Here is a 53,736-nt window from a genome sequence, read left to right as displayed (position 1 = left end):
GTCGGTCCCTTTGCGATCGACATGTACCTGCCCGCGCTGCCGCAGGTGGCGGCCGACCTTGGCACGACCGAGGCGGGCGCGGCGCTGACGCTGACATCCTATTTCATCGTCTTCGGCATCGCGCAGATGATCTATGGCCCGATGGCCGATGCGGTCGGGCGCAAGAGGCCGCTGGTGATCGGGGTGGCGATCTTCACCCTGGCCACGGTCGCGGCTGCCTTGGCGCCCACCATCGGCTGGCTGATCGCCGCCCGTGCCATGCAGGGCCTGGGCGCGGCCACGCTGATGGCCGTGCCGCGCGCGGTGATCCGCGACGTGGCGACCGGCCCCGAGGCCGCGAAGGTGATGTCCACCATCATGATCGTCATCGCCGTGTCGCCGATGCTCGCGCCCCTGACGGGATCGCTGATCATGGCCTGGGGCGGCTGGCGAGAGATCTTCGCCGTTCTAGCCGTCGCGGCGCTCATCAGCCTTGCCCTGATCCTGTTCGTCCTGCCCGAGACGCTGGCCCCCGAACACCGCCGCCCCGTCAGCCTGGCACCGATGCTGTCGGGCGCGCGCCGCCTGCTGACCGACCGGCGCTTCATGGGGCTGACGATGATCGGAGGCTTCGGGATGGCCAGCTTCTTCGTGTTCCTGTCCTCGGCCAGCTTCGTCTATACCCGGCAATACGGGCTGTCGCCCGCGGGCTTTTCGCTGGCCTTCGCCGTCAACGCCATCGGCTTCTTCACCGCATCACAATTCGCGGGACCGATGGCGCAAAGGCACGGAATGGAGCGGGTGATTTCCCTTGCCATCACCGGATTCGCCGGGATCATGGTCGCCCTGGCGCTGATCGTCTGGCTGGGGATGGATGCGCTGCCGGTCGTCATGGCGGGGCTGTTCCTGGGCAATGCCTGCCTGGGGCTGGTCATGCCCACGGCCATGGTCATGTCGCTGGACCCCCATCCCGACATCGCGGGACTTGCATCCTCGCTGGGCGGGACGTTCCAGATGCTGACCGGGGGCGTGATGATCGCGCTGACCGGCCCCTTCATGGACAACAGCGCCGCCAGCATGGTGACGGCCATCGCGCTTTGCGCGGCCCTGGCCTGGGCTGCCGCCGCCGCATCCCTGCCGCGCCTGCGCCTGGCATGAACGGCGGCTTGCCGGTCAGGCGGCCAGTTGCGTGACCTGCCGCAGGGCGGTGTCATAGACCCCGATCCCGCCCCGTGACGCGCCTTCGGACAGGGTGCGCTTCCAGCCGCGCGCGCCGGGCATTCCGTGGAACAGTCCCAGCATGTGCCGCGTGATCTGGTGCAGGCGTCCGCCCCCTGCCAGATGGGCGGCGATGTAAGGCCGCATCGCCTGCGCGACCTGTTCCGGGCTGCCAAAGGGCGGCGTGTCGCCCCACAGCCGGTCGGCCCCGCCCAGGATGTCCCAAGGCTGGTGATAGGCCGCGCGCCCGACCATCACCCCGTCCATGACCTGCAAGTGGCCGCGAACGGCGTCGAAGCTGGCGATGCCGCCGTTGATCGACAGGTGCAGGCCGGGAAAGTCCTGCTTCATGCGGTGGACCAGAGGATAGTCCAGCGGGGGAATGTCGCGATTCTCCCTGGGGCTGAGCCCCTGCAGCCAGGCCTTGCGCGCATGGACCGCGATGCGGCGGACCCCTGCGGCGCGCATGGTCTCAAGAAAGGCGGGCAGCACATCCTCGGGCACCTGGTCATCGACGCCGATGCGGCATTTGACCGTGACCTCGACGGGGCTTGCCTCGATCATCCGCGCCACGCATTCCGCCACAAGGCCGGGGGTCTTCATCAGCACCGCCCCGAAGCAGCCCGATTGCACCCGGTCGCTGGGACAGCCCACGTTCAGGTTGATCTCGTCATAGCCCCAATCCGCCGCGATCCGGGTGGCCACCTCAAGTTCCGCCGGATCCGAGCCGCCCAGCTGCAGCGCCAGCGGATGTTCGGCGGCGTCGTAATCCAGCAGCCGGTGGCGGTCACCGTGAATGATCGCGGGCGCCGTCACCATTTCGGTATAAAGCAGCGCGCGGCGCGACATCAGGCGGTGGAAAACGCGGCAATGCCGGTCGGTCCAATCCATCATGGGCGCGATGGACAGGCGCGCGGCGTCAGTCGGGCTGGAGATTTTCGACATGAACCGCAATCGTGACGGCAAAGGGGGGAAGATGGTGGGTGATAACGGATTTGAACCGCTGACATCTTCGATGTGAACGAAGCGCTCTACCGCTGAGCTAATCACCCGTGCGCGCAGCATCTAGCAGGCGGGTCAGGGGACCGCAAGGGCGAATCGCACGTCAATCGACGGATCGCAGCACCGATTGCCGGGTGCTGGCGGGGCGGCGGCGCAGGCGCAGGGTGATGATCTCTCCGCCCCGCTGGTCGCGTTCCAGATTGACGCGCGCCCGGCCAAGCGGCGGCACGGCAAGCGTTTCTCCGGCTGACAGCGCCTTGCCAAGCTGGGCCAGGGTCGCCTCGATGATGGGACGGGCATCGGCCTTCTTGGCGCCGCTGGCCGCGACGACGCGGTCGACGAAATCCTTTTTCTGAAGAACCATGGCAGGTTGCGGGTTGCGCGGAGCGCCCGCACCATCCCCGTCCGGGGAAGAAACACGTTTGATCATCACTGGAACTCCGACGGAACTAGAACATCCAGTTCAGCGTGAGACCGATTTGACCCACGGTCAACATTATTCTTGACTGAGATCAGGTGATCGAGGGGCAGGCCGCGCATCCGGTGGGACGCACGGCTGGCCTTCAGCGGTCGTTCCGGCGGGGTTTTCCGCCGCTTTTCGGGGCCGCGAACTTGCCGCGATCCTTTCCGGCGGGCTTCGGCGCACCCTTGCGGAAGCCGCCGGGCTTGTCGGGGCGGGCACCATCGCGGGCGGGCTTGGCCTTGGCCTTTTCCTCGGTCGTCCAGCGAGCCTTGCGGGGCTTGGCGGGCGCGTCGCCCTGGACTTCGGCGCGTTCGGGCCTTTTCCACTCGCCTTCGGGCTTGCGGCGGGCGGGACGCTCGGCCGGGCGGGGGGCGCGTTCCAGATCGGGCTCGCCTTCCAGGCGGCGCATGGTCAGGCCCGGCTCAAGCTCCATCGACTTGCCGAACTTGCCGGCCTGGGCCACCGCGATCTGCACGAAGGTCTCGTCCTGGCGCACGCGGATCGCGCCGATGGCGTCGCGGTTGATGCCGCCGCCGTCGCAGATCTTGGGCAGAAGCCAGCGGGCCTCGGCCCGGCCGGTATGGCCGACGGAAAGCTGGAACCACACCGCCTCGCCAAAGGGAGGGCGTTCGCGGGCGGCGGCAGGCGCGCGGTCCTGCAGCACGGTCAGTTCCTCGGGCGCGGGGCGGCCTTCGCGCCACAGACGGATGAAGGCCTGCGCCAGCCGGTCCGGCCCGAAGCGGTCCAGGAGATCGGCGGCAAGCGCGGCCTCGTCATCCGATTCGGCGTGCAGCGCCGGATGGTCCAGCATCCGGCTGTCGTCGCGCGCCCGCACCTCGTCGGCCGAGGGCGCGGGGCCCCAGGCCGCCTCGACCCGCGCGCGCTTCAGCAGCATCTGCGCCTTGCGGACCTCGGACGGCATCACGATCAGGGCGGACACGCCCTTGGCGCCAGCCCGCCCGGTGCGGCCCGAACGGTGCAGCAGGGTTTCGGAATTGGTCGGCAGGTCGGCATGGATCACCAGTTCCAGCCCCGGCAGGTCGATGCCGCGCGCGGCCACATCGGTCGCCACGCAGACCTGCGCCCGCCCGTCGCGCAGCGCCTGCAGCGCGTGGGTGCGTTCCTGCTGGCTCAACTCTCCCGACAGCGCCACGGCCTTGAAGCCGCGGTTTGCCATGCGGGCCAGCAGGTGACTGACATTGGCGCGGGTCTTGCAGAAGATGATCGCGGTCCGCGCCTCGTGCAGGCGCAGGATGTTGAAGATCGCGGGCTCGCGGTCGCGGGCGGCGACGTTGAAGGCGCGGTACTCGATGTCGCCATGCTGGCGCGATTCGCCCTGGGCCGCGATCCGCAGCGCGTCGCGCTGGAAGGTGGTCGCCAGATGCTCGATCGCAGGAGGAACCGTGGCCGAGAACATCAGCGTGCGGCGGTCTTCAGGGGCGGATTCAAGGATGAATTCCAGATCCTCGCGGAAGCCCAGGTCCAGCATCTCGTCCGCTTCGTCCAGGACGGCCACCCGCAGGGCGGAGAGATCCAGCGACCCGCGTTCGATATGGTCGCGCAAGCGGCCGGGGGTGCCCACGACGATATGGGCGCCGCGTTCAAGGGCGCGGCGTTCGCCGCGATAGTCCATGCCGCCCACGCAGGTGGCGATGCGGGCACCGGCCTGGCCGTAAAGCCAGCCCAGTTCCGCCGCGACCTGCAGGGCCAGTTCGCGCGTCGGCGCGATGGCAAGGCCCATGGGCGCCACCGCGTCGGGCAGCGCGTCGCCGTCCAGCAGTTGCGGCGCGATGGCCAGGCCGAAGGCCACGGTCTTGCCCGATCCGGTCTGCGCCGAGACCAGCATGTCGCGGCCCGCCGCGTCGCTTTCCAGGACCGCCTGTTGAACCGAGGTCAGGCTGGCATAGCCCTTGGCCGCCAGCGCCGCGGCCAAGGGCGCGGCAATCGTATTGTCTGTCATAAACTTCGCCAGAAAAAGGGGTGCCTTACACCCGAGTGAGGGCACCGCGATCCTTGCGACAGACATCTCCCCGCGTCCGCCGCCCTGGACATCAGGGCCGAAGGGGCGGCTTCTAGGCGAACGGAACGGGGAAGTCAAAGGAAATGGGCGTCAGCCCATGCCAAGCGCCTGCTTGTACATCTCCAGGATCGCCTCTTCCTCGGCGATGTCGTCGCGGTCGCGCTTGCGCAGGGCCACGATCTTCTTCATCACCTTGGTGTCGTATCCGCGGGCCTTGGCCTCGGCCATCACCTCTTTCTGGCGTTCGGTGATGTCCTTCTTTTCCGCTTCCAGCTGCTCGAATTGCTCGATGAACTGGCGCAGTTCGTCGGCGGCGACGCTGTAGGCCTGGTCGTCCATCATCGGGTTTTCCTTCCGTTTGATCCTGTCCCGTCCTTGGCGGCACCTGTTAGGCGGTCTTGCCGCGCGGCGCAATCGCCGCTAGGGCGCAAGGTAGAAACATCGGCGGGGTTGGTGCGATGACGGTTTTCGACGGGCTGATCTGGGGCGGCGCGGCGCTGACGCTGGCGGGCGTCGCGGCATTGGCCTGGTGCATCGTGACGGTGGCCCGCGCGCGTCGGGCGGGCCTTGACGATGCCGCGATGCGCGAGCGGATGCGCGGTGTCCTGGCGGTCAACATGGGGGCGCTGGCGGTGTCGTTCTTCGGGCTGCTGCTGGTCGTCACCGGGATCGTGCTGGGCTGATGCGCGCCCTCATCCAACGCGTGGCCGAGGCCTCGGTCGAGGTTGACGGCGCCACCATCGGCCGCACCGGGCCGGGCCTCTTGGTGCTGGTCTGCGCCATGGCGGGCGATGACGAGACCGCCGCCGACAAACTGGCCTTGCGGGTGGCGAAACTGCGCATCTTCCGCGATGACCAGGACCGGATGAACCGATCGCTGCTGGATACCGGCGGCGGCGCCCTGGTCGTCAGCCAGTTCACCCTGGCCGCCGATACCCGCACCGGCAACCGCCCCGGCTTTTCATCCGCCGCCGCGCCCGAGGATGGGCGGCGGCTTTACGAACGCTTTGCCGAAAGCCTGCGCGCGCAGGGGATCGCGGTCGAAACCGGCAGCTTCGGCGCCGACATGAAGGTGCGGCTGGTCAATGACGGGCCGGTGACGATCTGGCTGGACACGGCGGATCGCGCTTGACTTGCAGACCGTGAAGGCCCATGTGGGTCCAGTCGTCGCCCGCTGCCGCGTGAGCAGCCGCGTTTTTCGCCCCAGGGCCCGGCACCCATTCCAGTTTCCCATTCACGCGGGGAGGCTTGCGGGCACCCTATCGCGCCCGCATCCCTGCTGAACGCCGCGCATTGGACGCGGCCATTGCCTTGCGTCCGATACGGGGGACGCGGGAACCGAGAGTTTGATGGACAACAACAATACCCGCCGCCCTTCCCGAGGCCAAAAGCCCCGCCCTCGCAACCTGCCCCATTTCGACGCCAACGAAGGCCGCCGCGCGCCTGCCCGCGACCCGCTGCCCACCGGCCCCTTTGCGGACATGGGCATCGACCACCGCATCAACGCCAATATCGCGGCCATCGGCCTGACCAAGCCCACGCCGATCCAGTCCGAGGCGATCCCCGCTGTCGTCAAGGGCCGCGACGTGCTGGGCCTGGCGCAGACCGGCACCGGCAAGACGGCGGCCTTCGGCCTGCCGATGCTGACCCGGCTGATCAACTTCGGCAAGAAGCCCGACCCCAAGACCTGCCGTGCGCTGATCCTGGCGCCGACGCGCGAACTGGCCACCCAGATCGCCACCAATATCGACGCCTATGCCGAAGGCACGCCGATCCGCAGCTTCCGCGTGGTGGGCGGTGCGTCCATCAACGTGCAGACCGAACGGCTGTCGCGCGGCGTCGATGTGCTGATCGCCACGCCGGGCCGGTTGATGGACCTGATCGACCGCCGCGCCATCAGCCTTGAGGCCACGACCTATCTGGTCCTGGACGAGGCCGACCAGATGCTGGACATCGGCTTCATCCACACCCTGCGTAAGATCGCGCGGATGCTGCCGAAGAACCGCCAGACGCTGCTGTTTTCCGCCACCATGCCCAAGCTGATGGAGGAACTGGCCGACACCTACCTGACCGATCCGGTGCGTGTCGCCGTGAACCCTCCGGGCCAGGCGGCCAAGAAGATCGAGCAGGGCGTGCATTTCGTCAACCAGGGCGACAAGGCCACGCTGCTGGCGGAATACCTGGCGAAGCATCCGGGCGAGCTGGCGATGGTCTTTGGCCGCACCAAGCACGGGTCGGAAAAGCTGGCGAAGCTTTTGGAGAAATGGGGCTTCGCGGTCGCAGCGATCCACGGCAACAAGAGCCAGGGCCAGCGGGAACGCGCATTGGACGCCTTCCGCAAGGGGCAGACGCAGGTGCTGGTGGCGACCGACGTGGCGGCACGGGGGCTGGATATCCCCGAGGTCGCGCATGTCTATAACTACGACCTGCCGAACGTGCCGGAAAACTATGTCCACCGCATCGGCCGGACCGCGCGCGCGGGCCGCGACGGGCGCGCCGTGGCCTTCTGTGCGCCTGCCGAGGTGGGCGAGCTGCGCGCCATCGAAAAGGCGATGAAGGCGCCGATCCCAGTGATCGGCGGCGAGGTTCCTGCGGGGCCGATCCCTTCGGCGCGTCCGCAGGGCGGCCGCGGGCAGGGCATGGGCAAGCCAATGGGCGCGGGCGGGAACAAGCGTCCGGCGCGCCGTCCCTCGCGCCAGCCGAAAAGCCGGCAGGCTTCTTGATGCCGGGGGCGGCGGGTCGGGCTTCTACTCCGCCGCCTTTTCAGCCGCCTTGGCCTGATCCCACAGCCGGTCCATCTCGGCCAGGTCGCTGTCCTCGGGGCGGCGGCCCTGGGCGGCCAGTGCCGCTTCGATGGCCTGGAATCGGCGGGTGAACTTCGTGTTCGCCCGGCGCAGCGCCTGTTCGGGATCGACCTTCAGGTGCCGCGCCAGGTTCGCCATCACGAACAGCAGGTCGCCGAATTCCTCCTTCAGCGCGTCGGCGCCAAGGCTGTCGCGCGCCTCGACCAGTTCGGCGGTTTCCTCGGCGATCTTGTCCAGAACCTCGCCCGCATGAGGCCAGTCGAAGCCCACGCGGGCCGCGCGGTTCTGCAGCTTGATTGCGCGCGTGAGCGCCGGCAGGCCCAGGGCCACCCCATCCAGCGTGCCGCGTTCGGCCTTGCCTGCGCGCTCGACCGCCTTGATGGCCTCCCAATCCTTGACCTGCTGTTCGGCCGACTTGTCGCGGGATTCATCGCCAAAGACATGCGGATGGCGGAAGACCAGCTTGTCGGAAATCGCCGCCGCGCAGTCCGCGAAATCGAACATCCCCGCCTCGCGCGCCATCTGCGCGTGGAACACCACCTGCAGCAGCAGGTCGCCCAACTCGCCCGGCAATTCCCCCCATGCCTGCCGGTCGATGGCGTCCGCGACCTCATGCGCTTCCTCGATCGTATAGGGCGCGATGGAGGCGAAGTCCTGCTCGATGTCCCAGGGGCAGCCCGTCTTGGGATCGCGCAACTGCGCCATGATGTCGATCAGGCGGGCGATCTCGGCCCCAGGATCGCGTCGGTCGGTCATTGCGATTTCCCCCGGATTCTGTCCTGATGGGCCATTGCCACAGCCAAGGTGTTTAGTCCACATGCCCGTCCTGAACCGCATCGCCGAATTTTCGGATGACATGACACAGTGGCGCCGCCACCTGCACCAGCATCCCGAACTGGGCTTCGACTGCTACGGCACCGCCGCTTTCGTGGCCGAACGCCTGCGCGACTTCGGCGTGGACGAGATCCATGACGGCATCGGCCAGTCGGGCATCGTCGGCATCATCGAAGGGCAGGGGCCCGGCCCCACCATCGGGTTGCGCGCCGACATGGACGCCCTGCCGATGGAGGAGATCACGGGGCTGGATTACGCATCCACCGTGCCGGGGCGGATGCATGCCTGCGGCCATGACGGGCATACGACCATGCTGCTGGGCGCCGCCCGCTATCTGGCCGAAACCCGCAATTTCGCGGGCCGCGTTGCGCTGATCTTCCAGCCGGCCGAGGAGAACGGCGGCGGCGGAGAGGCCATGGTGCAGGACGGCATGATGGAGCGCTTCGGCATCGAACGGGTCTTTGCCATGCACAACAGCCCCGGCCTGCCCGTGGGGGTGATGAACACCACGCCCGGTCCCATCATGGCCGCCGTCGATACCTTTGAAATCCATGTGCAGGGCCGGGGCGGGCATGGCGCGATGCCGCATCTGACCGCCGATCCCATCGTGGCCGCCGTGGCGGTGGTGAACGCGATCCAGACCATCTCCAGCCGCAACCATTACGCGCTGGACGATCTGGCCCTGTCGGTCACGCAGATCCACACGGGCAGCGCCGACAATATCGTGCCCGACACCGCCTATGTCTGCGGCACCGTGCGGACCTTCGCGCCGCAGGTGCGCGACATGGTGCGCCGCCGGATGACCCAGATCTGCGACGGGCAGGCGGCCGCCTATGACGTGACGATCCGGCTGGATTACGCCGCGGGCTATCCCGCCACCGTCAACGACCCCGGCCAGACCGCCTTCGCCGTCGATGTCGCGCGCGAGATCCTGGGCGAGGCGAATGTCCAGGACGATGCGGGGCGCGAGATGGGGGCGGAGGATTTCAGCTACATGCTGCAATCGCGGCCTGGCTGCTATCTGTTCATCGGCCAGGGCGACACGGCCAGCGTCCACCACCCGGCCTATGACTTCAACGACGAGATCTCTCCCATCGGGGCCAGCTTCTTCGCGCGGCTGGTCGAACGCGCGCAGCCCGCACGGGCCTGACGTTCACGATCCTGTTCGTCGCGGCCCAGCCGCCCGGCCTTTCTTGCCAAGCAGGAAAGGCGGGGATAGGTTGCGCGCCAATCCGGGCGGGGCCAACCGCCGCGACAGCCGAAAGGACCATCCATGTTCGTGACCCCCGCCTATGCGCAGGCCGCCGCCGGCGGTGCCAATGCCGGCGCCGCATTCGCGCAGTTCATCCCGCTGATCCTGATCTTCGCGATCATGTATTTCCTGATGATCCGCCCCCAGCAGAAGCGCGTGAAGCAGCACCGCGAAATGGTCGCCGCGCTGAAAAAGGGCGACCAGGTCGTCACCCAGGGCGGCATCATCGGCAAGGTTGCCAGCGTCCGCGACGAGGAGCTTGAGGTCGAGATCGCCACCGGCGTGCGCGTCCGCGTGGTGCGCGGCACGGTGTCGCAGGTGCTGTCGGCCACGACGCCCGTCGCCGCCAACGGCTGAGCCTGACCTTCCACCAATTCAAGGGCTTCGGCGAAGATGCTTCAGATCGACCGTTGGAAACGCATCCTGATCATCGGGCTCTGCATCATCGGCATCGGCTTTGCCGTGCCCAACCTGTTCTACAGCCGTGTCGAATCCCACAACGACGCCGTGGCCGAGATCGAGCGGTCGGGTATCGAGACGCCGGAACTGGCTGCCGCCCGCGACGGCTGGCCCGGCTGGCTGCCCAGTTCGGTCGTGGCGCTTGGCCTCGACCTGCGGGGTGGCGCGCATCTGCTGGGCGAGGTCCGCGTGGCCGAGGTCTACAAGGCCCGCATGGACGCGCTGTGGCCGGAACTGCGCCGCGCCCTGGCCGATGAACGCGCGACCCTTGGCGCGATCCGCCGCCTGCCGTCGCCCGAAGGCACGCTGAAGATCGAGATCGAGAAGCCCGAGGGGATGACCCGTGCTGCGGAAATCGTGCGCGGCTTTTCCAACCCCGTCACCACGCTGACCGGCGCGGGCCAGCAAAGCCTGGCGATCCAGGCGCAGGGCAACACGCTGACCGTGCAGCTGTCGGACGCCGAAAAGGCCGCGACCGACGACCGCACCGTCCAGCAAAGCGTCGAGATCATCCGCCGCCGCGTCGATGAGGTCGGCACCCGCGAGCCGACCATCGTGCGCCAAGGCGCCGACCGCATCCTGATCCAGGTTCCCGGCATCGGCTCGGCCGAGGAACTGAAGGCGCTGATCGGCACCACCGCCAAGCTGACCTTCAATTCCGTCGTGGCCACCGGCACCAACCCCGATGCCCGGCCCGGCGTGGGGCAGGTGATCCTGCCCTCGGCCGAGCAGGAGGGGCTGTATTACACGCTGGAGGAAAGCCCCGTCGTCACCGGCGAGGAACTGACCGATGCGGTGCCCTCGACCGACCAGAACGGCATGCCCTCGGTCGATTTCCGCTTCAACCCGACGGGCGCGCGCAAGTTCGGCGCCTATACCAGCGCCAATATCGGCCAGCCTTTCGCCATCGTGCTGGACAACAAGGTGATCTCGGCCCCGGTGATCCGGTCGGCCATCACTGCCGGGTCGGGCCAGATTTCGGGGTCCATGGACTTCGACGGCGCGAACCAGTTGGCCGTGCTGCTGCGCGCAGGGGCGCTGCCCGCGCAACTGGACTTTCTGGAAGAACGCACCATCGGCCCGGAACTGGGCCAGGACAGCATCGACGCGGGGCGGTTGTCCTCGGTCATCGCGACGGCGGCGGTGGTGGCCTACATGATCGCCAGCTATGGGCTGTTCGGGGCCTTCGCCTCGATTTCCGTGATCCTGAACGTGATCCTGATCCTGTCGATCATGTCGATCATGGGCGCCACGCTGACCCTGCCGGGCATCGCCGGGATCGTGCTGACCGTGGGCACGGCGGTCGATGCCAACGTCATCATCTATGAACGCATCCGCGAGGAATTGCGCGCGGGCAAGCGCGTAGCCAAGGCCATCGGCGACGGTTTCGACGAGGCGATGAGCGCGATCATCGACGCCAACGTCACCTCCTTCATCGCGGCGGCGGTGATGTTCTTCCTGGGCTCGGGCCCGGTCAAGGGCTTTGCCGTGACGCTGACCATCGGGCTTGTCACCTCGGTCTTCACGGCCATCTTCCTGACGCGGCTGATGATCGTGTGGTGGCTGGAATGGCGCAAGCCCAAAGAACTGATCCTGTAAGGGGACCGTATATGGCATTCCGTCTGAAACTCGTCCCCGACAACACCCGCATCGACTTCTTCCGCTGGCAGTGGCTGACCTTCGGGCTGTCCATGCTGGCGATGGTGATCTCGGTCGTCCTGATCTTCACCATGGGCCTGAACTTCGGCATCGACTTCAAGGGCGGCACCACCATCCGCACCGAAAGCCCGACCGCCTTCGAGGTCGGCGATTACCGCGAGGCCCTGGACGACCTGGGCTTCAGCGACCTGGCCATCACCGAGGTTTTCGACCCGAGCTTCGGCGCCGACCGCCACGTCGCCATGATCCGCATCGGCACCACAGACGAGACCGGATCGGTCAGCCCCGAGCAGTTGAACCAGATCGAGGCCGCGCTGCACGAGGTCGATCCGCAGATCACCTTCGCATCGGTCGAATCGGTGGGGCCGAAGGTGTCGGCCGAACTGATCCAGACGGCCTTCTATGCCGTGGGGGCGGCCTGCCTGGGGATCATGGCCTATATCTGGCTGCGCTTCGAATGGCAGTTCGCCATCGGCTGCGTGGTGGCGCTGATCCATGACGTGCTGCTGACGGTCGGGCTGTTCTCGCTGTTCCAGATGAAGTTCGACCTGACGACCATCGCGGCGCTGCTGACGACGCTGGGCTTTTCCTGCAACGACACGGTCGTGGTCTTTGACCGGCTGCGCGAAAACCTGATGAAGTACAAGACGCGGCCGCTGCTGGACCTGATGAACCTCACCACCAACGAAACGCTGTCGCGCACCATCATGACCGCCGTGACGACCGCCATCGCCTTGGGCGCGATGCTGATCTTTGGCGGCGACGTGATCCGCGACTTCGTGATCGCGATGCTGTTCGGGGTGGTCGTCGGCTGCTATTCCACGATTTATGTCGCCAAGAACATCGTGCTGTGGCTGGGCGTGAAGCGCGACTGGTCGAAGAAGGATCCGAAGCTGGCGGCCTCGCCCTTTGAAAACGCGGAACGCCCCTGATGAAGCTGACACCCACCCAGTTCGGCGGAGCCGTGGCGGTCGATGGCTATGGCCCCGGCTTCTTCCGGGTCGGCGGGCAGGTCATCCAGGGCGCGGTGCTGGTGACGGCTGCGGGCGGTGCGGCTTGGGGCGGGTTGGACGACCGCGCGCCCCTGCTGGCCCTTGCCGGGCAGGTGGATGTGCTGTTCATCGGCATGGGTGCCGATCCCGCCCATGCCCCCGCCGATCTGGTCGCCGCATTGCGCGAGGGGGGCGTGGCGGTCGAATCCATGGCCTCGCCCACGGCGGCGCGGACCTATAACGTCACGGTGTCCGAGGGGCGGCGCGTCGCCTGCGCGCTTCTGCCCCTGTGAGCCTGCTTGCCATCCGTGACCTTGCCGTCGCGCGCGGCGGTCTGCGGACGGTCGAGGGGGTGTCCTTCACCCTGGACGCCGGGCAGGCGCTGATCCTGCGCGGCCCGAACGGCATCGGCAAGACGACGCTCTTGCGCACGGTCGCGGGCCTGCAGCCGCCGGTCACGGGCCGGATCGAGATGCCCGAGGATGCGGTGGCCTATGCCGCCCATGCCGACGGGCTGAAAGGCGCGCTGACCGTGGCCGAGAACCTGCGCTTCTGGGCGCAGGTCTTTGGCGGCGGCGATGTGGCGGGCGCCTTGGCGGCGATGGACCTTGCCGTGCTTGCCGACCGCCCCGCCGCCGCGCTGTCCGCAGGGCAAAAACGGCGCCTTGGCCTTGCGCGTCTGGTGGTCTCGCGCCGTCCCCTGTGGGTGCTGGATGAGCCGACGGTGTCCCTTGACGCGGCATCCGTGGCGCGCTTCGCCGACATGGTGCGGGCGCATCTGGCGCGGGGCGGGGCCGCGCTGATCGCCACGCATATCGACCTGGGTCTGGACGCGCGGGTGCTTGACCTGACGCCCTTCAAGGCCCAGGCCACGCCTGCCGCGCGACCAGCAGGCTTCAACGAGGCTTTTGCGTGAACGGGACGGAGGCAGGGTCAGAGGGCGGTGCCCGGCCGCGGGTGGGTGCGAAGCGCCCGCCCGGGGAGGGGGTGGGACGCTACGCGACGGTGCCCGTCGGGCGAAACAGGGGCGAGCGTTCCGAGCGCAGTTTCAGGGCCTGGCCATGCTGTCCCTGCTGAAACGCGACCTGACCCTTGCCATCCGCGCGGGCGGAGGCTTCGGCCTGGGCGTGGCCTTCTTCCTGATCCTCTGCGCGCTTGTCCCTTTCGGTGTGGGCCCCGACACCGCCGCCTTGCAGCCCATCGCGTCGGGCATCCTGTGGCTGGGCGCGCTGCTGGCCTGCCTGTTGTCGCTGGACCGCATCTTCGCGCTGGACCATGAGGACGGCAGCCTTGACCTGCTGGCGACCTCGCCCCTGCCGCTGGAGGGGGCGGTTGCGGTCAAGGCGCTTGCCCACTGGATCACCACCGGCCTGCCGCTGATCGTCGCCGCGCCGCTGTTCGGCATCCTTTTGCACCTGCCGCCCGCCGCCCTCCCGGCGCTGCTGGCATCCCTGCTGCTGGGCACGCCCGCGCTGTCGATGCTGGGCGCCTTCGGAGCCGCCGTCACCGTGGGCCTGCGCCGGGGGGGGCTGCTTCTGTCGCTGCTGGTGCTGCCGCTCTATATCCCGACGCTGATCTTCGGGACCGAGATGATCCGGCGCGGGCAGGAGGGCGGCGATACGGGAACGCCGCTGCTGTTCCTGGCGGGCATCACGGCGGGGGTGCTGGCCCTGGTACCTTTCGCCGCAGCCGCCGCGTTGCGGGTCAATCTGCGGTGAAGCGGGCTTGAGCCGCGCGCGGGGCCCCGCTAGGGAAGAAGCCATGTCGATCTGGGAATACGCCAACCCCGTCAAGTTCATGCGCACATCCGGCGCCGTCCTGCCATGGGTCGTGGCGGGGGCCGTGGCCTGCACGGTCACGGGCCTTGTCTGGGGGTTCCTGACGCCTGACGATTACCGGCAGGGGTCGACGGTCAAGATCGTCTTCCTGCACGTGCCCGCCGCGATGATGGCGATCAACATCTGGGTGATGATGCTGGTTGCTTCGTTGATCTGGCTGATCCGCCGCCACCATGTCAGCGCGCTTGCCGCCAAGGCCGCCGCGCCCATCGGCGCGGTGATGACGGTGATCGGGCTGATCACCGGCGCGGTCTGGGGCCAGCCCATGTGGGGCACCTGGTGGGAATGGGATCCGCGCCTGACCAGCTTCCTGGTCCTGCTGCTGTTCTATATCGGCTACATGGCGCTGTGGTCGGCGGTTGACGATCCCGACAGCGCCGCCGACCTGACCGGCGTCTTGTGCCTTGTGGGTTCGGTCTTTGCGTTGCTGTCGCGCTATGCCGTGTTCTTCTGGAACCAGGGGCTGCACCAGGGCGCCAGCCTGTCGGTGCAATCGGGCGAAAGGATGAGCGCGGTTTACCGCTATCCCCTTTACCTGACCATGCTGGGCTTCGGGCTGTTGTTCCTGTCGCTGATGCTGATCCGCACCCGGACGGAAATCCGCAGGCGCCGCCTTGCCGCCCTGCAAGCCAGGGAGATGCGCGCATGATCGAGCTTGGGAAATACGCAACCGCCGTGCTGGGTGCCTATGGGGTGTCGCTGGCGCTGCTGGGCGGGCTGATCTGGCAGACGCTGGCCGCGAATGCCCGCGCCCGGCGCGATCTGGAAAAGCAGGAAAACCATGGCTAGGATTTCGCCTCTTGTCGCGCTGCCGCCGCTGGCCTTTGCCGCATTGGCGGGCATGTTCCTGTGGGGGATGGAGCGGGACGATCCGAACACGCTGCCATCCGCCATGGTGGGGCGGCAGACGCCCACTGTCCCGCAGACCACGCTGCCCGGCAAGGTGCAACTGACCGACGAGATGCTGCGCCAGCCCGGCGTCAAGCTGGTGAACTTCTGGGCAAGCTGGTGCCCGCCCTGCCGGGCCGAACATCCGACCTTGACGGAACTGGCCAAGCAGATGCCCGTCTATGGCGTCGATCTGCGCGACGTGGAGGCGAATGCCCTGGCCTTCCTGGATCAGGACGGCGACCCCTATGCGGCGCTGGCCACCGACCCCAAGGGGCGCGGCGCCATCGACTGGGGCGTGACCGCCCCGCCGGAAACCTTCATCGTCGATGGCGAGGGCACGATCCTTTACCGTTTCGCGGGCCCCCTGGTGCGCGAGGATTACACCAACCGCTTCCTGCCCGAACTGGAAAAGGCGCGCGCGGCCGAATGACACGCCGCCCATTTTGTCGGAGGATTTCCCTCCTGCCGCCCGTCCGCTGGGGGCCAAGGAGCAGCGGCTGAAGGGTAGGGGCGAACGCACGGTCCGCGTTTCCCTGCCCGGCGATCCGGCACTGTCAGCCTGTAGAGTGGGGTTTTACCCCACCGACTCCGGGCGGAAAGTTCCGGTCTTTTGGGGAAGGCCCCGCCTTCAGGGACCGTCGTTCAGGTAAGGCGTGGATTCGGCTTGCGGATCGTCAGGCGCTTCGTTGGACATGGCGCTCTTGCGGGTCCGCTTGGGTTTGTCCGGGTCCGCCGGGCTGGCGGCCTTGGTGGTCTTGGGCGACTTGGCGGATTTGGCGCGGGTCGTCCGGGCCGGCTTGGGTTCGGCCCCTTCGCCGGGCTGCTGGTCGCCCATCTCGTTCCTCAATTCCGCCTCGGCACGGGTCCAATGGTCGGCATCGCGTCCTTCGGGACGGCCTTCGCTTTCCCAGATCTCGTGGGCGCGTTGCCTGATCCGCTCCTGGTGGTCCTGATCCATGGTCTTCCTCCTTTGGTTTGCCATCAACGTACAAGCGCCATGACGGTCTGCCACGGCACCGGCACGGTGCCGCTGACGGGACGGTCCTGCGCGACCTCGTCTTCCGAGGTGTCGATGCGCAGCACCCACTCGCCCTCGGGCAAGGCGAATTCCGCATCCTCGCCCGCATTGACCAGGATCAACACATTCGCGCCTTCAGGCAAGACCTGCTGCAGGCCAAAGCACCGCAGCTCGCCGTCCTGCCAGTCGCCTTCCTCCATCGCGCCGCCGCGCGGGTGCAGCCATTCGATGGCGGGTTGCCGGTCCTGCGCATCCTCCGGCGCCGCGCCGAAGCGGGACTGGGACAGAGACATGTCCCGCCGGAAGGCGGTCAGCGCCTGCACGGCCGACAGCAGTTCGTCGCGCCCCTTGTCCCATTCCAGCCAGCTGATCGCGTTGTCCTGGCAATAGGCGTTGTTGTTGCCGTCCTGGCTGTTGCCGAATTCGTCGCCCGCCAGGATCATCGGCACGCCCTGGCTCAGCAGCACGGTGGCCAGCATGGCGCGGGCGCGACGGATGCGCGCGGCGATGATGCCCGGATCGTCGGTCGCGCCCTCGGCCCCAAGGTTGTCGGACAGGTTGTGGTCGTGGCCGTCGCGGTTTTCCTCGCCGTTGGCGTCGTTGTGCTTGTCGTTGAAGCTGACCGTGTCCCACAGGGTGAAGCCGTCATGGGCCGCTACGAAGTTCACGCTGGAGGTCGCGGGGCGGTGGCTGTGGTTGAACTGCACCGGCGATCCGGCAAGGCGTTCCGACATGGCCGGCACCAGCCCCGGATCGCGGCGCCAGAAGGCGCGGGTGTCGTCGCGGAACTTGTCGTTCCATTCGCGGAAGGGCCAGCGATAGCCGCCCACCTGATAGCCGCCCTCGCCGATGTCCCAGGGCTCGGCGATCAGCTTGGCGCTGGACAGCACGGGATCCTGGCGGATGGCGTTGAAGAACGACCCGTCCCGTTCGAACCCCTGCGGCTCGCGTCCCAGGGTCGAGGCCAGGTCGAAGCGAAAGCCGTCCACATGCATCGCCTCGACCCAATAGCGCAAGGAGTCCATGACCATGCGCAGCACCATGGGATGGGCCACGTTCAGCGTGTTGCCGGTGCCGGTGGTATCGAAACCGTGCCGGGGATTGTCGGGCGACAGCAGGTAGTAGGACGAGTTGTCGATGCCGCGAAGCGACAGCGTCTGCCCCAGTTCGTTGCCCTCGGCGGTGTGGTTGTAGACCACATCCAGGATCACCTCGATCCCCGCCTTGTGCAGCCTGCGGATTGCCTCCTTCACCTCGCGGATCTGGCCCGATTTCAGATAGGGGGCGTGGGGGGCGAAGAAGGACAGGGTGGAATAGCCCCAATAGTTCGACAGCCCCCGTTCCACCAGGAAGCGGTCGTTGGCGAAGGCATGGATTGGCAGCAATTCGATCGCGGTCACGCCCGTCTTGTGCAGGTGCTCGATCACCGCGTCGCTGCCAAGGGCCGCGAAGGTGCCGCGCTCTCCTTCCGGGACGCCGGGATGCATCTGCGTCAGGCCCTTCACATGCGCTTCATAGATGACGCTGTTCTGCCAGGGCGTGCGGATGGCGCGGTCGGTGTCCCAGTCGAACTTGGCATCGACCACCACCGCCTTGGGCATGAAGGGGGCGCTGTCGCGCGTGTCGAAGCTGAGATCGTCCTTGCCGATTTCATAGCCATGCAGCGCGTCGTCCCACCGGATCTGCCCGCGCAATTCGCGGGCGTAAGGGTCCAGCAGCAGCTTGTTGGGATTGAAGCGGTGGCCCTGTTCGGGCTCATAAGGCCCGTGGACGCGATAGCCATAGACCTGTCCCGGGCCGATGCCCGGCAGATAGCCGAACCAGATCCCGCCCTCCATGTCCGGCAGGTCCAGGCGGTGCAGTTCCTGCTGACCGGTTTCGTCGAACAGGCACAGCTCGACCCGCGTGGCGTGGTTGGAAAACAGCGCGAAATTCGTGCCTTCGCCCAGGTATTCCGCGCCCAGGATGTCGGGGCGCGTGACGCTGCGGTCGAAGGCCGGGGCTTGCTTGATGTCGTACATTCCAGATCCGTTTCAGACGAAATGGCGGGGCCGCGGGGCGCCCGCCGCGCACTTGGGCAGGTGGGCCGGGACGCGCATCGCCTCGCGCCGGTCCAGCATGGCTTGGTTGACCAGAACGGTCTGCCCTTCGCAGCGGAACCAGCGGGCGTCTTCCTGCGGATCCTCGCCCACCACCAGCCCGTGCGGGATGCGCGTGCCCGGCGCGACGATCGTGCAGGTCAGCCGGGCCGAGGGCGGCACCATCGCGCCCGGCATCATCACGCTGCCCCGCGCCAGATACCATTCCGACGCGGGCGAAAGGCGCGGAAGCCGGGCAGGCTGGGCCGCCACGAAGTCCATATGCGCCTGGCGCAGGGCGTCCAGCGTGCCTACGTCGCGCCAGTAAGGCAGCCCCGAGGGGCCTTCCGTCAGCCGATAGGCCATGGCAAGGCCCTGGGCTACGGCGGCGGGAATGACCTCGTGCCCGAAATCGAGCGCTTCGATGCCGGGGCCGAACAAGGCCTGCTGCAGCCAGGCGGCGTCGAAGACATAGATGCCCATCGACACCATGGCGCGATCAGGCTCACCCGGAATGGCGGGCGGATTGGCGGGCTTTTCCAGGAAGGACAGGATGCGGCCGCTGTCGTCGGTATGCATCACGCCGAAGCTGCTGGCCTGGGCCAGCGGCACCACGTCCACGGCCACCGTGACACCCGCGCCGGATGCGCGATGCGCCGCGATCAGCGCGTCGTAATCCATGTCATAGACATGGTCCGCCGCCAGCACCAGCACCTGGTCCACCCCCCAGTCGCGGATCTGGCGCCAGTTCTGGCGCACGGCGTCGGCGGTGCCCAGGTAACGGTCGCGCCCGTCGCGCAGCAGCATGGTGCCGGATGCGAAATGCCGGCCCCAGCGGGCGGGCAGGTGGTGATGCAACGTGGCGGGGGCGAACTGCGTGGCCACCAGCAGCTTGTCCAGGCCCGCGCGGACGACATTGGCCATGGCGAAATCGACGATCCGGTTCCGCCCCGCGAAGGGCACGGCGGGCTTGCTTTCGGTGGCGGTCAGATCGTGCAGCCGGGTGCCCTTGCCGCCCGCCAGCAGGATGGCGGCGGTGCCGTGATGGGGTTCGGTCAATCTGGATAACGAGGGCTGCTGGTCTGTCACCGGGGTGATCCTTCTCAAGGGAAGCATGGGCGGCGTGTGGCCGCACCGTCCCAGCAACTGACGCAGGGTCAGATTGTTCCTGTGATCATCAAAAATTACCCCGTATCTTGATCGGGTTGAGCGTGACCTGCACTTGGCTGCCGTCCGCGAAGGCACGCGACAAACTTTCCTCACGCGGCGCGGCGGGACGGACTGAGAACGCGGCCACAAGCTGCCGGTCGCCCTGGATGCGGACAAGCCGGATGCCGTTTTCGCCGATGCTGATCCGCGCCTCCGCCCCTTGCAGGAAATCGGCGTGCTTCCGGCGCAGGGAAAGCAGCGCCTGCGTCCAGTGCAGCTTTGCGTCGGGATCGGGCCGGGCCGACAGCGCGTCCCAGTCCACGGGCAGGCGGTTGTCCGGGTCGGTCAGCGCCAGCAGCCCGCCTTCATCGCCGCGATAGATGTCGGGAAAACCGGGCATCAGCATCTGGAGCGCAAGCTGCATGAAGGCCAGGGCCTCGCCCCGGTCCAGCAGGGATTGCAGGGCCGGGTCGGGGTCGCGTCCCCAGGCATCCAGCAGATCCCCGGCAAAGGCCTGGGCGGCGGCTTCGGCGGCCTCATCAGGGTTCGACCAGAAGCTGGTCAGCTTGGCTTCGCGCATAGCCTTTTCGATGTGGCGGTTCAGCCGGTCCGCGCTGCCATCCCCGTCGCCGGTCCAGATCGCCAGAGCCGATTGCACGACATACCACCGCCATCGCGGCTCGACCCCTTCGGCCGAGGGCAGGGCGCCCGCCGCGTCGTAAAGCGCCTTGAAGGCCTGGGGCAGATGGCTGATCGCGACCAGCCGCATCCGGGAATCGCCCGACCGCTTGGTGTCGTGGGTGGAGACCAGCGTCATGTCCGACGGACGGCGATGGGCCAGGAAGGCGTTGGCCTCAACCGCCGTCACGCTGGGTTCGTCGGGTTCGGCGCCGACCTCGTTCGCGGGCAAGTAGCGGGTCCAGCGGAAGCCCGCCGTGTCCTCTTGCGCCTTGGCCAGCAGCGCGCCCGAAACCTGCTGGAAGCGGCGGGCCAGGGTGCGCGCCTCGTCCGTCCGTGGGTCCAGCATCACGTCGGTCAGCAGATCCACGACCGCCCGGCTGCGCAGCCCTTCGGCGGCGTCATCCGCCACGGCGCGCAGCAACGCGCGGTCCTCGGGGCGGGCGGTGTCGGTGACATAGCTGCGGTATCGCGGCATGGCGACCAGCAGCGCGGTGATCGCCTCGCGCAGCGACTCCGGTCCCGGCTCGGCCACCGGCGATCCCCTTGTGGCGGCGGCGGCCATGTCGCGCAACTGCCGCCGTTCGGCGGCCAGTTCGTTGTCCAGCACGTCCAGCTTGGCCTGGCGCAGCTCGGCCCGGAAATCCGTGTCGATGCCGGTCGCCTGCCGCCACATCGCGTCCAGCGTTCCGATCCCCGCCGGGTCGGTCAGCAGCCGGGCGATCAGGCGCGCGGCCTCGTATCCGGTGGTGCCGACGGTTTCCCATTCGGGGGGCAGAGTTTCATCGCCCACCAGGATCTTTTCCACCCAGACAGGGGTGTCCGGCAGCGCCTGATGCAGCCATTGCAGATAGGTCCGGGGATCGGCCAGGCCGTCGATGTGATCGACCCGAAGGCCTTGGACCAGGTCTGAGCGGACCAGATCGAAGATCAGGCTGTGCGTGTCCTCGAACACCTGCCGGTCCTCGACCCGCATGCCGATCAGGCTGGTGACGTTGAAGAAGCGCCGGTGGGTGATCCCGTCGCGCTCCATGTCGAAATGGACCAGCCGCCAATGCTGCGCATCATGCAGGACGCGCAGGTCGTCCGTTGCGGGGCTGCCGTCAGCCAGCGGCACGGACACGTCGCCGAACCGCCAAGCCCCGTCCGATGCGCTGAAGGAACCTTCGGACAGCATCTTTTCGAAAGGCTCGGGTAGGAAGGGCAGGACAAGCGGGCCAGCGTCCCAGTCGATGTCGAAATGGCGGGCATGGCGGCTGTCCTGGCCATGCTTCAGCACGTCCAGCAGCCAGGGATTTTCCAGCGTGAAGGCCGTGTGGTTCGGCACGATGTCCAGGATGATGCCCAGGCCCTGCGCCTGCGCGGCGCGCGCCAGGGCCTCGAATCCTTCCCGTCCGCCAAGCGCCGGGTCGATCCGGGTGGGGTCGGTGATGTCATAGCCATGGGTCGAACCCGCCCCCGCCATGAAGATCGGCGACAGGTAGAGATGCGAGACGCCAAGCGTCTTCAGATAGGGCAGCAGGCTGCTGACACGCGCGAAATCCACGCCGTCGCGAAGCTGGATTCGATAGGTCGCCAAAGGGATATGAGGGGTCATCTGGGCCTTGTGGTCACGCAAAGGGCAAAGGGATCAAGGCCAAAGCGGCCCACAGAGAATGCCGCATCCTGCGGCGGTTTCAGATCCGGTTCAACCTGCCCCAGCGTAAGCCACAGGTCCAGCGTTCCGCCGTGGAAATGCCATCTGGCCGACAGCGACGCCGTTCCGTGGCGGGTCACCTCGGCCGGGGCGCTGCGCCCGCTTTTCAGCAGGGGCACGACCTGGGCCGCGCGAAAGGCCAGGGCGCGGCGCGTCAGGTCCAGCCAGTCGCGGGCATTGGCATCACCCCACGCCAGCCTGGACCGCTGGAAGGTGTCGATGGACAGCGGGTCTGGAACCTCGGCCCCCAGGCTGGCGATGCCCGCGAATTCGGTGGCGCGGCCCTTGCGGATGGCCTCGGCCAGATCGCCGGTGAAATCGGCGAAGAACAGGAAGGGGGTCGTAGCGCCGCGTTCCTCGCCCATGAAGATCATCGGGATATAGGGCGCGACCAGCAGCAGGGCATAGGCCAGGCGGAGGCCTTCGGGATCGGCCAGGGACAGCAGCCGTTCGCCGCGTGCGCGGTTGCCGACCTGGTCATGGGTCTGGGTCGCGTTGACGAAGGCGGTGGGCGGCAAGTGGCCGCAAGGTTCCCCGCGCGGCGCGTCGCCGCCGGGGCGCGGCTGGCCTTCCTCGACATGCCCGCGCTGAAGCGCAAGGCACAGGTCGCCGATGGGGTCATGCGAGAAGTTGGCGTAATAGCTGTCGGACTCGCCCGTCAACGCGCAATGGATCGCGTGGTGGAAGTCATCGTTCCAGCTTGCATCGAAGCCCGCTTCGCGCAGATGCGGCTCGTTCCGCTCGTCCTCGACGATCAGGTGGATGGGGCGCGCGGGATCGACCGCGCGGACGCGCTGCGCGAATTGCCGCATGAAGTCATCCGCGCCCGGCCCGCTGATCTGGTGGACCGCATCCAGCCGCAGCCCGTCCAGCCGGTATTCCCCGATCCAGTATTCCGCGCACTGGATCCAGAACTCGCGCACCGCCGGTTGCGAAAAGTCGATGGCCGCGCCCCAGGGGGTATGGCGGCTTTCGTCGAAGAACCGGGGCGCGGCGTGATGGATATAGGCGCCTTCCGGGCCAAAATGGTTCATCACCAGATCCAGGATGACCATCAGCCCCAGCGAATGGGCGTGATCGACGAACCGGCGCAGGTCGCCAGGGCTGCCATAGGCCGGATGCAGCGCATAAGGCAGCACGCCGTCATAGCCCCAGCCCCGGCCGCCCTGCCATTGCCCGACCGGCATCAGTTCGATGGCGGTGATGCCCAGGGCCGCCAGTCCGGCCAGCTTTTCCGTGGCCGCTGCCAAGGTGCCTTCGGGCGTGAAGGTGCCGATGTGCAGTTCATAGATTACGGCCTCGGCCCAGTGCCGGCCTTGCCACGAGGTTTGCCACGCGTCACCCGCAGGCCCCGTCACAAGGGACGGCGCATGGACATCGCCCGATTGCAGGCGGCTGGCGGGGTCGGGCATGTCCTGCCCGTCAACGCGGAACAGATAGGCGTCGCCCGGCCGAGCCGCCACCGTGACCGACCAGAACCCGTCGTCCTGGCGCGTCATGGCATGGGGCTGCCCGCGCAGCAGCAGCCCGACATGCCTTGCATCCGGCGCCCAGATGCGCGCCGTCCAGCCATCGGCGGACCACTGCCCGCCCCAGTTCTGCGTCATTCGCCTACCGTCCGTCAGATCATCGGCTTGCCGCCGGTGACGGCAATCGTCGCCCCCGAGACATAGGAGGACATCGGTTCCGCCAGCATCACATAGGCCGAGGCAAGCTCGACTGGCTGGGCGGGGCGCTTCATCGGATAGTTCTCGCCGAACTTGGACACCTTCTCGGCATCCATGCTGGCGGGAATCAGCGGCGTCCAGACGGGGCCGGGGGCCACCGCATTGGCGCGGATGCCGCGTTCGGCCAGAAGCTGCGCAAGGCCCATGGTGAAGTTCTGGATGGCGCCCTTGGTCGTCGCATAGGCCAGCAGGTTCGGGCTGGGATTGTCGGCGTTGATCGAGGCCGTGTTGATGATCGCGGATCCGGGCTTCATATGCGGCACGGCGGCCTTGGTCAGGTAGAACATCGCGTGGATGTTGGTGGCAAAGGTGTATTGCCATTCCTCGTCGGGGATGTCCTCGATCTTGTCGAAGGTCTGCTGGTGGGCGGCGTTGTTGACCAGAATGTCGATCCGGCCGAACTTGGCGACCGTGTCGGCGATGATCTTGCGGCAGTGTTGGGGATCCGAGATGTCGCCCGCGAAGGTCAGGCATTCGCGCCCGGCATCGCGGACCAGTTGCGCCGTGGATTGCGCGTCGTCGCTTTCGTCCAGATAGGCGATGGCCACGTCCGCCCCTTCACGCGCATAGGCGATGGCCACCGCGCGGCCGATGCCGCTGTCGCCGCCGGTGATGATGGCCTTCATCCCTTCCAGCCGGTTCGCGCCGCGCCAGCTTTCCTCGCCATGGTCGGGCTTGGGGTCCATCTTCTGGAAGCTGCCGGGCAGATCCTGCTGCTGCTTGGGGAACGGGGGCTTGGGATAGTCGCGCATCTGCGGCCTCGCTTCTTGATGATGATGCCGCCCGGTGAATGGGGCGGGATGTCCTCAGAACCGTCCCGACGCCGATGGGTTTCCACCTTGCTGTTTATCAATCCGAAACGCGCGCCGCCGGTGCCGGAACAACAGGCATGGCCGCGTCGTTGAGGGTCAGGACCAGAAAAGGGCATCACGATGCGAAATTCCGATATTCTGATCGCAGCGGGCGGTTTTCTGCTGGTGGCGGGCGCAATCGCAAAGGCAGCCAGCCGCAGCCATGAAACCGACCACACCTATGTCCGGCCCGCCGGACGCAAGGAAATGTCCGCCCCCCCGCGCCACTGGGACATGGTGGACGAGGCGTCGGACGAATCCTTTCCGGCCAGCGACCCGCCGGGCGGGTACTGAGGCCATGCCGGATACCGGCGATGCCCGGCTGATCGCCTATGGCAAGCTGATCGACGCGTTGCCCGGCCTTCTGGATGCGGAAGGCCGACAGGCCTTGTGCGACTGGCTGGCGGAACGCCAGGTGCTGCATGACGGCCAGGAGGATCCCGGCGCCGTGATGGTCGAGGGGCTGGAGGTCGAACTGGCCATCGCCCAGGTGTTCCGCGAACTGGCCGAGCGGTTTGAATGCGGGCAGCCTTGAAGCGGATCGCTGTTCATCAGATATGGAATGCAGTTCAGTCCGCGTTCATGAACGGGCGGATCAGGAAACGCACTGCGTTTCCCCGCCCGCGTGACCGGGTGCCATCAGAAACGGTCCCGCCCAAGCCCACGAGAGGCCAGCGCCCGACCCGGTGGGCGTGAAGCGCCCGCCGAGGGCGGGGCGGGCGCTGGCCGGGCCTTGGGGCCCGGCGGCTTTCGTGGCAATCTCATCGCGGCGAAGGCGATGGCCTTCGCCAGATACGGGGCGGCGCAATCACGAAGCTGGGTCAGCCCTGGACCAGGGCTGCCAGCAGTTTCTCCGTCTCGATCATCTCGATCTGCTGGCCGAAGCGGTTGGCATAGACCTCCATCGTGGCGTCGTGGGTTTCATCGGTCGATGAACACAGCGCGTCCGACACGATGATGACGCGGTATCCCAGATCGACCGCCCCCATCACGGCGGCCAGCAGGCAGACATCCGTCTCGCCTCCGGTCATGATCAGCGTGTCGATCCCCTCCTCTTGCAGCATCCGGTGCAGCCGCCCGTCCATCCAGGGCGAATAGACCGGCTTGTCGAAGATCCGGGCGGTCGGCAGGTGCAGTTCCAGTTCCGGCAAAAGCCGTTCCCAGTCTGGGTCGATGTTGCGCCGCAGCATCTGCGGCCATTTCTGATAATAATGGCGCCAGTTGCCGGGGGCGTCGTCCAGCGTCTCGGGCGTGATGAAGCGGGTGAAGATCGTCCGGGCGGGAAAGCGTTCGACCACCTGGCAGACCTGCGGCAGCACGCGGCGCAGCCATTCGACCGCCCAGGGCGAGCCCTTGTCGAACATGCGCTGCATGTCGATGCACAGATGGACGGTCCTGTCGCCGGGCGGGCCATAGATCAGCCCGTCCTTGACCTTGTCTCCTTCAGGCTGGGTGCCAAAGCTCATGGGATGCTCCTTCGCCGTCCGGGGTGAAACAAAGATCGGGGCGAGTGGTTGCAGGCGGAAGGCGCGCGCAAACATTTGTTTTACGGCCGAAGTCGCGGGCAGGATGGCGCGGTGCCCCTGGCGATGTTCCGTCTTTGTTTCCCCTGCGCTTTCGGCTAGGGTTCGGTCCAGGCTGGCGACATGCAGGACGGGGTGCCCGACATGGCGGATGGACAGAACGGCGATGGCGGCGCGGAAGGGGCGGCCCTGCGCAAGGTCATCCATGTGGACATGGATGCCTTCTATGCCTCGGTCGAACAGCGCGACAATCCCGACCTGCGCGGCAAACCTGTCGCGGTCGGGGGGTCCGCCGCGCGCGGCGTGGTCGCCGCCGCGAGTTATGAGGCGCGGGTCTTCGGCGTCAGGTCCGCCATGCCCTCGGTCACGGCCAGACGGCGCTGTCCCGACCTGATCTTCGTCAAGCCCCGGTTCGACGTGTATCGCGCCGTATCCCAGCAGATCCGAGAGGTCTTTGCCGAACATACCGACCTGATCGAACCCTTGTCGCTGGACGAGGCCTATCTGGACGTGACCCGGAACAAGCAGGACATCCCCATCGCCACAACCATCGCGCTGATGATCCGCGACCGGATCCGGCAGGTGACGGGGCTGAACGCCTCGGCCGGGATTTCCTACAACAAGTTCCTGGCGAAACTGGCCAGCGACCTGAACAAGCCGAACGGGCAGGCGGTCATCACGCCCGCGCGGGGGCCTGCCTTCGTGGCTGAACTGCCGGTCAAGAAGTTCCACGGCATCGGCCCCGCCACGGCGGCCAGGATGGAACGGCTGGGCATCGTCACCGGGGCCGACCTGCGGGCCCGATCCCTGGATGACCTGCGCCAGCATTTCGGCAAGGCGGGGGACTGGTATTACCGCATCTCTCGCGGGATCGACCACCGCCCGGTCGAGCCGCACCGGATCCGCAAGTCGGTGGGGGCCGAGGACACCTTTGCCGCCGACATCTTCGATTTCGACCAGGCGCGGCAGGAAATCATCCCCCTTGCGGAAAAGGTCTGGCGCCATTGCGAAGGCAAGCACCTGACCGGCCGCACCGTGACGCTGAAGGTCAAGTATGCCGACTTCCAGCAGATCACCCGCAGCCGGACCCTGACCGGCCCGATCCAGGGCGCGGGCGATCTGCAGGCGATTGCGGTTGGCCTGTTGCAGCCCTTGTTCCCGGTGGAAAAGGGCGTGCGGCTGCTGGGCGTCACCCTGTCGTCCCTGGGGTCCGAGGATGAGGCAGGAGAGCAGCAATTGTCGCTCGGCCTGCCGGGGCTGGATTAACATCGGGTTATCAAGGCGGCAGGATCGGCTCTTGCCTGTCATCCTTGCGCGGGCATTATGGGTGCAACCTGCCCAGGGGGATCGCCATGAAATCCTGCATCGCCACTGTATCCCTGCCGGGCAAGTTCGCCGAAAAGCTGGCCGCCGCGCAGGCCGCCCGCTTCGACGCCATCGAGATCTTCGAGCAGGATTTCGTCGCATCTGATTACACACCCGTATGGTCCGCGACCACGGGCTGGAGATCGCGCTGTTCCAGCCCTTCCGCGACTTCGAGGGCCTGCCCGAACCCCTGCGCAGCCGCGCCTTTGCGCGCGCCGAACGCAAGTTCGACCTGATGGCCGAACTGGGCACCGACCTGGTGCTGGTCTGTTCGTCCGTCCATCCGGCGGCCATGGGCGGCATCGGCCGCGCCGCCGACGACTTCGCGGAACTGGGCGAGATTGCCGCGCTGCGCGGCATCCGCGTGGGCTACGAGGCGCTGTGCTGGAGCCGCCATGTCAACGATCACAGCGATGCCTGGGAAATCGTGCGGCGCGCCGATCATCCGAATATCGGCCTGATCCTTGACAGCTTTCACACCCTGGCCCGCCGCATCGACCCCGACACGATCCGGCGCATCCCCGGCGACCGGATCTTCTTTGTCCAGCTTGCCGACGCCCCCGCGATCGAGATGGACCTGCTCTACTGGTCGCGCCATTTCCGCAACATGCCGGGCGAAGGCGATCTCGACGTGACCGGCTTCATGTGCGCCGTCATGGCGGCGGGTTACACCGGCCCGGTCAGCCTGGAGATCTTCAACGACCAGTTCCGGCGCGGGATGCCCCGGCTGGTGGCGCAGGACGGGCACCGATCATTGGTGCATCTGATGGACGCCGTGCACCGGGCCGAGCCGCAACTGGCCACCGGCCTGCCCGTCATTCCCGGACCCGTGAAGGTCGAGGGGGTGGAGTTCGTCGAATTCGCCACCAGTCCCGACGATGCACCCGCGCTTGAAGGCTTCCTCGCCTCGGCAGGCTTTGAACCGGCGGGCCGGCATCGGACCAAAAGCGTGCGCCTGTAGCGGCAGGGCGGCGCGAACCTGCTGGTGAACACCGAAGCCACCGGCTATGCCCATGCCGCCTGGCTCAGCCACGGGACCGGCGTGTCCGAGGTCGGGCTGACCGTTGCCGACCCGCAGGGCGCGGTCACGCGGGCGGCGATGCGGGATGCGCCTGCCCATGCCGACACCCATGGTCCGGGCGAATTGCCGATCCCCGGCATCCGCGGCGTGGGCGGCAGCGCGCTGCGCTTTCTGCAGGCGGGCGCGGCCAGCCTGTGGGATGTGGACTTCGCCGTCGATCAGCCTGCCCATGCGGGCGCGGGACTGGTGGCCGTCGATCACATCGCCCAGACCATGGCCTATGACGAGATGCTCAGCTGGTCGCTGTTCTACACCTCCATCTTCGATGCCGAGAAATCGCCGATGGTGGACGTGGCGGATCCGGATGGGCTGGTTCGCAGCCAGGCGATCCGGGCAGGGGCCTTGCGGGTCACCTTGAATGGCGCGGAGTCGCGTCGCACCCTGGCGGGGCGCTTCATCGAGGACACGTTTGGCTCCTCGGTCCAACATCTGGCCTTCCGGACCGAGGACATCTTTGCCACGGCCACCGCCATGCAGGATCGAGGCTTTCCGATCCTCAAGATCGGCGCCAACTACTATGACGATGTCGAGGCACGATTTGGTCTCGAGCCGGCGCTGCGGCGGCGGATGCAGGCGCTGAACATCATGTATGACGAGGAACCGGGCGGCCAGTTCTTCCAGTTCTACAGCGAGGCGCAGCCGGGCGGGCTGTTTCTGGAGGTCGTGCAGCGCAACGGCAATTTTCAGGGATATGGCGCGCCGAACGCCCCCTTCCGCATCGCCGCGCAGAAGCGGACCGAACGCCCCGCCGGAATGCCCGCGCGGTAGCCATGCGAGAGATGACCCTGCTCCAGGTCTAGGTGATCCGCGCCGTGATGATGGCGGGCACCATCCAGGGCGCGGCGAAGTTGCTCAATGTCAGCGCGCCCGGCATTTCGCGGCTGGTGAGATACACCGAAGGTTCCCTGGGGATCCGGCTGTTCGAGAGGAAGGGCGGCCTGTTCGTGCCGTCCGCCGAAGCCGAGGCGATCTTCGAGATGATCCACCAGGTTTACCGTCAGATGGAGAACCTGAACGGCGCCGTGGGGGCGTTGCGCAAGGGAGAGGACGTGCGCCTGTCCTTCGCCTCGGCCCCGTCGATCGCGCAGTTCATCGCCGCCCGCGCGATCCGGAAGGTGCGGCAGCGGTTCCGGGATCTGTTCATCGACCTCAACATCCTCAAGATCGAAGAGACGACCGACTACCTGCTGCTGGACCGGGGCGAGTTCGTCATCATGTCCTCGGCCGTGGACAACCCCGCGCTGTCCTGCGAGCCGCTGGCGCGCGGGCGTCTGGTTGCCATCGTGCCGGATGAGCACCGGCTGGCAGCCAAGCCCGCGATCTCGGTCCACGACCTCGCCGCCGAGGATTTCGTGGGCGTCCATCCCGACGATCCCTATGGCGCGGCCTTGGCGAAACCTTTCCGCGATGCCGGGATCACGCCGCGCTACACGATGCGGGGACGCTTCGCGCAGACGGTCGTCAGCCTGGTGCGTCATGGGCTTGGCGTCGCGGTCATCGACGAATTCTCCGTGGCCGAGGTTTATATGCCCGGCCTGACCCGCCGACCGCTTGCGGAAAGCGCGGGGATCACCGCATGGGCCGTGACCCGCAAGGGGCGGCAGTTGTCGAGCTTCGCCGAATACAGCATAGACCGCTTCCGCCGCGAACTGGCCCAGGCCGTCGCGCGCGAGGACTGGAGCGACGTTCCTAATAGCTGATCGCGGCAGTCCTGCGCAGGTCGTCAGCCGTGGGCTTGCCGAAGCCGAAGAACTCCAGATAGGCGGGGATCTGTTCGAACAGCATGTCGGTTCCGACCTGATAGCGGCAGCCGCGCTCCGCGGCGGCGACCAGGAAGGGCGTCATCTCGGATTTCATCACCACCTCGCCCACGAAGGCGGACGGGTCAATGCGGGTCACGTCCATCGGCAGGGGATCGCTCGCGTTCATGCCCAAGGGCGAGGCGTTCACGACCAGTTCGAACCCTGCCGGATCCTTGCTGCCGGTTTCCACCCGCAAGGCCGGGTAGGCCGCCAGTAGTCGGTCGGCCAGGGCCTGTGCCGATGCGGCGTTCGGGTCATAAAGGGAAAGCCGCGCGACCCCGGCCTTGGCCAGCGAGGCGGCAATGGCCGAGCCGACGCCGCCCGCCTCGACAACAAGCGCACCGATCCCGTCCAGCCGCTGGCCCTTGGCCAGCACACCCAGAACGAAACCTTCGCTGTCGAACATGTCGGCCTCCAGCGCACCATCCTCCCCGAGCCGCAGCGCATTGGCCGCACCTGCGATTTGCGCCGTGACCGACACGCGGTCGGCAAGGGCGATGGTGGCGACCTTGTGAGGCATGGTAATCAGCGCGCCGTGGATGTTCGGCAGCCGGAAGACCAGCGGCAGGAAGGCCGTGTAATCGTCAGCCTTGCAGCCCATCGACGGCGGTCACGTCGCCCAGCAGATAGCTCAGGTGTCCACGTCATGGATCAGGTTCAGATAGACCGGCCCCGCGCCCTTTTCGCGCCGCCATTCCACGTTGAAGTAATCGTCGGGCTTGCAGATCCAGAACATCGCATTGGCGGCGACCGGCGTGCCGATGGCGCCGCCGTCGATGATCTCCTTGGCCTTCTGCATCAGCGGATTGTGCCGGCGGTGATGTCCGGTCAGCAGGGGGGCGCCCGCCGCATCGGCCGCCGCGACCAGCCGTTGGGCATCCGCCACGCTGTCGCAGATGGGCTTTTCCATCAGCGCGGGCAGGCCCGCCGCGACGCACTCCAACCCGTTCCGCATGTGCATCTGGTTGGGCGTCGCCACGATCACGCCGTCCGGGCGATGCGCCGAGGCGTCAGCCAGCGAGGCCGCCCAAGGCGCGCCGAACTCGTCGGCGGCGGCCTGACCCACGGGCGAGGGATCGATGACGCAGGCCAGATCCGCGTCCGCCGATGCCGCGACATGCATCGCATGGCGCCTGCCTATCAGGCCCGCGCCCATGACGGCGATGCGGGTGTCACGCAGCATCTCGGGTCAGGGTCACGATGCGGCGCAGGGCAAGGCGATAGCCTTCTGTCCCGCAGCCCGCGATCACGCCGTCCGCGCGCAGGCTGACATAGGAATGGTGGCGGAAGCTTTCGCGCTTGTGGACGTTCGAGATATGGACCTCGATCACCGGGCCGTCGAAGGCGTTGAGCGCGTCCAGGATCGCGACCGAGGTGTGGGTATAGGCGGCGGGGTTGATGACGATGCCCGCGCCGTCCTCGCGCGCCTGGTGGATCCAGTCGATGATCTGGCCTTCGGTGTTCGATTGCAGGAAGCGCGTTTCCACCCCCAGTTCCGCCGCCAGGGCCGCGCAGTCGCGCTCTACGTCGGCCAGCGTCTCGGAGCCGTAGATATGGGGCTGGCGCTTGCCCAGCAGGTTCAGGTTCGGACCGTTGAGGATATAGACGAGCTTCGGCATGGGTTCTCACTTCCAGGGCAGGGGGCGCCCGGCGGAGATGCCGCCGGGCCAGGGTGTCATTGGGCGATGGCGAAGGGCACGCCTTCCATTTCCGCAGGCATCTGCGGCGGGTCCATGTTCATCCACTTGTTGTAGATGCCCTTGAATTCGTCGGTCGCCATGAATTCGGCTAGGAAGGTGTTGACGCTGCTGTTCCAGTCAGCCTCGCCCAGGCGAGTGCCGACGCCGTTGTAAAGCGCGGTCAGCGGCATCTTGTTTTCGTATTTGCCGGGCGCGCCCGCCTTGATCCGGGTGATGTAGATCTGGTTGCCGCCGACCGCATCGACCTGGCCCGACGTCAGCGCCTGGATGGTCGCCGCGTCATCGTCGAAGCGCATGATGTTTGTGCCCTCGGGCGCAAGGGCCGTCAGCGCGGTGTCCTGGGCCGCCGAGCGCGGCACGCCGATGCGGTAATTCGCCAGCGATTCCGGCGTGGAGAGATCCGCGTCCTTCGGACCCACGACCGACAACTGGTTTGCGGCATAGGGGATCGAGAACTGGATCGACTGTGCCCGTTCCGGGTTCATCGCCATGGTCGCGAACAGCACGTCCACCTTGTCGGTGTTCAGCGCCGGGATGCGGTTGGCGACGGCCAGCGGCACGAATTCGGCCTCGACCCCCAGATACTTGGCGAAGGCGCGGCCCATGTCGGCGTCGTATCCGTCGGCCTGGCCCGCCGAGTTGATGCAGCCCCAGGGGCAGTTGTCGCCCTGGATGCTGATGCGGATGGTGCCGGACGCCTTGGCTTCTTCCACCGAGCGCGCGTCGGCCTGCGTGCCCGACAGCACGGCCACGGCCAAAACCGCAGCAGCGGCGATTTGGGTAAACCGATTCAAGATCATTGACTTTCCTCCCTGAATTGACGGGGCGGTTGCCGGTCCCGCTTGTCTTAAAGCGTAATGCCGCCGGGCCGTGAAGGCCGCATCGTCAGCGGCGGTCCCGCGCCATGCAGCGTTCCATCCGTCCGCCCCACAGCGACAGGGGCCAGCACAGCATGAAATACAGCGCCCCCACGATGCCGAGACGATCAGCGGCGTGAAGGTCTGGTTCGACATGATCTGGCCCGCGCGGGTCAGTTCGCTTTGCCCCAGCGGCACGGCCTGGATGGCGCCGCGCCAGATCTCGCCCAGATAGGCCGAGGCATGGGCGGTCAGCGCGATGGCGACGGCGCCCCAGGCGGGAACGGTGATGCCCAGCAGCGGCAGGCCGAAATGGACGACGAACAACTGCATCAGCAGGGGCGTGCCCTGGAAGATGGCGATCCAGGCGGCGGCGATGGTGCGCAGCCACCGGCGGCGGGCGACGCGGACCAGGGCCACGACCAGGCCGAAGACGATGCCGCCCACGAAGCGATGGCGGTCAGCGCCAGGGTCCAGCCCAGGCCGCGCAGCAGGAACAGCAGTTCGGGGGGGTCGATGGTCGCCATGTCCGGTCCCTTGTCTAGCGCGTGGGATAGGTGAAGGCCGCGCGGGAGATCAGCGCGAACAGGGACATGATGAACCAGGACAAGGCCAGGTACATCGCGGTGATGGTGAAATAGACCTCGAAGCTGCGGAAGGTGTCGCCGTCGATGCGCTGCGCCACGCTGGTCAGTTCATATGCAGAAATCGAAGTGGCGATCGAGGTCGTCAGCGTGAGCAGGATGAACTGGCTGGCAAGCGACGGAAAGACGGCGCGCAGCGCGGGCTTCAGGATGATCCTGCGGAAGATCTCGCCCTGCTTTAGGCCAAGCGCCAGCCCAGCCTCGGTCTGGCCCTTCGGGATGCTTTCGACGCCGCCCCGGATGATCTCGATCGCATAGGCGCCGCCGTTCACGCCCAAGGCGATGATGGCGGTGACGGTGGGGTTCAGGCGGATGCCCGCAAGCGGCAGGGCGAAGAAGATGAAGAAGATCTGGACCAAGAAGGGCGTGTTGCGGATCAGTTCCACGAAGGCCACGACCAGGGCAGACCCCATCCGGCTGTTCGACCGGCGGATCGCCACGTCAAGCACGCCGATGACCAGCGCCAAGACCATGCCAGGAACAGCGTCCCGCCCAGTCCCATCAGCAATTCGGGCCATCGGGCCAGGACGACCCCAAAGTCCAGGTTCATCGTTTCCCCCCTGCACGGACCCCGGTGCGATTCACGCGCCTCGGCACTTTTGGCGAAACTGACGGGGGATCCCGTTCCGTCAAATACCAACCCCCCCGCATTTTCCTAACATCGTGTTAACTTGGCCGGATCGCGCGGGCCGGGGGATCCGGGCTGGAACAGCCCGGCCTTTTGCCCGATCATGGATGCGCAATCCACCAAAGGGCCCGCCCATGACCAATCCCTGCATCATCTGCGTGGCGATCACCGGATCGCTGCCGACCAAGGAAAACAACCCCGCGGTGCCGATCACCATCGCCGAGCAGATCGAATCCACGCAGGAGGCGTTCGAGGCGGGCGCGACCATCGCCCACTGCCATGTCCGCGACGACCAGGGCAAGCCCACCAGCGATCCCGACCGTTTTGCGCGGTTGAAGGAAGGGCTGGAAAGGCACTGCCCCGGCCTGATCGTGCAACTGTCCACCGGCGGGCGGTCGGGGGCGGGGCAGGCGCGGGGCGGGATGCTGCCGCTGCGGCCCGACATGGCGTCCCTTTCGGTTGGGTCCAACAACTTCCCGACCCGCGTTTATGAAAACCCGCCCGACCTGGTGGACTGGCTGGCGTCCGAGATGCTGGTCCATGACGTGAAGCCGGAAATCGAGGCCTTCGACCTGTCCCACATCCTCAAGGCGCATCAGATGTGGAAGGCGGGGCAGATCAAGGACCGGCCCTATGTGCAGTTCGTGATGGGCGTGAAGAACGCCATGCCCGCCGATCGAGAGGTCTTCGATTACTACATTCACACCGTTCATCGCCTGTTCGGCGAGGACGCGCCCTGGTGCGCGGCGGGCATCGGGCCGAACCAGATCGTGCTGAACGAATGGGCCATCGGCGCGGGCGGCCATGCGCGCACCGGGCTGGAGGACAACGTGCGCCTGGACCGCGACCGGCTGGCGCCGTCGAACGCCGCCCTGGTCCGCCGCGCGGTCGAGATCGCGGAAAAACACGGCCGCCCCATTGCGACATGGCAACAGGCGCGCCGCATCCTTGGGCTGCGGATGCCGCAGGCGGCCTGACCCATAACCCGCCATATATGGAACCCGGTGCAAATATCATGCGCAGGGCTAACAGTGCCGCATTGTTCCATCGCGGGGCCGTGATACTGTCATGCGGGGGATGAGGGGCGGCCAATGGCCGCAGCAACGGGTCAGGAAGCCTGTCGCCGTTCCCCATGGGAAGGAGACAAACTTGACACCAACCTCTCAAGGCGCGGCTGCGCGCGCCGTCGCGATCCTCTGCTGGATCGCCGTTGTCCTGGACGGCTTTGACCTTGTCGTCCTGGGCGCCCTGATTCCGACGCTGACCGGGGGCGACGTGCCCTGGATGACGCCTGCGCAGGCGACATTCGTGTCCACGATCAGCCTTGTCGGCATGACCTTGGGCGCGCTGTCCATCGGCATCGCGACCGACCGGCTGGGCCGGCGCAAGGTGATGATCTTTGCCGTTCTGGTCTTTTCGCTGCTGACACTGGCCTGCGGTTTCGCGCAGAACTATGTCCAGCTTGGCATCTTCCGCTTCCTGGCGGGCTTTGGCCTGGGCGGCTGCCTGCCCACTGCCATCGCCATGGTGACGGAATTTTCCAGCGGACGCGCGGGCAAAGCCTCGACCACGGTGATGACGGGCTATCACGTGGGCGCCGTCTCGACCGCGCTTCTAGGCCTGATCATCCTGCCGTCCCTGGGCTGGCGGGCCATGTTCGTGATCGGCGCCATTCCGGGCTTTGTCTTGGCGCCCGTAATGATGCGGATGCTGCCGGAATCGCCGTCCTTCCTGATCGCCACCGGACGGCGCGCCGAGGCCGAGGCCATCGCCGCCCGCTATAGCCTGGTCCTGCCCGAGGCGACGCCGGTGCCCGAGGAGCGCGCCTCGTTCGCGGCCCTGTTCCGGGGACAGTTCCTGCGCAATTCGATCGCGATCTGCGTGACCTCGTTCATGGGGCTGTTGCTGGTTTATGGCCTGAACACCTGGCTGCCCAAGCTGATGGTGTCGGCGGGCTACAGCCTGACCGGCGGGTTGTGGCTGCTGCTGCTGCTGAACGCGGGGGCGATTGCCGGGCTGCTGGTCGCGGGCCAGGTTGGCGACAGGATCGGCCTGAAGGTCGCCGCCGTCGCATGGTTCCTGCTTGGGGGCATCCTGCTGGCGTTGCTGTCGGTGCGGATGGGGCCGGTGCTGCTCTATCCGATGGTGTTCCTGACCGGCTGCTTCGTGTTCTCGGCACAGGTGCTGGTTTACGCCTTTGTCGCGTCGAACTATCCGCCCGGCGTGCGGGCGACGGCGCTTGGCATGGCGGCGGGGGTCGGGCGCGTCGGCGCCATCACCGGCCCGCTGCTGGGCGGGACGCTGGTGTCCATGGGGCTGGGATATCCCTGGGGCTTTTATGTCTTTGCCGTGGTGGGCCTGCTGGGCGCGCTTGCCCTGGCGCAATCCACGGTGGTTCGCCAGAAGGTGTGACGGGAAAGGGGCGCAGATGCGCCCCTTTTGCTATTCCGGCTTGCCGATCCGCTTGACCTGACCCGCAAGCCGGATCGCCGCCGCCAAGGCCCGGCCCGTGGCCTGCGCCATATGCGGCAGCACCATCCACTCCAGCGCCCAGGCTGCGCCGGACCGTTCCTGTTCGTGGACGGTGGCCTGGTGCAGCGCTGAAAGCTGCACCGCATTGAACCGCGCCAGCGTCACCAGCAGTTCCGCCAGGACCGGGTTCTGCTTGTGCGCCATGGCGGATGACGTGCCGCCGCCCGACAGCGCGATCTCCTCGATCCCCTGCTGGGCCATCAGGGCGATGTCCTGGCCCATCTTGCCCAGGGTTCCCGTGACCAACGACAGGATCCCTGCGAATTCCGCCACGCCATCGCGCATCGCGTGCCAGGCGCGGGGCGGGTTTTCCAGCCCGAGCGCCGCCGCCATGTCCGCCGCCACGGTGCCGGCCTTGTCGCCCAGATCCTTGCGGTCGCCCGAGGCCCCGCCCAGTTGCAGCCGCGCGATGCGGGGACGTGCCTCGGCGATGCGGGCGCGGTGGTCCGCCAGCGGCAGCAGCCAGGGCGCGATGCGGTCGGCCACGGTGATTTCGGTCGCGGCCTGCATCCGGGTGCGGCCCATCAGGGGACGGTCCCCGAAGCGGTCTGACAGCCCTTCAAGCGCATCGGCCAACTCGCCAAGCCGCGCATCCACCAGCGCCAGCGTGTCGCGCATGGCAAGCGCGGTCGCCGTGTCGATCACGTCCTGCGAGGTCGCGCCCTTGTGGACCGCGCCCGCCGCATCGCCCGCGGCCGCCTTGATCTGCTTGACCAGGCGCGGCACGACGACGCCGTCCTGCCCGGTGCCCTTGCTCAGGTCGTCCATGTCGAAGCTCATGCCTTCGATGACTTGCGCCGCAGCCTCGGCTTGGGCGCTGTCGGCCAGCCCCGCCCGACCAAGCGCGCGGCTGAAGGCGGCCTCGAAGGCGCGCATCCCGGCCAGTTGCGCGTCAGGCGACCACAGTGCGGCCATGTCGGGATCGGCGAACAGGCCGCCAAGCCAGGGGTGGTCGAAAACGTCGGTCATGTCTTGCCCCATGAAAAAGGCGCGGCCTTGGCCGCGCCGTCTGAAGTGTAACCGTTCGTCAGATGTCCAGGAACACCGTCTCGCCCTCGCCCTGCAGGCGGATGTCGAAGCGATACCTGCCCTCGCCGATCTTCTTGGCGATCAGCGTGTCCACGCGCGGGCGCTGCTCGATGCGGGACAGAAGGGGGTCGCCCTCGTTGTCCTCGTCCTCGAAATAGATGCGGGTTTGCAGGCCGATATTGATCCCGCGCGCCACGATCCAGAGCGAGATATGCGGCGCGAAGGCCCGGCCATAGCGCGACGGAACCGGGCCGGGCTTGACGGTGCGCAGCGTGAATTCGCCCGTCACCGCATCGGCGGCAAAGCGGCAATGGCCGCTGACCGCCGGGTCGGCGCCGTCCTGCTCCGGAAACTTGCCCGAGGCATCGGCCTGCCAGCTTTCGATCAGCGCATCGCGCAAGGCCCAGCCGGTGCCGTCATAGACGGATCCCACGATCTCGATGATCTGGCCCTGCGCGCCGTCGGAAATGGGGGATACCCCGATCTCCTCCTCGTAATACCCGGCGTTCCCGGCATAGGTCGGCATCAGCCCGATATGGACATAGGGGCCTGCGGTCTGCGAGGGCGTTTCGGGTTGGTAGTCCAGTACTTGCACCATCTTACATCCCCTCGGGCTTGTTCTCGAACATGGTCTGGCGGCGGCCCCGCAGCACGATGTCGAACTTGTAGGCCAGGAAATCCAGCCGCCGCGAATGCGCCATGTCCAGCGGCGCCACCAGCCGGTCAAGCTGGGATCGGTTGCGGATCGTCGCGGCGATGGGGCACAGCGGGATCAGCGGATCGCCTTCGAAATACATCTGGGTAATCAGGCGCTGCCCGAAACTGTGGCCGAAGACCGAGATGTGGATATGCATTGGCCGCCAGTCGTTGCCCCTGTTCGGCCAGGGATAGGCGCCGGGCCGGATGGTCAGGAACTGGTAATAGCCGTTCTGATCCGTCAGCGTCCGCCCGCAGCCGCCGAAATTCGGATCCAGCGGCGCCAGATAGGTGTCCTTCTTGTGGCGGTAACGCCCGCCCGCATTGGCCTGCCAGATCTCGACCAGGGTGTTCGGAACCGCGCGGTTGTTTTCATCCAGCACGCGGCCATGCATCAGGATCCGCTCGCCCACGGCGGGGGCCGCGCCCTTGGTCCAGTTCAGGATCAGGTTGTTGTCCAGTGGGCCGAACCTGGAATGCCCGAAGGTCGGGCCGGTTTCCTCGGACGGGCCGGATTCCAGCGACAGCAGCGGCTGGTGGGGCGAACGCGCGACCGATGTCTTGTAGTCGGGCCAATAGGGCAGAGGATGCATCTCGCGGTTGCGCGGGATCAGCGGGCCAAGATCGTTCATTCGGATGCCGCCTCCATCTCGGCATAGGTCTGCTTTGCCAGCTTGATGGCGTGGTTCGCGCGGGGTACGCCGGCATAGATGGCGACGTGCTGGAAAGCCTCCATCACGTCGCGCTTGGACGCGCCGGTGCGGGCGGTGGCCCGGATGTGCATGGGGATTTCCTCGAAATTGCCGGTCGCGGCCAGCAGGGCCAGGGTCAGCATGGACCGTTCGCGTTTCGTGATCGCGTCGGACGACCAGACGGTGCCCCAGGCGGATTCGGTGATGAGATCCTGGAACGGCTGGTCCAAGTCGGATTTCGCGGCCTCGGCCCGGTCCACATGGACATCGCCCAGGACGGCGCGGCGGGTCTGCATTCCTTGCGCGTGGCGGTCGATCATGGGGCGGTCCTTTCCAGGAAATCGGCCAGCAGTCTGGCGGTGGCTGCGGGCTGTTCGACGCAGGGGATATGGCCCGCCTCGGGGATGACGTGGAACTCGGCCCCGCACAGGTCCGCCGTCGCGCGCACCAGATCGGGCGGGGTCGATCCGTCCCCATCGCCCGCCATCGCCATGACCGGAAGGGCCAGCGCGCGGGTGCTTTCGGTCAGATCCGCGCCCGCGATGGCCGCGCAGCAGCCGGTATAGCCCGCAACGGATGTGCGGGTCAGCATGTTGCGCCACAGCGCGAATTCGGGATTGGTCTCGCGGAAACCGGGCGTGAACCAGCGTTCCAGGATCGGATCCGCCAGTGCCGCCACGCCGCCCGCGTTGATCGCGTCGATCCGGTCCTGCCACATCTGCGCCGTGCCGATCTGCGCCGCCGTGTCCATCAGCACAAGCGCGCGGACCAGGTCGGGCCTTTTCGCCGCAAGTCCCTGGCCGATCAGTCCGCCGATGGACAGGCCCACGAAGGTGATGTCGCGCAGGTCCAGGGTGTCGCATACCGCCTCGGCATCGGCAACCAGCCGGTCCATCGCATAGGGCGCGGGCGTGGCGTCCGACAGCCCGTGCCCGCGCTTGTCGAAGCGGAGGATCCGCAGGCCGTCCGGCAACAGCGGCAGCAGCGCGTCCCAGACCCTCAGGTCGGTGCCCAGCGAGTTTGCGAACATCACGACCCGGCCGTCGCACGGACCTTCGTCGCGGATATGCAAGGTGATGTCCGATATGGAAATGGTCTGCATCATCGTTCCCCCTGCAAGGGTTATGGCATGACAATGCTGGCGATGAAAATTATAATGATGCAACCATGCAATAACCTGCAAGTTATCAATGCTGCATTCCCACCTGCGCCTGCGCCACCTGCGCTGCTTTCTGGAAACCGCGCGCCTTGGCAGCCTGTCGGCGGCTGCCGAGGCGCTGCATGTCAGCCAGCCCGCCGCGTCCAAGACCATTCGCGAGCTTGAGGAGATCCTGGGCGTTTCCCTGTTCGACAGGTCCGGGCGCAAGCTGGCGCTGACGCCTGCGGGACGGGTCTATCAGACCCATGCGGGCACGGCGCTTGCCGATCTGGAACGGGCGCAGAAGCTGGTGCTGTCCCCGCCGCCCGAACGTCCGCGCCTGCATGTCGGCGTGCTGCCCACGGCGGCGACCGGCTTGGTCCCGCGCGCCGCGCTTGCCTTCCGGGACAGCCGGCCCGATGTGCTGCTGGACGTGATGACCGGCCCGAACTGGCTGCTGCTGTCCCTGCTGCGCGAAGGGCAGCTGGATCTGGTCGTGGGCCGGATGCCGCCCGCAGGCAATACGGAAGGGCTGGGCTTTCACCGCCTGTATTGGGAACGCGTCGTGCCGGTGGTGCGCGCCGGGCATCCGTTGCTGCGGGGGGACTGGGATTATGCCGATCTTGCGCATCATCCCCTGATGCTGCCGCCCGCGGGCGCGATGATCGCGACATCGGTCCGCACCTGGCTGCATTCCGTCGGCATCGCCGACCCGCAGCCCGCCTTCGAGAATGTCTCGCTGGCCTTCGGCCGAGAGGTGGTGAGCCGGTCCGACACCGTCTGGTTCATCTCCGAAGGGGTGGTCCGCCCCGAGATCGAGGCGGGCGTCCTGGTCATCCTGCCGATCCGCAACGAATTGCTGGGCGGCCCGGTGGGCATATCCCTGCGCGAGGGGGATGAGCCGTCGGCCCCGGCGCAGGCGCTGATCGCCGCGCTGGAGGCCGCCGCCGATCAGTAGGGCAGGCCCACATAGTTTTCTGCCAGGTCGCGCTGCGCGGATTCCGACTCTGCCAGATGCGCCAGGGTGGCGCGGCGCATCCGGGCGGCGAAGCTGTCCTCATCGTCGAAACGGTGCAGCATCATCGTCATCTGCCAGGAAAACCGCATCGCCTTCCAGATGCGCGCCAGGGCGCGGGCGGAATAGGCGTCGATCCCTGCCGTGTCGCCGCGCAGCGCGTCGATCAGCGCCTGGTGCAGGTAGAAGACATCTGACACCGCCAGGTTCAGCCCCTTGGCGCCGGTCGGCGGCACGATATGGGCGGCATCCCCCACCAGGAACAGCCGCCCCCAGCGCAGCGGTTCGCTGACGAAGCTGCGCAGGGGGGCGATGGATTTCTCGATGGACGGGCCGGTGACCAACCGCGCGGCGGCGTCGGACGGGATGCGGCGCTTGAACTCGGCCCAGAAGCGGCCGTCGGGCCAGTCCTCGACCCGGTCGGTCAGCGGAACCTGCACATAATAGCGCACCAGGCTTTCGCTGCGCATGGAGGCCAGCGCGAAGCCATGGGGCGAGTTGGCATAGATCAACTCGTCCGCGACCGGCGGCGTGCGCGACAGGATGCCCAGCCAGCCGAAGGGGTAGACGCGCTCGAACTCCTGCCGCTTCGCCTCGGGGATGGTCTTGCGGCTGACGCCGTGAAAGCCGTCGCAGCCCGCAACATAGGCGCAGGTCAGGCGGTGGCGCCAACCGTCCAGCGTATATTCAACCGCCGCCTGCGGGCCGTCCAGGTCCAGGATGCGCACGTCCTGCACGCCATGGATGATCGTCGTGCCCATGGCGTCCTGCGCCGCATACAGATCCTGCGTCACCTCGGTCTGGCCATAGACCATGACCTGCCTGCCCGTCAGCCGCTTGAAGTCGATATGGACCACCATGTCGGCATCGGTGATCAGCGCCCCGTCATGGGGGATGCCCTCGGCATCCATGCGCGCGGAAACGCCCGCCTCGCGCAGCATCTCGACGCTGCCCCATTCCAGGATGCCCGCGCGGATGCGCGACAACACGTGATCGCGCGTGCTGCGTTCCAGGATCACCGTGGCGACGCCCGCCCGGTTCAGCAGTTGCGACAACAGCAGCCCCGAAGGCCCGCCGCCGATGATGACGACCTGGGTGTCCATGTTCGCGCTCCCTCCTGTTCCGCCTGCCGCTTATCTTGCGAATGCGGTCCTGCGAATGGACGGAAAGGGCGGCGGCTGGTACTTTTCGTGCATGGACCTGCCCTCAGCCATTCCCGCCTTCAACCTGTTCGGCGAAACCGGCGCCTTTCCCGACGTGATCCATTGCGAACGGATCTGGGACCGGGCGCGGCTGCATGACTGGGCTATCACCCCCCACAGGCACCGGGACATGGCGCAGCTTTTCGTCCTGAAACGGGGGCGGGCGCAGGTCTGGCTGGACGAACGCGAACTGGACCTGGACGATGGCGGGCTGCTGTTCGTGCCGGCCCGATCCGTGCATGGCTTCCGCTTCCGCCAAGGGACCGAGGGGCTGGTCCTGTCCTTTCCGCTGCCGGTCCTGGCAGGCGGGATCGCGGATCGGGCGGGCGCGGTCCCGGACCTGTCGCGCCCCGTCACGGGTCTTGCCGATGCGCGAGTCACGGTGCTGTGCGGCGAAATCCAGTCGGCCTTTGCCGCAACGGGGCCTTATCGCGCCAGCCTGCTGGTCGCCCTGTCCCACGCCCTGCTGGCGGCGGTTGCCATCATTGCGGCCCGGTCGGACGAATCGGGCCATCCGCCGCAACACCGCAGGATGACCGAATTCGACCGCCTGATCGCCCGGCACATGGCCGAAGGCTGGGGCGCGGCCGACTATGCCGCCGCGCTTGCGGTCACGCCGGGGCACCTGAACCGCATTTGCCGGTCCGCCCTGGGCATCGGCGCGACCGCCCATATCGAGACGGTGACCATGACCGAGGCGCGGCGCCTGCTGGCCTTCACCCGCCTGTCCGTGGCCGAGGTGGGCTATCGCCTGGGCTTCGGCGACCCGTCCTATTTCTCTCGCCGGTTCAGGGTCGCGACGGGCGAAAGCCCCTCTGCCTATCGCGGCAGGTTCGGGGCGGGGCAGGGCGTCGAGGGCTGAGGGTTGCGCTGCAAACCCTCATTCCGGGCCTGCGCCCCAAGACCGCAACCGATTAACAATAAGCACTTTCCCGGACTGGAGGGAACGCTGGCGCCTGCAGGTTGTTGTCTCCCTGTCCGAGGCCGCGAACGCATTGCGGCAGATCGCATGTCAAGAGGAGCTTCACATGGCTGACAAGAACCTGGAAACCCTGTTCCACGAAACGCTGAAGGACATCTATTACGCCGAGCGCAAGATCCTGAGCGCCCTGCGCAAGATGGCCCGCGCCGCCCAGAGCGAGGATCTGAAGACCGCCTTCAAGACCCATGAGGAGGAAACCCAGACCCAGGTCGAACGCCTGTCCCAGGTCTTCGAACTGATCGGCAAGCGCCCGCGCGGCAAGACCTGCGATGCCATCGAAGGCATCATCGCCGAGGGCGAGGACATCATGGAGGAATTCAAGGGCAGCCCCGCCCTGGATGCCGGCCTTCTGGCTGCCGCCCAAGCGGTCGAGCATTACGAGATCACCCGTTACGGCACCCTGAAGGCCTGGGCGCAGGTTCTGGGCATGGACGAGGCCGCGTCGCTTCTGGACCAGACCCTGCAGGAAGAATCCGCCACCGACGAAAAGCTGACGGGTCTTGCGGAGTCGGTCATCAACGCCGCCGCCGCGACCGGCCAGGAAGCCGCCTGACACCCCAAGGGCCCGCGCATCCTGCGCGGGCCTTTTCATGCCTCGGTCGTCAATCGGACCCGGCCAGCCGTGCCTGCCGCAGCATCGCCAGATCGGCGCTGCCCGTGCAGAAGCAGGCGGTGCGAAGCTGCCGCAGCACCACGTCCAGTTGCTGTTCCAGCGCCTCGGGACCATCGAGCGCCGAGGCCAGCACCGCCCCCGCCAGCGACACAAGATCGGCCCCCAGCCGGATCGCCCGTGCGGCGTCCAGGCCGGTGACGATGCCGCCCGACCCGATGATCGTGGCCTGGGGGGCCGCCCGGCGCGCGCCCCGGATCGCGTCGGCGGTGGGGATCCCCCATCCGGCGAAACAGGCGGCGACCTGCGCGGAAATGCGATCCGGCGCGCGCGCGGCCTCGACCCGCGCCCAATCGGTGCCGCCCGCCCCCGCAACGTCGAAGATGGACACGCCCTCGGCAGCCAGGCGGGCGACGACGGTGGCGGACAGGCCCGCGCCCACTTCCTTCACCACCACCGGCACGGGCAACCCGTGCGCCAGGGCGCCGATCTTGGCGGCAAGGCCGCGCCAGTCGCGGTCGCCTTCGGGTTGGACGGCCTCTTGCAGGGGGTTCAGGTGCAGGATCAGGGCGTTGGCGCCGATCGCCTCGATGGCGCGCAGGGCCTGGTCGCGGCCGAAGCCCCGGTTCAACTGCGCCGCGCCGAAATTGGCCAGGATGGGAATGTCGGGCGCCAGCCCTCGCAGGCTGCGGTCAAGACCTGCGGCGGGCCCCCCTTCGATCATCACGCGCTGCGATCCCACGGCCAGCGGCAGGCGCAATGCCTGGCAGACCTGCGCCAGCGTCCGGTTGATCGCGCCCGCGCGCGCCGGGCCGCCGGTCATGGACCCGATCATCACCGGCGCGCCGATCCGATGACCCAGGAAATCGGTAGACAAATCGACGTGGTCCCATGAAGCTTCGGGCAAGGCGACATGTTCGAATACGACCGACTCCAGCCCGGTCCTCACCGTCGCGCCTGCCTCTCCGGCAAGCACGACATCCAGATGCTGTTCCTTGCGAGAGGCGAGTGTGAGACCGGAAGCATCCTCCTTCCCAAGCGGCGGATCGGGTTTGTTCATCTGCGGCAGCCCTTGTCGTTTCGTGTTCACCCTGCCGGCCGCGACGCCAGCCCTGAAGGACCAGTCTCATGCACCGGCAGGCAATAGACAAGGTGAACGCCGCGACCAAGCACCCCGACGCACAGGCGGGCTTCGTACGCCAGCTTGACGGAGGCATCGCCCATCATCTGTCGCAGCTTGCGCCCGCCCCGCCCGCCTGGTCGAGGCCGCGCGCGACGCCATGTCCAGCGGCAAGCGGTTGCGGACCTGTCTGCTTCATCTTGTGGCAGGGGGCGCCGCCGACGGGAACGCCGTCCTGGACATGGCCGTCGCGCTTGAGATGGTCCATACCGCCTCCCTGATCGTGGACGACCTGCCGTCGATGGACAATGCCATGCTGCGGAGGGGCAGGCCCACCACCCATGCCCGCTTCGGCGAGGCGACGGCGATTCTGACCGCCATCGGGCTTTTGAACCAAGCCATTTCCATTGCCAACAGCCTGACGTGGGCTGCGGCTTAGTCCGCGATGTCGGCCCGCTGGCGGTTGGTCGGCAGGTGGGCGGCGTCGGAATAATGAGTGTCCTCGGTGCGGACGAAAGCCCCGCACGTCGGAGGCAACCCGTGCCGCGATCCTCTGGCCGCCGGACAGGGTCACGCCCTGCGCGTCCATGCCTGCACGGGCGGGACAGGCAGCCCTGTTTATTGTTCTGACCCTTGCCGTCAAGCTGGCATTACGGGCCGTTCTGAACACTAATGACGGCGGTGATCGTCAGCAGCACGGTTTGGGAGATAATCGAAAATCTGCCCGTCACCATTGCCCTGTTCGGCTATTCCGTGGGCGATCCCTTGGCCTATCACGGTGACAGCATTGTCAATTACATGGCCGATACGCTGGTCGCCACGCTTGGCGCGCTGCTGGCCGGATGGCTGGTCGCAGCGGTTGCCTTGGGGCAGAGGTCTTGCTGTCGGTCTGGGTCGGAGACGGGTTCGCGATTACCCTGTGGCGCGCGTTCGGGGGCCGAGGAAAGCCTCGATCTCATCCACCGCGCCCGCCGCGCCTCGCCAGCCATCGGCCTGCGCGGCAAAGCTGCGCGCGGTGGCGCGGAAGCGGGGATCGGCCAGCAGGGTTCGCACGGCCTCCGCCACCCGCGCGCGGCTTCGCTGCCAAGGCTGCAGCCGAAGCCCCGCGCCGCAATGGGCGATGCGCGCGGCGACGCCCGGCTGGTCATGGGTCAGCGGCACGGCCAGCATCGGCACGCCTGCGGCCAGACATTCCAGCGCCGTGTTCAGCCCGGCATGGGTCACGCAGAGATCGGCCCGTTCCAGCACCGCCTGCTGGGGCACGAAGGGGCGCACCCAGTCGGCGGGGATCGCGCGGGCCTGATCCTCGGTCAGGCAGCCTGCATGGGACAGCAGAACCTGCGCGCCCGCGTGCCGGCAGGCCTGCGCGATGCGCGACAGCAGTCCCAAGCGGTGCCCCTGCAACGTGCCCAGCGAGACATAGATGAAGGGTCGCCCGGCATCGGGCTGGATGTCCGGCGGGAAATCCTGCGCCACCTGCCCGCGCCGGAAGGGGCCAAGTTGCGCGATATGGGCGCCGTTCGCCGGGCGGGGATAGTCGAAGCCCGGCACCATCTGCGACAGCGCCAGATCGGGCGACAGGCAATCCTGCAGCCGCCGCAGATCGCCCAGGTGCCAGGTCCGCCCCCGCGGCGAATCACCCGCGATTGCGGCAGCATCAGCAGGTCGGCCACGCGCTCGCCCCCGGCATTCCGGCGCAGGCCGGTGGCACTCGTGTCATGGGGCCAGCCCAGGAAAGGCAGAGGGATGCCCGGTTCCGGGTCCATCGGCACGGCGCAGGCGACGGAGACCAGCGGCACGCCAAGCGCGCGGGCCAGAAGGCCGGAGGCAGGCTCCATCTGGTCGCCCAGGATCAGATCGGGGGCAAGGCCGCGCAAGACGGCAAGCCCGTCGCGGCACAAACGGTCGGTGCGGCGCGCGCCGGTGGCGATCTCGGCCAGAAGGCGGCGGGACTGCGGATGGGCAGGCGGGCCGGGCAGGGTGGCCTGGGTCACGCCGCCTTGCAGGACCACGCCGGGCTCGGTCAGGAAGATCGCCTCGTGCCCGCGCCGGGTCAGTTCAAGGGCCAGGGCCTCGAAGGCGCGCAGGTGGCTGTGAAGCGGCGGGGTTGTCAGGACGGCGCGCATGAAACCTCGGGGCGGTGATCCATGGGTCTTGCCATGACGGACGCCGGGTTGCACTTGTGCTTTCGCAACGGTTGCTCGCAGGCTGAGGGATGGACATCGGGCTTATCATCTTCGATTGCGACGGCGTGATCGCCGACAGCGAGGTTCTGTCGGCCTCGGTCCTGATCGAGCAACTGGCGGGGCTCGGCATCGGTGTCGCCCCTGCCGATGTGCGCCGTGATTTCCTGGGCCGCAGCTTTCCCACCGTCGCGCAAACGATCCGCCAGCGTTTCGCCCGTCCGCTGCCCGACAGCTTCGAGGCGGATTACCGCGCCCGCCTGCTGGACCGCTTCGCCGCCGAACTGCGCCCGACCCCTGGCATCCTGGCGGTGCTGGACGCGCTGCAAACCCCCGCCTGCATCGCCACGTCCTCCAGCCCCCAGCGGGTCGCGCGCACGCTGGAGGTGCTGGGCTTGGCCGACCGTTTCGCGGGCCGCGTCTTTACCGCAAGCGAGGTCCGGCACGGCAAGCCCGCGCCGGACCTGTTCCTGCTGGCCGCCGGCCGCATGGGTTGCGCCCCCGCCGACACCCTGGTGATCGAGGACAGCGCTCCCGGCATCGCCGCAGCGCAGGCGGCGGGAATGCGCGTCCTGCATTACGCGGGCGGCGCGCATCTGCGCGGCACGGACCCGATGGTCCTGCCGGATGCGGTGCGGTCCTTTGACAACTGGGGCGATTTTCCGCAACTGTTGGATCATCTGCAGCAAGGAGCCCGCATCCCGTGAACGCCACCCGTTTTTCCCCCGAGGCGGTTCGGCTGGACGATGCGGCGCGCGCGGGCTGGCTGTATTACGTCGCGGGCAACACGCAGGACGAAATCGCGCGCAAGCTGGGCGTCAGCCGCCAGTCGGCACAGCGGCTGGTGGCGATGGCGGTCAGCGAAAAGCTGATCAAGGTCCGCGTGGACCATCCCATCGCGCGCTGCATGGATCTGGCGGGCGCGCTGTCCGACCGCTTCGGGCTGATGTCCTGCGAGGTCGTGCCCTCGGACCCCGACGCGCCGGGCCTGCTGACCGGCGTCGCCATCGCGGCGGCTGCGGAACTGGAAAAGACCCTGAAATCGCCCGAACGCCGCATCGTCAGCCTGGGGACGGGCCGGGCGCTGAAGGCCACCGTCGAACAACTGCCGCGCATGTCCTGTCCGCAGCACGTCGTCGTGTCCCGGCTGGGCAACATGATGCAGGACGGCTCGGCCTCGCCCTATAACGCGACGATCAGCCTGGCCGAGCGGATCGGCGCGCCGCATTACCCCTGTCCCCTGCCGGTGCTGGCGCGCGATCCCGCCGAACTGGCCGTCATGCGCGGGCAGGAGGCCGTGCGCAACACCCTCCGCCTGTGCCGGCAGGCCGACCTGTCGCTGGTCGGCATCGGCCAGATGGACCGCAGCGCCCCCCTGTTCGTGGACGGCTTCGTCAGCGCTGCCGAGATGGACGAGCTGGCCGCCCTGGGCGCTGCGGGCGAGATCACCAGCTGGGTTTATGACCGCGAGGGGCGGGTGATCGACTGCGCCTTCAACGCCCGCGTCGCCTCGGCCCCGCTGCCGCGCGCGGCGGAACGCCCGGTGATCGCGGTGGCCACGGGCGAGGCGAAGCTGCCCGCGATCCACGCCGCGCTGGTCGGGCACCTGGTCAACGGCCTGATCACCTCGGAAGCCACGGCCGAGCGGCTGCTGGCGCTCTAGGACGGAACGACATTCGGCAGAGATGGCTTCATGGAACGGGCGGGATCAGGAAACGCATGCGTTTCCCCGCCCGCGTGTGACATCGCCATCAGAAACGGTGCCATTCCAAGCCCAAGGTAGGCCAGCGCCCGACCCGGTGGGCGTGAAGCGCCCGCCGGTGGCGGGGCGGGCGCTGGCCGGGCTTTTGAAGCCCGGCGGCATTCGTGGTAACCGCAACGCGTGGCGAAGGCGATGGCCTTCGCCAGACCAGGGCGAGGCGCAGGTATACGCAAGCCCACCATCCCCCTCATCCGCCAGGAAACTTGCCGCTTTGGCGGATTGCTCCTTCATGTCAAACTTTGCCGATTGACAGACGGCATCGGCTTTGTGAGTATTTGCCCGTCGATGTGGCAAATGCCCAAACGACGAGGGAGGATAGCATGACCATCACTTTCCGCGCCCTGCTGGGTGCGACGGCGCTGTGCGCCACTGCCGGCATCGGCGCCGCGCAGGACAATGTGACCCTGACCATCGCCACGGTGAACAACGGCGACATGATCCGCATGCAGGGCCTGACGGGCGAATTCACCGCCGCGAACCCCGGCATCACTGTCGAATGGGTGACGCTGGAAGAAAACATCCTGCGTCAGAACGTGACGACCGACATCGCCAACCAGGGCGGGCAGTACGACATCATGACCATCGGCACCTACGAGGTTCCGATCTGGGCCAAGCAGGGCTGGCTGGTGCCGCTGGAATTCGACGACGCCTATGCCGTCGATGACCTGATCCCCGCCGTGCGCGACGCACTGTCGGTCGATGGCAAGCTTTACGCCGCCCCCTTCTATGCCGAATCGGCCATGGTGATGTATCGCAAGGATCTGGCCGAGGCCGCGGGCGTGACCATTCCCGAAAGCCCGACCTGGACCGACATCATGAACGCCGCCAAGGCCATGACGGACAAGTCCAAGGAGCAATACGGCATCTGCCTGCGCGGCAAGCCCGGCTGGGGCGAGAACATGGCCTTCCTGACCGCCATGTCCAACAGCTATGGCGCCCGCTGGTTCGACACCGACTGGAAGCCGCAGTTCGACAGCCCCGAATGGAAGGCCACGCTGACCGACTACCTGACGATGATGAACGAATACGGGCCCCCCGGCGCATCGTCCAACGGCTTCAACGAAAACCTGGCGCTGTTCCAGCAGGGGCGCTGCGGCATCTGGATCGACGCGACCGTGGCCGCCAGCTTCGTGACGGATCCCAAGAATTCGACCGTGGCGGACAAGGTGGGCTTCGCGCAGTTCCCCAACAAGGAAGGCGTGGACAACCACGGCAACTGGCTGTGGGCCTGGAACCTGGCGATCCCGACATCGTCTGACGCGCAGGATGCCGCCAAGACCTTCATCGCCTGGGCCACGTCCAAGGGCTATACCGAACTGGTGGCAAGCAAGGAGGGCTGGCGCGCCGCGCCTCCGGGCACGCGGACTTCGCTCTATGAAAACGCCAACTACCAGAAGGAGGCGCCCTTCGCGGCGATGACCCTGACGGCCATCAATTCCGCGAATACGCAGAAGGCGTCCGTGCAGGACATCCCCTATACCGGCGGGCAGTTCGTGGCGATCCCGGAGTTTCAGGGCATCGGCACGGCGGTGGGCCAGCAGTTCTCGGCAGCCCTTGCCGGGCAGATGTCGGCGGATGACGCGCTTGCCGGCGCCCAAAGCAACACCACGCGCGAGATGACGCGCGCGGGCTACATCAAGTAACGAGTAAAGCCTTTACCGTCAGCACCGCCCGGCCCCTCCTCCGGGCGGTGCCCCTCGGGGGCCGAACGCAAGTGCGCCGCCCCTGCCGCCAAGGGAGATTTCCGCCATGGCCACACGCCAGACCCAAGGGCTTGCCCGGCTGATGCGGGCGCCTGCGATCATCCTGCTGTTTGTCTGGATGATCGTGCCGCTGTGCATGACGCTGTATTATTCCTTCCTGAACTACAACATGCTGAACCCCGGCATGACCAGTTGGGCGGGGTGGTTCAATTACCAGTATTTCTACACCGATCCGGCCTTTCTGGAATCGATCAAGAACACGCTGATCCTGGTCCTGGGGGTGCTGTTCGTCACGGTCGTGGGCGGTATCGGCATCGCCATGCTGATCGACAAGCCGATCTGGGGGCAGGGGATCGTTCGGATCCTGGTGATCTCTCCGTTCTTCGTCATGCCGCCCGTGGCCGCGCTGATCTGGAAGAACATGATCATGCATCCCAGCTATGGCGTGCTGGCGGACGTGGCAAAGGCCTTTGGCGCATCGCCCGTGGACTGGTTCGCGCAATATCCGCTGACCTCGATCATCCTGATCGTGGCCTGGCAATGGCTGCCCTTCGCCACGCTGATCCTGCTGACATCGCTGCAATCGCTGGACACCGAGCAGATGGAGGCGGCCGAGATGGACGGCGCGCCCGCCCACAGCCGGTTCCTGTATCTGGTGCTGCCGCACATGGCCCGCGCCATCACCGTGGTGATCCTGATCCAGACGATCTTCCTGCTGGGCATCTATGCGGAAATCCTGGTCACGACCAACGGCGGTCCGGGCTTTGCATCCACGAACCTGACCTTCCTGATCTATCGCGCGGCGCGCCTGAATTTTGACATCGGGGGTGCGGCGGCAGGCGGCATCATCGCGGTCGTGCTGGCAAACATCATCGCCATCTTCCTGATGCGCGCCGTCGGCCGGAACCTGGACTGAGGGGGAACACATGGCACGCGCAACATCCCGGAACGCCCGGATCGGCTGGACAATCGCCGCATGGCTGGTGGCGCTCCTGATCTTCTTCCCGATCCTTTACACCATCATCACCAGCCTGAAGACCGAACAGGAAGCCATCGCGGGCTTCGACCTGATCCCGTCCTTCACGCTGGAAAGCTATCAGACGGTGCAAAGCCAGAACAACTATGTCCGGCCCTTCCTGAACTCGGTCATCCTGTCGGTGGGCTCGACGGTGCTGGCGCTGATCGTGGCGATCCCGGCGGCCTGGGCGATGGCGTTTTCGCCGACCCGGCGCACCAAGGACATCCTGATGTGGATGCTGTCCACCAAGATGATGCCCGCCGTGGCGGTGCTGGTGCCGATCTACCTGATCTTCCTGCGCACCGGGCTGATGGACACGCGGATCGGGCTGACGATCCTTCTGATGCTGATCAACCTGCCCATCGTGGTCTGGATGCTCTACACCTATTTCCGCGAGATCCCGGGCGAGATCCTGGAGGCCGCGCGGATGGACGGCGCGTCCCTGCGCGACGAGATCCTCTATGTGCTGACGCCCATGGCGATCCCCGGCATCGCATCCACGCTGCTTCTGAACATCATCCTGGCCTGGAACGAGGCCTTCTGGACGATCCAGCTGACCACCACCAACGCCGCGCCGCTGTCGGCCTTCATCGCCAGCTTCTCAAGCCCGCAGGGGCTGTTCTGGGCAAAGCTCTCGGCGGCCTCCGTCATGGCGATCGCGCCGATTCTGGTGCTGGGCTGGTTCAGCCAGAAACAACTGGTCCGCGGCCTGACCTTCGGCGCCGTGAAATAAGGGGAAAAGACATGGGACAGATAACCCTGCAAAGCGTGGCCAAGCGGTTCGGCGAGGTCGAGGTGATCCCGCCGCTGGATCTGGCGATCGACGACGGCGAATTCGTGGTCTTCGTCGGCCCCTCCGGCTGCGGCAAGTCCACGCTGCTGCGCCTGATCGCGGGGCTTGAGGACGTGAGCGACGGGCGCATCCTGATCGACGGCAAGGATGCGACCGACGCATCCCCGGCCAAGCGCGGGCTGGCGATGGTGTTCCAAAGCTATGCGCTTTACCCGCACATGTCGGTCAGGAAGAATATCGCCTTTCCGATGAAGATGGCGGGCGTTCCGCAGGACGAACAGAACCGCCGGATCGAGGCCGCGGCAAAGGCGCTGAACCTGACCAACTACCTCGACCGCAGGCCCGGCCAGTTGTCGGGCGGGCAGCGCCAGCGGGTGGCCATCGGCCGGGCCATCGTGCGCGAACCGGCGGCGTTTTTGTTCGACGAACCGCTGTCGAACCTGGACGCCGCGCTGCGGGTGGGGATGCGGCTGGAGATCAGCGAACTGCACAACCGCCTGAAGACCACGATGATCTATGTGACGCACGATCAGGTCGAGGCGATGACCATGGCCGACAAGATCGTGGTCCTGCAGGCGGGCCGGATCGAGCAGGTGGGATCGCCGCTGGAACTCTATCACCGCCCCCGCAACGTCTTTGTGGCAGCCTTCATCGGCAGTCCGAAAATGAACCTCTTTTCCGGGGCGGTCGCGGCCGGGTACGGCGCCCAGACCATCGGCGTGCGCCCCGAGCATATCCGCATCTCGGCCACCGAAGGGAAGTGGAAGGGGCGTGTCGGTGTCAGCGAACATCTGGGGTCCGACAGCTTCTTCTATGTCGAGGACACGGGCCTCGCGGAAACCATCACCGTCCGGTCGGGCGGAGAGGTCGGCCTGCATCACGGTGACACCGTCTGGCTCACCCCCGACGAAGACAAGATCCACAAATTCGACAAGAACGGAGACCGCATCTGATGCGACGACTGGACGGCAAGCGCGCGCTGATCACCGGCGCCGCGCGCGGCATCGGGCTGGAATTCGCCCGCGCCTATCTGGCGGAAGGCGCCCGCGTGGC

Annotated in this window: 57 protein-coding genes, 1 tRNA gene and 2 pseudogenes (2 of these 60 running past the window's edge); 33 read left to right on the top strand and 27 right to left on the bottom strand. The window is 67.2% G+C overall.

Features of this window, described 5'->3' with window-relative positions:
• A protein-coding gene (locus tag AAIL68_RS05700; protein ID WP_347138624.1) for a multidrug effflux MFS transporter crosses the window boundary here: on the top strand, positions 1-1,137 show its 3' portion. 51 nt of this gene lie to the left of the window's left edge; only the last 1,137 of its 1,188 coding nucleotides appear in the window; its start codon lies off the left edge, out of view; it ends in the stop codon at positions 1,135-1,137.
• A 15-nt stretch (positions 1,138-1,152) separates the two neighbouring features.
• On the opposite strand, the gene dusA is transcribed toward AAIL68_RS05700, so the two are convergent.
• The 5 genes from dusA to AAIL68_RS05675 form a co-directional block, all read right to left on the bottom strand.
• Entirely contained in the window at positions 1,153-2,142 is a 990-nt protein-coding gene (gene dusA / locus AAIL68_RS05695; protein WP_347138623.1) for a tRNA dihydrouridine(20/20a) synthase DusA, read from the bottom strand.
• Positions 2,143-2,174: 32 nt separating this feature from the next.
• A tRNA-Val gene (locus tag AAIL68_RS05690) sits at positions 2,175-2,249 on the bottom strand.
• Between the two features lie 53 nt (positions 2,250-2,302).
• Complete coding sequence (locus AAIL68_RS05685) at positions 2,303-2,563, bottom strand: HU family DNA-binding protein (RefSeq protein WP_347138622.1); 261 nt, start codon at positions 2,561-2,563, stop codon at positions 2,303-2,305.
• Positions 2,564-2,762: 199 nt separating this feature from the next.
• Positions 2,763-4,622, bottom strand: coding sequence for a DEAD/DEAH box helicase (locus tag AAIL68_RS05680; RefSeq protein WP_347138620.1), 1,860 nt, complete (start codon positions 4,620-4,622; stop codon positions 2,763-2,765).
• Between the two features lie 150 nt (positions 4,623-4,772).
• Positions 4,773-5,024, bottom strand: coding sequence for a DUF2312 domain-containing protein (locus tag AAIL68_RS05675; RefSeq protein ID WP_347138618.1), 252 nt, complete (start codon positions 5,022-5,024; stop codon positions 4,773-4,775).
• Positions 5,025-5,140: 116 nt separating this feature from the next.
• Between AAIL68_RS05675 and AAIL68_RS05670 the strand changes: the two genes are divergently transcribed.
• The 3 genes from AAIL68_RS05670 (at position 5,141) to AAIL68_RS05660 (ending at position 7,405) form a co-directional block, all read left to right on the top strand.
• Positions 5,141-5,365, top strand: coding sequence for a hypothetical protein (locus AAIL68_RS05670; RefSeq protein ID WP_347138616.1), 225 nt, complete (start codon positions 5,141-5,143; stop codon positions 5,363-5,365).
• Complete coding sequence (dtd, locus tag AAIL68_RS05665) at positions 5,365-5,814, top strand: D-aminoacyl-tRNA deacylase (protein ID WP_347138615.1); 450 nt, start codon at positions 5,365-5,367, stop codon at positions 5,812-5,814. Before AAIL68_RS05670 ends, dtd begins: the two co-directional genes overlap by 1 nt.
• Positions 5,815-6,163: 349 nt before the next feature.
• Positions 6,164-7,405, top strand: coding sequence for a DEAD/DEAH box helicase (locus AAIL68_RS05660; protein WP_347138678.1), 1,242 nt, complete (start codon positions 6,164-6,166; stop codon positions 7,403-7,405).
• Positions 7,406-7,429: 24 nt separating this feature from the next.
• Here the strand turns inward: AAIL68_RS05660 and mazG are convergent, their stop codons facing one another.
• Positions 7,430-8,242: a nucleoside triphosphate pyrophosphohydrolase gene (gene mazG, locus AAIL68_RS05655; protein ID WP_347138613.1), complete on the bottom strand. Its 813-nt coding sequence runs from the start codon at positions 8,240-8,242 to the stop codon at positions 7,430-7,432.
• A 61-nt stretch (positions 8,243-8,303) separates the two neighbouring features.
• On the opposite strand from mazG, the gene AAIL68_RS05650 reads away from it, so the two are divergent.
• The 10 genes from AAIL68_RS05650 (at position 8,304) to AAIL68_RS05605 (ending at position 15,841) form a co-directional block, all read left to right on the top strand.
• Positions 8,304-9,470 (top strand): M20 aminoacylase family protein, encoded by a 1,167-nt coding sequence (locus tag AAIL68_RS05650; protein WP_347138611.1) that lies wholly within the window; start codon positions 8,304-8,306, stop codon positions 9,468-9,470.
• Between the two features lie 123 nt (positions 9,471-9,593).
• The gene (gene yajC / locus AAIL68_RS05645; protein WP_347138610.1) at positions 9,594-9,929 is read left to right on the top strand and encodes a preprotein translocase subunit YajC; all 336 of its coding nucleotides are present in this window, start codon (positions 9,594-9,596) and stop codon (positions 9,927-9,929) included.
• Between the two features lie 36 nt (positions 9,930-9,965).
• A complete protein-coding gene (gene secD, locus AAIL68_RS05640; RefSeq protein WP_347138609.1) occupies positions 9,966-11,630 on the top strand; it encodes a protein translocase subunit SecD in 1,665 nt (554 codons plus the stop codon).
• An 11-nt stretch (positions 11,631-11,641) separates the two neighbouring features.
• A complete protein-coding gene (secF, locus tag AAIL68_RS05635) occupies positions 11,642-12,622 on the top strand; it encodes a protein translocase subunit SecF (protein ID WP_347138607.1) in 981 nt (326 codons plus the stop codon).
• Positions 12,622-12,975 (top strand): Mth938-like domain-containing protein, encoded by a 354-nt coding sequence (locus AAIL68_RS05630; protein WP_347138606.1) that lies wholly within the window; start codon positions 12,622-12,624, stop codon positions 12,973-12,975. The genes secF and AAIL68_RS05630 overlap by 1 nt, the downstream gene beginning before the upstream one ends.
• Positions 12,972-13,598, top strand: coding sequence for a heme ABC exporter ATP-binding protein CcmA (ccmA, locus tag AAIL68_RS05625; protein ID WP_347138604.1), 627 nt, complete (start codon positions 12,972-12,974; stop codon positions 13,596-13,598). Before AAIL68_RS05630 ends, ccmA begins: the two co-directional genes overlap by 4 nt.
• A gap of 145 nt (positions 13,599-13,743) precedes the next feature.
• The gene (gene ccmB / locus AAIL68_RS05620) at positions 13,744-14,400 is read left to right on the top strand and encodes a heme exporter protein CcmB (RefSeq protein WP_347138603.1); all 657 of its coding nucleotides are present in this window, start codon (positions 13,744-13,746) and stop codon (positions 14,398-14,400) included.
• A 43-nt stretch (positions 14,401-14,443) separates the two neighbouring features.
• Positions 14,444-15,169 (top strand): heme ABC transporter permease CcmC, encoded by a 726-nt coding sequence (gene ccmC / locus AAIL68_RS05615; RefSeq protein ID WP_347138602.1) that lies wholly within the window; start codon positions 14,444-14,446, stop codon positions 15,167-15,169.
• Entirely contained in the window at positions 15,166-15,309 is a 144-nt protein-coding gene (gene ccmD, locus AAIL68_RS05610; RefSeq protein ID WP_347138601.1) for a heme exporter protein CcmD, read from the top strand. Before ccmC ends, ccmD begins: the two co-directional genes overlap by 4 nt.
• Positions 15,302-15,841 (top strand): DsbE family thiol:disulfide interchange protein, encoded by a 540-nt coding sequence (locus AAIL68_RS05605; protein ID WP_347138600.1) that lies wholly within the window; start codon positions 15,302-15,304, stop codon positions 15,839-15,841. Before ccmD ends, AAIL68_RS05605 begins: the two co-directional genes overlap by 8 nt.
• Positions 15,842-16,039: 198 nt before the next feature.
• Here the strand turns inward: AAIL68_RS05605 and AAIL68_RS05600 are convergent, their stop codons facing one another.
• From AAIL68_RS05600 to AAIL68_RS05575, 6 genes are all read right to left on the bottom strand, one after another.
• Complete coding sequence (locus AAIL68_RS05600; RefSeq protein WP_347138599.1) at positions 16,040-16,369, bottom strand: DUF2934 domain-containing protein; 330 nt, start codon at positions 16,367-16,369, stop codon at positions 16,040-16,042.
• A 23-nt stretch (positions 16,370-16,392) separates the two neighbouring features.
• Positions 16,393-18,450, bottom strand: coding sequence for a glycogen debranching protein GlgX (gene glgX / locus AAIL68_RS05595; protein ID WP_347138598.1), 2,058 nt, complete (start codon positions 18,448-18,450; stop codon positions 16,393-16,395).
• A 12-nt stretch (positions 18,451-18,462) separates the two neighbouring features.
• Positions 18,463-19,596: a sugar phosphate nucleotidyltransferase gene (locus tag AAIL68_RS05590; RefSeq protein WP_347138597.1), complete on the bottom strand. Its 1,134-nt coding sequence runs from the start codon at positions 19,594-19,596 to the stop codon at positions 18,463-18,465.
• 88 nt (positions 19,597-19,684) lie between these two features.
• Entirely contained in the window at positions 19,685-21,931 is a 2,247-nt protein-coding gene (gene treY / locus AAIL68_RS05585) for a malto-oligosyltrehalose synthase (RefSeq protein ID WP_347138596.1), read from the bottom strand.
• Positions 21,928-23,637, bottom strand: a complete 1,710-nt coding sequence (gene treZ / locus AAIL68_RS05580; RefSeq protein ID WP_347138595.1) for a malto-oligosyltrehalose trehalohydrolase — start codon at positions 23,635-23,637, stop codon at positions 21,928-21,930. Before treZ ends, treY begins: the two co-directional genes overlap by 4 nt.
• Positions 23,638-23,651: 14 nt before the next feature.
• Positions 23,652-24,509 (bottom strand): SDR family oxidoreductase, encoded by an 858-nt coding sequence (locus tag AAIL68_RS05575; RefSeq protein ID WP_347138594.1) that lies wholly within the window; start codon positions 24,507-24,509, stop codon positions 23,652-23,654.
• A gap of 180 nt (positions 24,510-24,689) precedes the next feature.
• On the opposite strand from AAIL68_RS05575, the gene AAIL68_RS05570 reads away from it, so the two are divergent.
• Both AAIL68_RS05570 and AAIL68_RS05565 read left to right on the top strand, forming a co-directional pair.
• A complete protein-coding gene (locus AAIL68_RS05570) occupies positions 24,690-24,902 on the top strand; it encodes a hypothetical protein (RefSeq protein ID WP_347138593.1) in 213 nt (70 codons plus the stop codon).
• 4 nt (positions 24,903-24,906) lie between these two features.
• Positions 24,907-25,143: a hypothetical protein gene (locus tag AAIL68_RS05565; protein WP_347138592.1), complete on the top strand. Its 237-nt coding sequence runs from the start codon at positions 24,907-24,909 to the stop codon at positions 25,141-25,143.
• A gap of 286 nt (positions 25,144-25,429) precedes the next feature.
• Here the strand turns inward: AAIL68_RS05565 and AAIL68_RS05560 are convergent, their stop codons facing one another.
• Positions 25,430-26,074 (bottom strand): isochorismatase family cysteine hydrolase, encoded by a 645-nt coding sequence (locus tag AAIL68_RS05560; RefSeq protein ID WP_347138590.1) that lies wholly within the window; start codon positions 26,072-26,074, stop codon positions 25,430-25,432.
• Between the two features lie 180 nt (positions 26,075-26,254).
• On the opposite strand from AAIL68_RS05560, the gene dinB reads away from it, so the two are divergent.
• The 3 genes and pseudogenes from dinB (at position 26,255) to AAIL68_RS05545 (ending at position 30,277) form a co-directional block, all read left to right on the top strand.
• Positions 26,255-27,397 (top strand): DNA polymerase IV, encoded by a 1,143-nt coding sequence (dinB, locus tag AAIL68_RS05555; RefSeq protein WP_347138589.1) that lies wholly within the window; start codon positions 26,255-26,257, stop codon positions 27,395-27,397.
• Between the two features lie 86 nt (positions 27,398-27,483).
• Positions 27,484-29,345: pseudogene (locus AAIL68_RS05550) on the top strand (TIM barrel protein).
• Between the two features lie 32 nt (positions 29,346-29,377).
• Positions 29,378-30,277, top strand: coding sequence for a LysR family transcriptional regulator (locus AAIL68_RS05545; protein ID WP_347138588.1), 900 nt, complete (start codon positions 29,378-29,380; stop codon positions 30,275-30,277).
• Here AAIL68_RS05545 and AAIL68_RS05540 read toward each other — a convergent pair.
• From AAIL68_RS05540 to AAIL68_RS05515, 6 genes and pseudogenes are all read right to left on the bottom strand, one after another.
• Positions 30,267-30,980 carry a shikimate dehydrogenase gene (locus AAIL68_RS05540; protein WP_347138586.1) on the bottom strand — a complete coding sequence of 238 codons (714 nt, stop codon included), beginning with the start codon at positions 30,978-30,980 and terminating at the stop codon, positions 30,267-30,269. The two genes, AAIL68_RS05545 and AAIL68_RS05540, sit on opposite strands and share 11 nt — an antisense overlap.
• A 30-nt stretch (positions 30,981-31,010) precedes the next feature.
• A complete protein-coding gene (locus AAIL68_RS05535) occupies positions 31,011-31,562 on the bottom strand; it encodes a Gfo/Idh/MocA family oxidoreductase (RefSeq protein ID WP_347138585.1) in 552 nt (183 codons plus the stop codon).
• Complete coding sequence (gene aroQ, locus AAIL68_RS05530) at positions 31,552-31,998, bottom strand: type II 3-dehydroquinate dehydratase (RefSeq protein WP_347138584.1); 447 nt, start codon at positions 31,996-31,998, stop codon at positions 31,552-31,554. Before aroQ ends, AAIL68_RS05535 begins: the two co-directional genes overlap by 11 nt.
• A 56-nt stretch (positions 31,999-32,054) precedes the next feature.
• Positions 32,055-33,038, bottom strand: coding sequence for a transporter substrate-binding domain-containing protein (locus tag AAIL68_RS05525; RefSeq protein WP_347138677.1), 984 nt, complete (start codon positions 33,036-33,038; stop codon positions 32,055-32,057).
• Positions 32,965-33,463: pseudogene (locus AAIL68_RS05520) on the bottom strand (ABC transporter permease subunit). The gene AAIL68_RS05525 and the pseudogene AAIL68_RS05520 overlap by 74 nt, the downstream one beginning before the upstream one ends.
• A 14-nt stretch (positions 33,464-33,477) precedes the next feature.
• Positions 33,478-34,053, bottom strand: a complete 576-nt coding sequence (locus AAIL68_RS05515) for an amino acid ABC transporter permease (protein ID WP_347138582.1) — start codon at positions 34,051-34,053, stop codon at positions 33,478-33,480.
• A gap of 289 nt (positions 34,054-34,342) precedes the next feature.
• Between AAIL68_RS05515 and AAIL68_RS05510 the strand changes: the two genes are divergently transcribed.
• Together AAIL68_RS05510 and AAIL68_RS05505 are read left to right on the top strand one after the other, a co-directional pair.
• The gene (locus AAIL68_RS05510; protein ID WP_347138581.1) at positions 34,343-35,185 is read left to right on the top strand and encodes a 3-keto-5-aminohexanoate cleavage protein; all 843 of its coding nucleotides are present in this window, start codon (positions 34,343-34,345) and stop codon (positions 35,183-35,185) included.
• A gap of 172 nt (positions 35,186-35,357) precedes the next feature.
• Positions 35,358-36,620 carry an aromatic acid/H+ symport family MFS transporter gene (locus AAIL68_RS05505; RefSeq protein ID WP_347138580.1) on the top strand — a complete coding sequence of 421 codons (1,263 nt, stop codon included), beginning with the start codon at positions 35,358-35,360 and terminating at the stop codon, positions 36,618-36,620.
• A 30-nt stretch (positions 36,621-36,650) separates the two neighbouring features.
• Here AAIL68_RS05505 and AAIL68_RS05500 read toward each other — a convergent pair whose 3' ends face one another.
• From AAIL68_RS05500 to pcaD, 5 genes are read right to left on the bottom strand one after another with little or no spacing between them, the layout of a single operon-like run.
• Positions 36,651-37,709 (bottom strand): 3-carboxy-cis,cis-muconate cycloisomerase, encoded by a 1,059-nt coding sequence (locus AAIL68_RS05500; protein WP_347138579.1) that lies wholly within the window; start codon positions 37,707-37,709, stop codon positions 36,651-36,653.
• A gap of 58 nt (positions 37,710-37,767) precedes the next feature.
• The gene (pcaG, locus tag AAIL68_RS05495; RefSeq protein ID WP_347138578.1) at positions 37,768-38,367 is read right to left on the bottom strand and encodes a protocatechuate 3,4-dioxygenase subunit alpha; all 600 of its coding nucleotides are present in this window, start codon (positions 38,365-38,367) and stop codon (positions 37,768-37,770) included.
• 1 nt (position 38,368) lies between these two features.
• Positions 38,369-39,097 (bottom strand): protocatechuate 3,4-dioxygenase subunit beta, encoded by a 729-nt coding sequence (gene pcaH / locus AAIL68_RS05490; protein WP_347138577.1) that lies wholly within the window; start codon positions 39,095-39,097, stop codon positions 38,369-38,371.
• Positions 39,094-39,477: a 4-carboxymuconolactone decarboxylase gene (gene pcaC / locus AAIL68_RS05485; RefSeq protein WP_347138576.1), complete on the bottom strand. Its 384-nt coding sequence runs from the start codon at positions 39,475-39,477 to the stop codon at positions 39,094-39,096. Before pcaC ends, pcaH begins: the two co-directional genes overlap by 4 nt.
• On the bottom strand, positions 39,474-40,259 hold the full coding sequence (pcaD, locus tag AAIL68_RS05480) for a 3-oxoadipate enol-lactonase (RefSeq protein WP_347138676.1): 786 nt from the start codon (positions 40,257-40,259) through the stop codon (positions 39,474-39,476). Before pcaD ends, pcaC begins: the two co-directional genes overlap by 4 nt.
• An 88-nt stretch (positions 40,260-40,347) precedes the next feature.
• Between pcaD and AAIL68_RS05475 the strand changes: the two genes are divergently transcribed.
• On the top strand, positions 40,348-41,253 hold the full coding sequence (locus tag AAIL68_RS05475) for a LysR substrate-binding domain-containing protein (RefSeq protein WP_347138575.1): 906 nt from the start codon (positions 40,348-40,350) through the stop codon (positions 41,251-41,253).
• Here the strand turns inward: AAIL68_RS05475 and pobA are convergent.
• On the bottom strand, positions 41,247-42,413 hold the full coding sequence (gene pobA, locus AAIL68_RS05470; RefSeq protein ID WP_347138574.1) for a 4-hydroxybenzoate 3-monooxygenase: 1,167 nt from the start codon (positions 42,411-42,413) through the stop codon (positions 41,247-41,249). The two genes, AAIL68_RS05475 and pobA, sit on opposite strands and share 7 nt — an antisense overlap.
• Positions 42,414-42,504: 91 nt before the next feature.
• Between pobA and AAIL68_RS05465 the strand changes: the two genes are divergently transcribed.
• Positions 42,505-43,374 carry a helix-turn-helix domain-containing protein gene (locus AAIL68_RS05465; protein WP_347138573.1) on the top strand — a complete coding sequence of 290 codons (870 nt, stop codon included), beginning with the start codon at positions 42,505-42,507 and terminating at the stop codon, positions 43,372-43,374.
• Between the two features lie 166 nt (positions 43,375-43,540).
• Positions 43,541-44,047: a ferritin-like domain-containing protein gene (locus tag AAIL68_RS05460; RefSeq protein ID WP_347138572.1), complete on the top strand. Its 507-nt coding sequence runs from the start codon at positions 43,541-43,543 to the stop codon at positions 44,045-44,047.
• A 49-nt stretch (positions 44,048-44,096) separates the two neighbouring features.
• Here the strand turns inward: AAIL68_RS05460 and fni are convergent, their stop codons facing one another.
• Positions 44,097-45,164 carry a type 2 isopentenyl-diphosphate Delta-isomerase gene (gene fni, locus AAIL68_RS05455; RefSeq protein ID WP_347138570.1) on the bottom strand — a complete coding sequence of 356 codons (1,068 nt, stop codon included), beginning with the start codon at positions 45,162-45,164 and terminating at the stop codon, positions 44,097-44,099.
• A gap of 196 nt (positions 45,165-45,360) precedes the next feature.
• Here fni and AAIL68_RS05450 point away from each other — a divergent pair, with 196 nt between their 5' ends.
• Positions 45,361-45,663 (top strand): polyprenyl synthetase family protein, encoded by a 303-nt coding sequence (locus tag AAIL68_RS05450; protein WP_347138675.1) that lies wholly within the window; start codon positions 45,361-45,363, stop codon positions 45,661-45,663.
• A 473-nt stretch (positions 45,664-46,136) separates the two neighbouring features.
• Here the strand turns inward: AAIL68_RS05450 and AAIL68_RS05445 are convergent, their stop codons facing one another.
• On the bottom strand, positions 46,137-46,778 hold the full coding sequence (locus tag AAIL68_RS05445) for a nucleotide disphospho-sugar-binding domain-containing protein (RefSeq protein ID WP_347138569.1): 642 nt from the start codon (positions 46,776-46,778) through the stop codon (positions 46,137-46,139).
• Positions 46,779-46,870: 92 nt separating this feature from the next.
• On the opposite strand from AAIL68_RS05445, the gene AAIL68_RS05440 reads away from it, so the two are divergent.
• From AAIL68_RS05440 to AAIL68_RS05405, 8 genes are all read left to right on the top strand, one after another.
• Positions 46,871-47,368 (top strand): hypothetical protein, encoded by a 498-nt coding sequence (locus AAIL68_RS05440; RefSeq protein WP_347138567.1) that lies wholly within the window; start codon positions 46,871-46,873, stop codon positions 47,366-47,368.
• A 71-nt stretch (positions 47,369-47,439) separates the two neighbouring features.
• Positions 47,440-48,114, top strand: a complete 675-nt coding sequence (locus AAIL68_RS05435) for an HAD-IA family hydrolase (protein ID WP_347138566.1) — start codon at positions 47,440-47,442, stop codon at positions 48,112-48,114.
• Positions 48,111-49,070 (top strand): sugar-binding transcriptional regulator, encoded by a 960-nt coding sequence (locus AAIL68_RS05430; RefSeq protein WP_347138565.1) that lies wholly within the window; start codon positions 48,111-48,113, stop codon positions 49,068-49,070. The genes AAIL68_RS05435 and AAIL68_RS05430 overlap by 4 nt, the downstream gene beginning before the upstream one ends.
• A gap of 419 nt (positions 49,071-49,489) precedes the next feature.
• Positions 49,490-50,812, top strand: coding sequence for a sugar ABC transporter substrate-binding protein (locus tag AAIL68_RS05425; protein WP_347138564.1), 1,323 nt, complete (start codon positions 49,490-49,492; stop codon positions 50,810-50,812).
• 106 nt (positions 50,813-50,918) lie between these two features.
• The gene (locus tag AAIL68_RS05420) at positions 50,919-51,788 is read left to right on the top strand and encodes a sugar ABC transporter permease (RefSeq protein WP_347138563.1); all 870 of its coding nucleotides are present in this window, start codon (positions 50,919-50,921) and stop codon (positions 51,786-51,788) included.
• Between the two features lie 10 nt (positions 51,789-51,798).
• The gene (locus AAIL68_RS05415) at positions 51,799-52,623 is read left to right on the top strand and encodes a carbohydrate ABC transporter permease (protein ID WP_347138562.1); all 825 of its coding nucleotides are present in this window, start codon (positions 51,799-51,801) and stop codon (positions 52,621-52,623) included.
• 11 nt (positions 52,624-52,634) lie between these two features.
• A complete protein-coding gene (locus AAIL68_RS05410; RefSeq protein ID WP_347138561.1) occupies positions 52,635-53,636 on the top strand; it encodes an ABC transporter ATP-binding protein in 1,002 nt (333 codons plus the stop codon).
• On the top strand, positions 53,636-53,736 hold the beginning of the coding sequence (locus AAIL68_RS05405) for an L-iditol 2-dehydrogenase (RefSeq protein ID WP_347138559.1). Its footprint extends 673 nt past the window's final position; 101 of the gene's 774 nt are visible here — the first part of the coding sequence; its start codon is at positions 53,636-53,638; the stop codon falls past the right edge of the window. The genes AAIL68_RS05410 and AAIL68_RS05405 overlap by 1 nt, the downstream gene beginning before the upstream one ends.

This window comes from Paracoccus sp. SSK6, assembly GCF_039770665.1.
Lineage (GTDB): Bacteria > Pseudomonadota > Alphaproteobacteria > Rhodobacterales > Rhodobacteraceae > Paracoccus.
Note: the sequence above shows the minus strand (reverse complement) of the source record. Positions and strands in the feature narration are given on the sequence as shown.

What these genes read in the sequence shown, in the direction of transcription:
- AAIL68_RS05500 (WP_347138579.1), bottom strand. Translation starts at nt 37,709, where the DNA reads ATGACCGACGTTTTCGACCACCCCTGGCTTGGCGGCCTGTTCGCCGAT.
- mazG (WP_347138613.1), bottom strand. Translation starts at nt 8,242, where the DNA reads ATGACCGACCGACGCGATCCTGGGGCCGAGATCGCCCGCCTGATCGAC.
- AAIL68_RS05535 (WP_347138585.1), bottom strand. Translation starts at nt 31,562, where the DNA reads ATGCTGCGTGACACCCGCATCGCCGTCATGGGCGCGGGCCTGATAGGC.
- AAIL68_RS05570 (WP_347138593.1), top strand. Translation starts at nt 24,690, where the DNA reads ATGCGAAATTCCGATATTCTGATCGCAGCGGGCGGTTTTCTGCTGGTG.
- ccmB (WP_347138603.1), top strand. Translation starts at nt 13,744, where the DNA reads ATGCTGTCCCTGCTGAAACGCGACCTGACCCTTGCCATCCGCGCGGGC.
- AAIL68_RS05565 (WP_347138592.1), top strand. Translation starts at nt 24,907, where the DNA reads ATGCCGGATACCGGCGATGCCCGGCTGATCGCCTATGGCAAGCTGATC.
- fni (WP_347138570.1), bottom strand. Translation starts at nt 45,164, where the DNA reads ATGAACAAACCCGATCCGCCGCTTGGGAAGGAGGATGCTTCCGGTCTC.
- dinB (WP_347138589.1), top strand. Translation starts at nt 26,255, where the DNA reads ATGCAGGACGGGGTGCCCGACATGGCGGATGGACAGAACGGCGATGGC.
- AAIL68_RS05660 (WP_347138678.1), top strand. Translation starts at nt 6,164, where the DNA reads ATGGGCATCGACCACCGCATCAACGCCAATATCGCGGCCATCGGCCTG.
- AAIL68_RS05605 (WP_347138600.1), top strand. Translation starts at nt 15,302, where the DNA reads ATGGCTAGGATTTCGCCTCTTGTCGCGCTGCCGCCGCTGGCCTTTGCC.
- ccmC (WP_347138602.1), top strand. Translation starts at nt 14,444, where the DNA reads ATGTCGATCTGGGAATACGCCAACCCCGTCAAGTTCATGCGCACATCC.
- AAIL68_RS05465 (WP_347138573.1), top strand. Translation starts at nt 42,505, where the DNA reads ATGGACCTGCCCTCAGCCATTCCCGCCTTCAACCTGTTCGGCGAAACC.
- AAIL68_RS05540 (WP_347138586.1), bottom strand. Translation starts at nt 30,980, where the DNA reads ATGGGCTGCAAGGCTGACGATTACACGGCCTTCCTGCCGCTGGTCTTC.
- treY (WP_347138596.1), bottom strand. Translation starts at nt 21,931, where the DNA reads ATGACCCCTCATATCCCTTTGGCGACCTATCGAATCCAGCTTCGCGAC.
- dtd (WP_347138615.1), top strand. Translation starts at nt 5,365, where the DNA reads ATGCGCGCCCTCATCCAACGCGTGGCCGAGGCCTCGGTCGAGGTTGAC.
- AAIL68_RS05415 (WP_347138562.1), top strand. Translation starts at nt 51,799, where the DNA reads ATGGCACGCGCAACATCCCGGAACGCCCGGATCGGCTGGACAATCGCC.
- AAIL68_RS05425 (WP_347138564.1), top strand. Translation starts at nt 49,490, where the DNA reads ATGACCATCACTTTCCGCGCCCTGCTGGGTGCGACGGCGCTGTGCGCC.
- AAIL68_RS05575 (WP_347138594.1), bottom strand. Translation starts at nt 24,509, where the DNA reads ATGCGCGACTATCCCAAGCCCCCGTTCCCCAAGCAGCAGCAGGATCTG.
- glgX (WP_347138598.1), bottom strand. Translation starts at nt 18,450, where the DNA reads ATGTACGACATCAAGCAAGCCCCGGCCTTCGACCGCAGCGTCACGCGC.
- AAIL68_RS05435 (WP_347138566.1), top strand. Translation starts at nt 47,440, where the DNA reads ATGGACATCGGGCTTATCATCTTCGATTGCGACGGCGTGATCGCCGAC.
- AAIL68_RS05650 (WP_347138611.1), top strand. Translation starts at nt 8,304, where the DNA reads ATGCCCGTCCTGAACCGCATCGCCGAATTTTCGGATGACATGACACAG.
- pobA (WP_347138574.1), bottom strand. Translation starts at nt 42,413, where the DNA reads ATGGACACCCAGGTCGTCATCATCGGCGGCGGGCCTTCGGGGCTGCTG.
- secD (WP_347138609.1), top strand. Translation starts at nt 9,966, where the DNA reads ATGCTTCAGATCGACCGTTGGAAACGCATCCTGATCATCGGGCTCTGC.
- AAIL68_RS05670 (WP_347138616.1), top strand. Translation starts at nt 5,141, where the DNA reads ATGACGGTTTTCGACGGGCTGATCTGGGGCGGCGCGGCGCTGACGCTG.
- yajC (WP_347138610.1), top strand. Translation starts at nt 9,594, where the DNA reads ATGTTCGTGACCCCCGCCTATGCGCAGGCCGCCGCCGGCGGTGCCAAT.
- AAIL68_RS05475 (WP_347138575.1), top strand. Translation starts at nt 40,348, where the DNA reads ATGCTGCATTCCCACCTGCGCCTGCGCCACCTGCGCTGCTTTCTGGAA.
- AAIL68_RS05410 (WP_347138561.1), top strand. Translation starts at nt 52,635, where the DNA reads ATGGGACAGATAACCCTGCAAAGCGTGGCCAAGCGGTTCGGCGAGGTC.
- pcaD (WP_347138676.1), bottom strand. Translation starts at nt 40,259, where the DNA reads ATGCAGACCATTTCCATATCGGACATCACCTTGCATATCCGCGACGAA.
- ccmD (WP_347138601.1), top strand. Translation starts at nt 15,166, where the DNA reads ATGATCGAGCTTGGGAAATACGCAACCGCCGTGCTGGGTGCCTATGGG.
- secF (WP_347138607.1), top strand. Translation starts at nt 11,642, where the DNA reads ATGGCATTCCGTCTGAAACTCGTCCCCGACAACACCCGCATCGACTTC.
- AAIL68_RS05510 (WP_347138581.1), top strand. Translation starts at nt 34,343, where the DNA reads ATGACCAATCCCTGCATCATCTGCGTGGCGATCACCGGATCGCTGCCG.
- AAIL68_RS05675 (WP_347138618.1), bottom strand. Translation starts at nt 5,024, where the DNA reads ATGATGGACGACCAGGCCTACAGCGTCGCCGCCGACGAACTGCGCCAG.
- AAIL68_RS05460 (WP_347138572.1), top strand. Translation starts at nt 43,541, where the DNA reads ATGGCTGACAAGAACCTGGAAACCCTGTTCCACGAAACGCTGAAGGAC.
- AAIL68_RS05420 (WP_347138563.1), top strand. Translation starts at nt 50,919, where the DNA reads ATGGCCACACGCCAGACCCAAGGGCTTGCCCGGCTGATGCGGGCGCCT.
- AAIL68_RS05685 (WP_347138622.1), bottom strand. Translation starts at nt 2,563, where the DNA reads ATGGTTCTTCAGAAAAAGGATTTCGTCGACCGCGTCGTCGCGGCCAGC.
- pcaG (WP_347138578.1), bottom strand. Translation starts at nt 38,367, where the DNA reads ATGGTGCAAGTACTGGACTACCAACCCGAAACGCCCTCGCAGACCGCA.
- pcaC (WP_347138576.1), bottom strand. Translation starts at nt 39,477, where the DNA reads ATGATCGACCGCCACGCGCAAGGAATGCAGACCCGCCGCGCCGTCCTG.
- AAIL68_RS05680 (WP_347138620.1), bottom strand. Translation starts at nt 4,622, where the DNA reads ATGACAGACAATACGATTGCCGCGCCCTTGGCCGCGGCGCTGGCGGCC.
- treZ (WP_347138595.1), bottom strand. Translation starts at nt 23,637, where the DNA reads ATGACGCAGAACTGGGGCGGGCAGTGGTCCGCCGATGGCTGGACGGCG.
- AAIL68_RS05600 (WP_347138599.1), bottom strand. Translation starts at nt 16,369, where the DNA reads ATGGATCAGGACCACCAGGAGCGGATCAGGCAACGCGCCCACGAGATC.
- pcaH (WP_347138577.1), bottom strand. Translation starts at nt 39,097, where the DNA reads ATGAACGATCTTGGCCCGCTGATCCCGCGCAACCGCGAGATGCATCCT.
- aroQ (WP_347138584.1), bottom strand. Translation starts at nt 31,998, where the DNA reads ATGCCGAAGCTCGTCTATATCCTCAACGGTCCGAACCTGAACCTGCTG.
- dusA (WP_347138623.1), bottom strand. Translation starts at nt 2,142, where the DNA reads ATGTCGAAAATCTCCAGCCCGACTGACGCCGCGCGCCTGTCCATCGCG.
- AAIL68_RS05630 (WP_347138606.1), top strand. Translation starts at nt 12,622, where the DNA reads ATGAAGCTGACACCCACCCAGTTCGGCGGAGCCGTGGCGGTCGATGGC.
- AAIL68_RS05560 (WP_347138590.1), bottom strand. Translation starts at nt 26,074, where the DNA reads ATGAGCTTTGGCACCCAGCCTGAAGGAGACAAGGTCAAGGACGGGCTG.
- AAIL68_RS05445 (WP_347138569.1), bottom strand. Translation starts at nt 46,778, where the DNA reads ATGGTGCCGGGCTTCGACTATCCCCGCCCGGCGAACGGCGCCCATATC.
- AAIL68_RS05515 (WP_347138582.1), bottom strand. Translation starts at nt 34,053, where the DNA reads ATGGTCTTGGCGCTGGTCATCGGCGTGCTTGACGTGGCGATCCGCCGG.